Annotated in this window: 41 protein-coding genes, 1 pseudogene and 1 riboswitch; of the genes and pseudogenes, 26 read left to right on the top strand and 16 right to left on the bottom strand. The window is 54.2% G+C overall.

Annotated elements, in window-relative coordinates; all coding sequences use genetic code 11:
• Nucleotides 1-490 precede the first annotated feature (490 nt).
• The 4 genes from VKV29_RS02530 to VKV29_RS02515 are packed head-to-tail and all read right to left on the bottom strand — an operon-like array spanning nucleotide 491 to nucleotide 3,344.
• Nucleotides 491-1,651, bottom strand: a complete 1,161-nt coding sequence (locus tag VKV29_RS02530; protein WP_324199727.1) for a cysteine desulfurase family protein — start codon at nucleotides 1,649-1,651, stop codon at nucleotides 491-493.
• Nucleotides 1,652-1,656: 5 nt separating this feature from the next.
• Complete coding sequence (locus tag VKV29_RS02525) at nucleotides 1,657-1,956, bottom strand: 4a-hydroxytetrahydrobiopterin dehydratase (RefSeq protein ID WP_324199726.1); 300 nt, start codon at nucleotides 1,954-1,956, stop codon at nucleotides 1,657-1,659.
• 18 nt (nucleotides 1,957-1,974) lie between these two features.
• Nucleotides 1,975-2,475: a hypothetical protein gene (locus tag VKV29_RS02520; protein WP_324199725.1), complete on the bottom strand. Its 501-nt coding sequence runs from the start codon at nucleotides 2,473-2,475 to the stop codon at nucleotides 1,975-1,977.
• Between the two features lie 44 nt (nucleotides 2,476-2,519).
• Nucleotides 2,520-3,344 (bottom strand): PspA/IM30 family protein, encoded by an 825-nt coding sequence (locus VKV29_RS02515; protein ID WP_324199724.1) that lies wholly within the window; start codon nucleotides 3,342-3,344, stop codon nucleotides 2,520-2,522.
• 504 nt (nucleotides 3,345-3,848) lie between these two features.
• On the opposite strand from VKV29_RS02515, the gene VKV29_RS02510 reads away from it, so the two are divergent.
• Together VKV29_RS02510 and VKV29_RS02505 are read left to right on the top strand one after the other, a co-directional pair.
• On the top strand, nucleotides 3,849-4,700 hold the full coding sequence (locus VKV29_RS02510; RefSeq protein WP_324199723.1) for a type II secretion system protein: 852 nt from the start codon (nucleotides 3,849-3,851) through the stop codon (nucleotides 4,698-4,700).
• A 14-nt stretch (nucleotides 4,701-4,714) separates the two neighbouring features.
• On the top strand, nucleotides 4,715-4,909 hold the full coding sequence (locus tag VKV29_RS02505; RefSeq protein ID WP_324199722.1) for a hypothetical protein: 195 nt from the start codon (nucleotides 4,715-4,717) through the stop codon (nucleotides 4,907-4,909).
• A 223-nt stretch (nucleotides 4,910-5,132) separates the two neighbouring features.
• Here VKV29_RS02505 and VKV29_RS02500 read toward each other — a convergent pair whose 3' ends face one another.
• Entirely contained in the window at nucleotides 5,133-7,640 is a 2,508-nt protein-coding gene (locus VKV29_RS02500; RefSeq protein WP_324199721.1) for an alpha-ketoacid dehydrogenase subunit alpha/beta, read from the bottom strand.
• 743 nt (nucleotides 7,641-8,383) lie between these two features.
• On the opposite strand from VKV29_RS02500, the gene VKV29_RS02495 reads away from it, so the two are divergent.
• The 8 genes from VKV29_RS02495 (at nucleotide 8,384) to VKV29_RS02460 (ending at nucleotide 16,503) form a co-directional block, all read left to right on the top strand.
• Complete coding sequence (locus tag VKV29_RS02495) at nucleotides 8,384-9,301, top strand: phytoene/squalene synthase family protein (RefSeq protein ID WP_324199720.1); 918 nt, start codon at nucleotides 8,384-8,386, stop codon at nucleotides 9,299-9,301.
• Nucleotides 9,298-12,360, top strand: coding sequence for a beta-galactosidase (locus VKV29_RS02490; protein ID WP_324199719.1), 3,063 nt, complete (start codon nucleotides 9,298-9,300; stop codon nucleotides 12,358-12,360). Before VKV29_RS02495 ends, VKV29_RS02490 begins: the two co-directional genes overlap by 4 nt.
• Before the next feature lie 25 nt (nucleotides 12,361-12,385).
• Nucleotides 12,386-12,467: riboswitch (Fluoride riboswitch) on the top strand.
• A 179-nt stretch (nucleotides 12,468-12,646) separates the two neighbouring features.
• Nucleotides 12,647-13,123, top strand: a complete 477-nt coding sequence (locus VKV29_RS02485) for an NUDIX domain-containing protein (protein WP_324199718.1) — start codon at nucleotides 12,647-12,649, stop codon at nucleotides 13,121-13,123.
• A gap of 17 nt (nucleotides 13,124-13,140) precedes the next feature.
• Nucleotides 13,141-13,728, top strand: a complete 588-nt coding sequence (locus VKV29_RS02480; protein ID WP_324199717.1) for a cytidylate kinase-like family protein — start codon at nucleotides 13,141-13,143, stop codon at nucleotides 13,726-13,728.
• Complete coding sequence (locus VKV29_RS02475; RefSeq protein ID WP_324199716.1) at nucleotides 13,725-14,903, top strand: cation:proton antiporter; 1,179 nt, start codon at nucleotides 13,725-13,727, stop codon at nucleotides 14,901-14,903. The genes VKV29_RS02480 and VKV29_RS02475 overlap by 4 nt, the downstream gene beginning before the upstream one ends.
• A 12-nt stretch (nucleotides 14,904-14,915) precedes the next feature.
• Complete coding sequence (locus VKV29_RS02470; RefSeq protein ID WP_324199715.1) at nucleotides 14,916-15,338, top strand: universal stress protein; 423 nt, start codon at nucleotides 14,916-14,918, stop codon at nucleotides 15,336-15,338.
• A gap of 39 nt (nucleotides 15,339-15,377) precedes the next feature.
• Nucleotides 15,378-15,725 carry a DUF190 domain-containing protein gene (locus tag VKV29_RS02465; protein ID WP_324199714.1) on the top strand — a complete coding sequence of 116 codons (348 nt, stop codon included), beginning with the start codon at nucleotides 15,378-15,380 and terminating at the stop codon, nucleotides 15,723-15,725.
• A gap of 244 nt (nucleotides 15,726-15,969) precedes the next feature.
• Nucleotides 15,970-16,503, top strand: coding sequence for a hypothetical protein (locus tag VKV29_RS02460; protein WP_324199713.1), 534 nt, complete (start codon nucleotides 15,970-15,972; stop codon nucleotides 16,501-16,503).
• 1 nt (nucleotide 16,504) lies between these two features.
• On the opposite strand, the gene VKV29_RS02455 is transcribed toward VKV29_RS02460, so the two are convergent.
• From VKV29_RS02455 to VKV29_RS02425, 7 genes are all read right to left on the bottom strand, one after another.
• Complete coding sequence (locus VKV29_RS02455) at nucleotides 16,505-17,659, bottom strand: substrate-binding domain-containing protein (RefSeq protein WP_324199712.1); 1,155 nt, start codon at nucleotides 17,657-17,659, stop codon at nucleotides 16,505-16,507.
• Between the two features lie 15 nt (nucleotides 17,660-17,674).
• Nucleotides 17,675-18,493 carry a phytanoyl-CoA dioxygenase family protein gene (locus tag VKV29_RS02450; RefSeq protein WP_324199711.1) on the bottom strand — a complete coding sequence of 273 codons (819 nt, stop codon included), beginning with the start codon at nucleotides 18,491-18,493 and terminating at the stop codon, nucleotides 17,675-17,677.
• Nucleotides 18,494-18,533: 40 nt separating this feature from the next.
• Nucleotides 18,534-19,448, bottom strand: a complete 915-nt coding sequence (locus VKV29_RS02445) for an ABC transporter permease (protein ID WP_324199710.1) — start codon at nucleotides 19,446-19,448, stop codon at nucleotides 18,534-18,536.
• Nucleotides 19,448-20,383: an ABC transporter permease gene (locus tag VKV29_RS02440; protein ID WP_324199709.1), complete on the bottom strand. Its 936-nt coding sequence runs from the start codon at nucleotides 20,381-20,383 to the stop codon at nucleotides 19,448-19,450. The genes VKV29_RS02445 and VKV29_RS02440 overlap by 1 nt, the downstream gene beginning before the upstream one ends.
• 3 nt (nucleotides 20,384-20,386) lie before the next feature.
• The gene (locus tag VKV29_RS02435; protein ID WP_324199708.1) at nucleotides 20,387-22,057 is read right to left on the bottom strand and encodes a peptide ABC transporter substrate-binding protein; all 1,671 of its coding nucleotides are present in this window, start codon (nucleotides 22,055-22,057) and stop codon (nucleotides 20,387-20,389) included.
• A gap of 75 nt (nucleotides 22,058-22,132) precedes the next feature.
• Nucleotides 22,133-23,047: a heme o synthase gene (locus VKV29_RS02430; RefSeq protein ID WP_324199707.1), complete on the bottom strand. Its 915-nt coding sequence runs from the start codon at nucleotides 23,045-23,047 to the stop codon at nucleotides 22,133-22,135.
• The gene (locus tag VKV29_RS02425) at nucleotides 23,040-24,020 is read right to left on the bottom strand and encodes a COX15/CtaA family protein (protein ID WP_324199706.1); all 981 of its coding nucleotides are present in this window, start codon (nucleotides 24,018-24,020) and stop codon (nucleotides 23,040-23,042) included. Before VKV29_RS02425 ends, VKV29_RS02430 begins: the two co-directional genes overlap by 8 nt.
• Before the next feature lie 179 nt (nucleotides 24,021-24,199).
• Between VKV29_RS02425 and VKV29_RS02420 the strand changes: the two genes are divergently transcribed.
• The 12 genes from VKV29_RS02420 to VKV29_RS02365 all read left to right on the top strand — a co-directional run bounded on the left by VKV29_RS02420 (nucleotide 24,200) and on the right by VKV29_RS02365 (nucleotide 38,542).
• On the top strand, nucleotides 24,200-25,549 hold the full coding sequence (locus VKV29_RS02420) for an NAD(P)/FAD-dependent oxidoreductase (RefSeq protein WP_324199705.1): 1,350 nt from the start codon (nucleotides 24,200-24,202) through the stop codon (nucleotides 25,547-25,549).
• 881 nt (nucleotides 25,550-26,430) lie between these two features.
• Entirely contained in the window at nucleotides 26,431-27,075 is a 645-nt protein-coding gene (locus VKV29_RS02415) for an MBL fold metallo-hydrolase (RefSeq protein ID WP_324199704.1), read from the top strand.
• A complete protein-coding gene (locus VKV29_RS02410) occupies nucleotides 27,059-27,634 on the top strand; it encodes a DUF1802 family protein (protein ID WP_324199703.1) in 576 nt (191 codons plus the stop codon). The genes VKV29_RS02415 and VKV29_RS02410 overlap by 17 nt, the downstream gene beginning before the upstream one ends.
• 10 nt (nucleotides 27,635-27,644) lie before the next feature.
• Nucleotides 27,645-28,844, top strand: a complete 1,200-nt coding sequence (gene lhgO, locus VKV29_RS02405) for an L-2-hydroxyglutarate oxidase (RefSeq protein ID WP_343217325.1) — start codon at nucleotides 27,645-27,647, stop codon at nucleotides 28,842-28,844.
• Nucleotides 28,841-29,836: an ABC transporter ATP-binding protein gene (locus tag VKV29_RS02400; protein WP_324199701.1), complete on the top strand. Its 996-nt coding sequence runs from the start codon at nucleotides 28,841-28,843 to the stop codon at nucleotides 29,834-29,836. The genes lhgO and VKV29_RS02400 overlap by 4 nt, the downstream gene beginning before the upstream one ends.
• Nucleotides 29,837-29,880: 44 nt before the next feature.
• Nucleotides 29,881-31,062, top strand: coding sequence for a glycine C-acetyltransferase (locus VKV29_RS02395; protein WP_324199700.1), 1,182 nt, complete (start codon nucleotides 29,881-29,883; stop codon nucleotides 31,060-31,062).
• A 272-nt stretch (nucleotides 31,063-31,334) separates the two neighbouring features.
• The gene (locus VKV29_RS02390) at nucleotides 31,335-33,575 is read left to right on the top strand and encodes a GumC family protein (protein ID WP_324199699.1); all 2,241 of its coding nucleotides are present in this window, start codon (nucleotides 31,335-31,337) and stop codon (nucleotides 33,573-33,575) included.
• 62 nt (nucleotides 33,576-33,637) lie between these two features.
• Entirely contained in the window at nucleotides 33,638-34,918 is a 1,281-nt protein-coding gene (locus VKV29_RS02385) for a polysaccharide biosynthesis/export family protein (protein WP_324199698.1), read from the top strand.
• Nucleotides 34,919-34,988: 70 nt separating this feature from the next.
• On the top strand, nucleotides 34,989-36,113 hold the full coding sequence (locus VKV29_RS02380) for a glycosyltransferase (protein WP_324199697.1): 1,125 nt from the start codon (nucleotides 34,989-34,991) through the stop codon (nucleotides 36,111-36,113).
• A complete protein-coding gene (locus VKV29_RS02375; protein WP_324199696.1) occupies nucleotides 36,106-37,059 on the top strand; it encodes an exosortase/archaeosortase family protein in 954 nt (317 codons plus the stop codon). Before VKV29_RS02380 ends, VKV29_RS02375 begins: the two co-directional genes overlap by 8 nt.
• Nucleotides 37,060-37,070: 11 nt before the next feature.
• Nucleotides 37,071-37,694: an EpsI family protein gene (locus tag VKV29_RS02370; RefSeq protein WP_324199695.1), complete on the top strand. Its 624-nt coding sequence runs from the start codon at nucleotides 37,071-37,073 to the stop codon at nucleotides 37,692-37,694.
• Nucleotides 37,691-38,542: an ABC transporter permease gene (locus tag VKV29_RS02365; protein WP_324199694.1), complete on the top strand. Its 852-nt coding sequence runs from the start codon at nucleotides 37,691-37,693 to the stop codon at nucleotides 38,540-38,542. The genes VKV29_RS02370 and VKV29_RS02365 overlap by 4 nt, the downstream gene beginning before the upstream one ends.
• Nucleotides 38,543-38,544: 2 nt before the next feature.
• Here VKV29_RS02365 and VKV29_RS02360 read toward each other — a convergent pair whose 3' ends face one another.
• Nucleotides 38,545-40,512, bottom strand: a complete 1,968-nt coding sequence (locus tag VKV29_RS02360) for a DUF6785 family protein (protein WP_324199693.1) — start codon at nucleotides 40,510-40,512, stop codon at nucleotides 38,545-38,547.
• Between the two features lie 320 nt (nucleotides 40,513-40,832).
• On the opposite strand from VKV29_RS02360, the gene VKV29_RS02355 reads away from it, so the two are divergent.
• Nucleotides 40,833-41,282: a hypothetical protein gene (locus tag VKV29_RS02355; protein ID WP_324199692.1), complete on the top strand. Its 450-nt coding sequence runs from the start codon at nucleotides 40,833-40,835 to the stop codon at nucleotides 41,280-41,282.
• Nucleotides 41,283-41,441: 159 nt separating this feature from the next.
• Here the strand turns inward: VKV29_RS02355 and VKV29_RS02350 are convergent, their stop codons facing one another.
• Nucleotides 41,442-42,560, bottom strand: a complete 1,119-nt coding sequence (locus VKV29_RS02350) for an SMI1/KNR4 family protein (protein WP_324199691.1) — start codon at nucleotides 42,558-42,560, stop codon at nucleotides 41,442-41,444.
• A 340-nt stretch (nucleotides 42,561-42,900) separates the two neighbouring features.
• Here VKV29_RS02350 and VKV29_RS02345 point away from each other — a divergent pair, with 340 nt between their 5' ends.
• Both VKV29_RS02345 and VKV29_RS02340 read left to right on the top strand, forming a co-directional pair.
• Nucleotides 42,901-43,818, top strand: coding sequence for a phenylalanine 4-monooxygenase (locus VKV29_RS02345; RefSeq protein WP_324199690.1), 918 nt, complete (start codon nucleotides 42,901-42,903; stop codon nucleotides 43,816-43,818).
• Nucleotides 43,815-44,597: a hypothetical protein gene (locus VKV29_RS02340; protein ID WP_324199689.1), complete on the top strand. Its 783-nt coding sequence runs from the start codon at nucleotides 43,815-43,817 to the stop codon at nucleotides 44,595-44,597. Before VKV29_RS02345 ends, VKV29_RS02340 begins: the two co-directional genes overlap by 4 nt.
• Nucleotides 44,598-44,629: 32 nt before the next feature.
• Here VKV29_RS02340 and VKV29_RS02335 read toward each other — a convergent pair whose 3' ends face one another.
• Nucleotides 44,630-45,673, bottom strand: coding sequence for a sigma-70 family RNA polymerase sigma factor (locus VKV29_RS02335; RefSeq protein WP_324199688.1), 1,044 nt, complete (start codon nucleotides 45,671-45,673; stop codon nucleotides 44,630-44,632).
• A gap of 263 nt (nucleotides 45,674-45,936) precedes the next feature.
• On the bottom strand, nucleotides 45,937-46,623 hold the full coding sequence (locus VKV29_RS02330) for a DUF1559 domain-containing protein (protein WP_324199687.1): 687 nt from the start codon (nucleotides 46,621-46,623) through the stop codon (nucleotides 45,937-45,939).
• A 332-nt stretch (nucleotides 46,624-46,955) separates the two neighbouring features.
• Here VKV29_RS02330 and VKV29_RS02325 point away from each other — a divergent pair.
• Nucleotides 46,956-47,207, top strand: a pseudogene (locus VKV29_RS02325) (hypothetical protein); the annotation flags it as partial.

The raw sequence follows: 47,207 nt of genomic DNA, 5'->3' as shown, positions 1-47,207 counted from the left end.
TCTGGCGAAACGGAGGCATCCGATCGCACCGGAACAACAGCGTAATCATTCATTGAGGCCACTCCTCGCTAGGTTCCTTTCACTCTCTCTACGGCACGCTCTTCGAAAAAGAATGTGCATTTTTTCACAGACCGATGTCATCTCATGCGTGGCTTCAGAAGCACCGGAAAACTTCGCTACAGGGTTGCCCCTGTAAAAGGAACATCATCTCTGGGCGCCTTGTGCCACGACGCCACTTAGAGTGTGAGAACGTTCTCAAGGGTAGAGCATTCCACCCTGTGGAACAGCTCTCAAACACCCTGATCGGCTTGGTTCGTGGGCGTTTAGAATCGCCATACTCCGAACCTACTTTGTATTATAAAGCATCTTAGGCCATTTGTCAAGTTATTTGTTGGGCCTTCCGCCAGCTCTTTTGATTACGGTTGCGTCGAAGCACACAGTTCCCAACATTTGAAAACTATAACAAAAAAGGCATCCAATTGCGACATCCCTAAGTTAGCACCCGCTGTTTTGAGCGCAGATGCCCTACGGCTTGCTTTAGGACTTGCAAACAGTAGTCCAATGTCTCTGCGGTGGTCGCTCTACCAAGGCTAAGGCGTAAGGCACCGCGTATGATATCGTTGGGCACGCCGATAGCCTGTAGCACATGGCTCGGCTCATGCGAGCCTGCCGAGCAGGCCGCGCCGGCCGACGCGCAGATGCCTTCGGCATCTAAACTCAACAGCAGCGATTCGCCTTCAATGCCTTTAAAGCAGAGGTGGACGTTATTTGGAAGGCGGTATTGGCGATGGCCGGTGAGTGTGGCTTCTGGGATGGCCTGCTCAACTTCCGCGATGAAGTAGTCACGAAGCCGTTGAAGCCGCTTGCTCTCTTCCTCACGCTGTTCCAGTACGATCTCCACTGCTTTGCCCAATCCCACAATTCCGGGCACATTGAGGGTGCCACCACGCCGTCCATTTTCTTGCCCTCCGCCTTTTTGATACGGTTCGAAGGGGATGCCGGATCGCACATAGAGAACGCCAATGCCTTTGGGGCCATAAAACTTATGGGCGGTGAGGCTTAGGAGGTCAATTTTCATTTTGCGCACATCTATAGGCAGGTAGCCAAAGCTTTGCACGGCATCGGTATGAAACAGCACTCCCTTTTCCCGGCAGATCGCCCCAATAGCCTCGATAGGCTGCACGGTGCCGATCTCGTTGTTAGCGTGCATCACGCTAACCAGAACGGTATCTTTGCGAATACGACGTGCCACCTCTTCAGGAGCGACAAGGCCTTCCGAAGAGACGGGCAACATCTCTACGTCCCATCCGCGCCGGGCAAGGTCATGGAGCGGTTCGAGCACGGCGTGGTGCTCGATGGGGGTTGAGAGAATATGGCGTCCATGTTCCGCAAGGGCATAGGCAACTCCGTAGATGGCCGCGTTATCCGACTCAGTGCCACCCGAGGTAAACACGATCTCGTCGGGGTCGGCATGAAGGGCTTCGGCCACGATCCTTCGCGCCTCCTCCACCGCATGGCGTGCTTCTAGCCCAAGGGCATGAGCTGCAGAGGGATTCGCATAGGTTTGGATTAGGAAGGGCATCATGGCCTCTGCGATTTCGGGTAGGACGGGGGTCGTGGCAGCATGGTCGAGGTAGATCGGCAGTTGCATGGTTCTTAACCTCGTTCTGCATAGAAGCGATTCATGTGGTGTGCCAGCTGAAGATCGAGTTCGGTAACCCCTCCGGCATCGTGGGTGCTGAGCGCCACGTGTACGGTGTTGTAGACGTTGGACCAGTCGGGGTGGTGGTCCATCTTTTCGGCCATAAGGGCCACACGGCTCATGAACCCCCAGGCTTGAGAGAAATCGGCAAATTTGAAGGTGCGTTGCAACTTATCCTCGTGATAGCGCCATTCGGGTAGCTCGGCAAGGGCCTGTTGAATCTGCGCTTCGGTTAGTTTAGAAGGTCGCGCCATGGTAATTGCGCTCTCCTTTCAGGAATTTTCTTCTTTTTGGGGAGCCGAAAAGGTATCGAACTCAAGCAGTTCGAAGCGACGCAAAGTGGGGTCGAGAGCCTCACAAAGGGTTTTGTAGGATAGATCAAGCTTTCTACGGAGGTCACGGGCGACGGCCTCTTCCGGTGAGCCAGGGGGAAAGCGGGCGGGGTTGGCGCGTTCGGCGTAGCGTTTATAGGCCGCCTGCACGGCCGTTAGATCGGCGCCGGGCTGCAGACCGAGAAGGCGATAGTGGTAGTAGAGGGGATCGGTTTCCGGAGCCGGAGAAGCCGCTTTTTGAGGGGGACGAGCGCTCGATGAAGAGGAAGCCGGTGAGACCGGAGCCGAGGAATGAAGGGCCGAATCAAGCTCCTCTGCAGCAAGTTCTTCCGGACTACGAAGTGGGTCGCTTGTGCGTTCTTCTTCCACGCGGTCGAACCACTCCTTTAGTTCGTTCAGCTTGCTGCGCGCAATGCGATAGAGGCGGTTTGATAGGCTCATAAATGATATAGCTTTTAGGCTCCTCAAGTGGGCACGGAACGAAACTACTGTTTATTCTGGTTGTTCAGTTTGGCTTCAAGTTCGGCCAACTGTCTGTCCAGTTCGCTTTCAGGCGCCGCAGAGCCGTTGGCACCGGTTCCCACCGTCTGCACCTGCTGCTGATTAGCAGATACGTAGTTGTTGGTCGTGCCGGTGCCCAACGAAAGTTTCGCTTCGAGTTGTGCCAGCTCCTGTTCCGCTTGCGCATCCATCTGAGAGGCTTCTAGCTCGCGGACACGGGCATCAATACTGGTGTTGGCGACCTCGGCGCGAGCCGCTGCCTCCGACTGCATGGAGCGTATACGCTCCTCCACGGCACCCCACTGCTGCTCGTTGTTGCTGAACTGAAACTGATCGAGCGCTTTATTGATCTTTATCTCGATCTGCGCCTGTTTCATTTTGGCTTTGAGCGCAAGGGCCTGTGCCGTCTTTTGTCGGATACGGTCTTCCTCTAGTTTAATGGCCGTTTTTACCTTTTCAGCGGCCTCAATGGCCTGTGCCAGGCTGGCACGCATCTGTTCGAGTGTCTGTTCATGCTGAAGCTTTTCTCGGAGGAACTGCAAAGCTAGGTCCCTGTTGCCACCTTGGAGAGCGATGGCCGCTTTCTTTTCCAGGTCGGCAACCAGTCGCTCCTCTTTTTCCACTTCGGCCTGCAGGTTGTTCTTCTGCGTAATGGCTTGAACGGCCAGTTCGCGATTTTTGATCTGGTTTTCACGCATCTCGCGAACGGCCTCGTTGATGATGACCTCAGGGTCTTCCCATTGGTCAAGTTTGCCGCTTAAAAGAGCCATTAGGTAGCGCCAAAATCGTTTGAACGGGTTCGATGCCATAGCAAACCATCTCCTTCCTGAGATGCCTCAAAGGCGACCCCAGGTGCTTTATGCAAGGCAAGAAGCTTAGGGCAACGCTGCGGTTCTAAACCAACATACGTACGAGGCCATAAAACGTTTCATCCAGATTCAATCGGACACGATGCTCTCTTGCCCCGTCGCTCCTGCTTCCTTTTATTATCACATGTTTTGGCACGATTGTCAACTGTAGATTCGGGCAAGGTTTTGCGGGTGACCTTGTCGAATTCGGCAAATGTATTCTTATCTGTTTCAGTATTTGGTGACGCCTTATTCAGTAAAAACGTACTAGAAGATGCGGAAATAGGAACTTTTTCGAGCTTGTCAACGTAAGCGCCCTAGGAGGTACAATAACCGCTAAAGCGTTAACTAACCTTAATCCGCCAAATGTTTCCCATCGGAATGGAGCACGAGGCGAATACGGTTTGTTCTCGGCCAAAAGCCGAATTTAACTCTATCTCAACAAAAGTACTAGGAGGCTAAAAAATGAATCGATCTCACTTCAGAGCGTTTACGCTTATCGAGCTTCTTGTAGTCATAGCGATAATCGCTATATTGGCTGCGATCCTCTTCCCCGTTTTCGCCCAAGCGCGTGAGCAGGCAAGAAAAATCTCTTGTCTCTCCAACATCAAGCAGCTAGGTACCGCCATTGCGATGTACACACAAGATTACGATGAAAACATCGTTCTTGATTGCACTACGGATAATCAGACGTTCTTTGATACGTGGCAAGACCTGGTTCAGCCCTATGCCAAGAACTATGCCATCGTTATCTGCCCCGACTCGCCTTATCAAGATAGTGCCAACGTACAAACCGACTTCCAGTACTGGATGTCGTATGGTATGTTCCCAACCGCAGCGTCGCTAGGCTATCCCTACTTCCTCACTCGTCAGGCTGCTTGGTTTCAGAACTATGCGTTGCCGAAGGAGAAGTATGATGGCCTTGCTGGAGCCGGCATTTCTAACGGTCCGGCTTATGGATGGCCTCAAGGGAATTTTCCTAGCGCCACCCTCGCGCGTGTGGCAAGACCAGCAGAGTATGCCTTGCTGTTCGACAGCAATAACTTCGACGGTTGGCAGGGCATTTATGGCATGCAGGTTGGTTTAGGGTATTGTGGAGGTTGGGTTGGCTACGATTATAGCTTCTTTGGCCCGCAACCTCGACATACAGGCGGTTCCAATAGATGCGATTTGAACACACGTGCGACTGCTTATGGACAGGGCATGTTTAATGTGGGCTTTCTTGATGGACACGCCAAATCCTTCAAACCAGGTCAGTTCCTACAGGCCAACCCTGCGCAACCCGATACCCTGCTCTATCTGTGGCCAAATAACTGAGTAGAGGAATGCCGATGAAAAAAGAGGTGAACCCGGTTATTGCGGTTATTGTGATAGTGATCGTCATCCTTGTATTGGGGGGTATCTATTACTATCTAAACCGACCGCAGGGTGGTAGTCTGCCCACTCCTGCCCAAGCCCAACAGGGACGGCGAGTAGGCGGTAAGATACTTCCTGGTGCAGCTGGGGGGCCAGGGAAACCACAGTAAGTGTGCCTCGATACCGTCAATCTGCTTATTGAAGTCGAACCGGAGTTCCTGACAGAGAACTCCGGTTCTATTTTCATAGAAATGTACGCGCAGAAACCATGCCATCTCGAGTGAGGGGGGAGGGCGTCGGCCTTGAAGGGGGAGACCTTCGTATTTAGGCATGCGGTCGCTTACTACCCCTGTCTGCGGCCGGCCCTCTGTGGGTGCGAGCTGAAGCCTTTCTCTACACGCCCTCGCGGCTTCGCCGCAGCAGGTCGTTACGGTCGCATACGCGCTTAGGCGTGTAGCCCGGAAGCGGGAGGATGTGGGTATGGATGGCGTCAAGGAGGTCGGAGGGGTAGGGAAAGAAGCTCTCCTCGATCTCATCCGGAGGTGTTATCCAGTTGCGTGCGCCCACCACCACCGGAGGGGCATCGAGATCGTCAAACGCGAAATGGGCTATTTTTGCCGCAAACGTCTGTAAAATACTGCCTCGCTCACACGCATCACTCGTTAGCAGAATGCGACCGGTCTTCTTGACGCTCTCCAACACAGGAGTATAGTCGAAGGGTACAAGCGATCGCGCATCTATGATCTCGGCTTTGAGGTTATACTCCTTCTCCAAAATATCTGCAGCCTCCAGGGCGCGGTAGAGGGTGGCGCCTACCGATAGAATGGTGATGTCTTCACCGGTTCGCTTTACATCCGGCAGGCCGATGGGCACCGTATATCGGCCTTCGGGTACGCCCTCCACTCCATGAAACAGTTCCGGCTGGTCGTAGATGCGTTGGCTTTCAAAGAAGATAACCGGATCGGTACCTGTAAGGGCGGCGTACATAAGTCCTTTTGCATCGTAGGGGGTGGCCGGAAAGACCACCTTCAACCCCGGTATATGAGCACATAGGGAGGTCCAATCTTGGCTGTGCTGAGCGCCGTATTTGCTGCCGACGGATACCCGCACCACCACGGGCATGCGCAGCAGTCCGCCCGACATGGCCTGCCACTTGGCAAGTTGGTTAAAAATTTCATCGCCGGCACGGCCAATGAAATCGCAGTACATAATCTCAACAAGCGCGCGGCCTCCTTCAAGCGCGTAGCCCACGGCGGTACCCACGATAGCCGCCTCGGCAATGGGCGCGTTAAACAGACGATGATAGGGCAGACTCTCCGTTAGCCCTTGATAGACGCCAAAGGCGCCACCCCAGTCGCGGTTCTCCTCTCCATAGGCGATGAGAGTCGGATCGGTCTCAAAGGAGTCGAGAATGGCTTCGAAGAGAGCGTCCCGAATGCCGATGCAGCGGGATTTGGGTAGAAGCGTGCCGTCGGGGCCGATGCCGGAACGGCTGCGGGAAGCAAGCCGCTGCACCCGGGGGTTTTCGTGGTGAGGTAGGAGAGTGACGGGCTGGCGTGTGTTATCCAGCGATTCCAGGTGTTGGTTCGAGAACATGGTCTTCTCGAGCAAGCACCCGGGTTGAAATAGATTCGCCCGAGGGGAGAGTTCGAGGTCAATCGCCTTCACATAAGCCCGCAGGATGGCGGCATCTATGGCCTGCTGCATCGCTTCCAACTCGTTTTCGGTGGTAATGCCGGCCTCCAGCAGCTCGCGCCGGTAGGTGATGAGGGAGTCGATGCGTTGCCACTCCTCAACTTCGCTTTTCTCTCGATAAGAGGAGGCATCGGAGGGAGAGTGGCCGCTATAACGATAGGTAACCGTATCGAGCAGCACCGGGCCTTCGCCCTTCGCCAATATCTCTTTCTTGCGGGCAATGGCGTCAATAACGGCCAGTGGGTTATAGCCATCTACACGCTCGGCGTGCATTTGGTTTGCGTTGAGGCCGGCGCCTACGCGCGCTAGGATGCCAAATCCACCGGTCTCTCCAACAAGCTGCCCCCCCATGCCGTAGAAGTTGTTAACGAAGTTGAAGATGACGGGCAAGCCACCACGATAAGGCTCCTCGAAGAGGGTTTTGAACTGATCCATATTGGCAAAGCACATGGCCTCCCACGTGGGGCCGCAGGTAATGGCAGCATCCCCGATATTGCAGATGACGATGCCCGGCTTTCCCTGAACCCGTTTGTAGAGCGCTGCCCCTACCGAGATGTCGGCGGAGCCGCCCACAATGGCGTTGTTGGGGTAGATGCCGAAGGGAGGGAAGAAGGCGTGCATCGAGCCGCCCATGCCTTTGTTGAAACCCGTTTCTCTTCCAAATATCTCGGCCAAGGCGCCATAGAGAAGATAATCAATGGCCAGATTCCGAACCCCCGATCCCGTGTGCAGGGGAGGACCCTCCGGAGCCTGTTCTACCTTCTTCTCCACCACCCGTAATGTGGCTCCATCCCAATAGCGCTCCATAATCTGTTGGAGGGTCTCTTCCGGCAGCTTTTCGATGGCGGAAAGCCCTTTGGCCAGTATTTCACCATGACTGCGATGGCTGCCGAAAATATGGTCGTTTACATCCAATAAAAAGGCTTGGCCTACGGCGGCGGCCTCTTGACCGATAGAGAGGTGTGCAGGCCCCCGATGGTTGTACTCGATGCCACGATAGCCTCCCGTTTTCTTAACGCTATCGAGCATGCTCTCAAAAGTGCGGATGATCAGCATGTCCCGATAGATACGCAGCAGGTCTTCGCGGGCAAACCGATCAAGCTCTTCTTTGAGAGTACGGTGGTATTGGTTCAGCGGGATAGGTGTAAACTCTATTTGACCCGCACGTCGCATTTCGTCGGGTCGGATCATCAGCGATTTGGGCATCTTGTGTGACTCTATTTCTGTGGCGTTCTCGATCGTTCTGATCGTCTCTTAAAGAGAGAATACTTCATAGAGAAGGTTGGAATCAAGCTTTGTGGGGGAAGAGTGGCTTAGGCGCGGGTAGGGGGCTGACGGTCTTGACGAGTCGGTGATACGACTGTCATTTCGAGCCGAAGACGAGATGAACAACTGTCATTTCGAGCCGGAGGCGAGAAATCTTGAGTTTCACTGCCCATCGGTTCTGAGGGGGAGAGGGCGGGGCTGACAATCTCACGGTTCTAGAGGCAGTTAGCAGAATGAGCTTGTCTTGCTCGCCCCCTATCCCGGCCTTTCCCCCCTATTAGGGAGAAAGGGGGCGGCAGTGGCTAGTTTCCAGATGACAGCTTATCAAAGAAAAACGGATAGTGAACTTGCTGGTCTCCCTCTCTCTGTAGGTGAAGGGCGTCGGCGCCCCATGTCACCTCGAAGCGAAGATGAGAGGCCTTCTCATTTCATTGATGGTTATTTTTGTTGGGCAGGCACAAGGCCTGCCACCTGGAGGATTAACCAAGAGATTGCTAGTCAAAGGAAATTGAGAGTTGGCCTGTTGGTCTCCTCAGATGCCGAGCGATGGTGCTCTTGCCAATAGGGCGTCTTTTTGAAAGGTGAGGGCGAGATGAGAATGAGAAAAGGGTAGCGGCTAAAAGCAGGGGCTTTATGCCAGATCGGGTAAACTTATCCAGCAATTTTGGGGTTTTTGGAGAGCGATGCCTCAGTCCGACAGGCCTTCTTACCGGTCTATGGAAGATCGTCTTAAAGCCTCTTATCGCTATTGCGAACGGATCGCGCGGTCGCAAGCACGTAACTTCTACTACTCCTTTGTGGCGCTGCCACCGGCGCAACGCGCTGCCATGTGTGCGGTCTACGCTTTCATGCGCTATAGTGACGACGTTTCCGATGAGGCTGCCATCACAGATAGGTTCGAGGCCATTCAAGCTTGGCGGGCCGCTCTGGATCGCGCTCTTGAGGGCGATTATGGAGACAGCCTTATCCTACCGGCCTTTCACGATACCGTCTGCCGTTATCACATCCCTGTCCAGTTTTTCTACGAGCTTATCGAAGGTACGGCAATGGACCTGACCCATACCCGTTACGAAACTTGGGACGATCTCTACCTCTACTGCTATAGGGTGGCTTGCGTTGTGGGGTTTGTATGCCTCTACATTTGGGGCTTCGATTCGACGGAGGGTAAAGCCCTGCGTTACGCCGAGGCCTGCGGCATCGCCTTTCAGCTCACGAATATTCTCCGCGACATCGGCGAGGATTACGACCGCGGACGCATCTATCTTCCTCAAGAGGATATGCGGCGCTTTTGCGTTTCTGAAGCCGATATTGGAAAGCGCTCTCTTTCCGATGCCTTTCTGGCTCTCATGCGTTTCGAGGTGGAGCGCGCGCGCCACTATTATACCGAGGCCAAAAAGCTGCTCCCCTTCTTATCGAAGGAGGCGCAACCGACATTCGCCATCATGTACCGCATCTATCGAGGAATTTTAGATGAGATCGAACGGAACAACTACGATGTCTTTTCACATCGTGCGCGCGTGAGCACTTTGAAAAAAGTGCAGTATGTGCTGGAGGCATGGGTTCGTCAGCACCGAGCTTTGGAGCTTAAGGAGAAAGAATGAATCGGTTTTCTTTACTCTGTTTGGGGCTTCTCGTGGCGCTTTTGCCATTAACGGCCTCTGCAAACGACTCGATGTTTCCGCCGACTCCGGCAGCAAAACCTTTCATTGATATAGATGGGAAAGGGTTTCTCATTCACGGTAAGCGCACATTTATTGTTTCCGGTAGCATGCACTATACTCGTGTGCCGCGTGCTCTTTGGGCCGATCGTCTGCTTCGTATGAAACGCGCAGGGTTCAACACGGTGCAAAGCTACCTCTTCTGGAATGTGCACGAACCGGAAAAAGGAGTTTGGAATTTTGAGGGGCCGGCCGATCTCGATGCTTTCCTAAAGCTTGTAAAAAAAATGGGCATGTACGCCACATGTCGCGTAGGGCCTTACTACTGTGCCGAATGGGATAGCGGAGGCTACCCGGTCTGGCTACGCTTCGTGCCGGGCCTGCGCGTGCGGGAACCAAATGCTCCCTTCGAGAAAGAGGTGGGCCGTTTTTTTGATAAACTGTTGCCTATTGTTGCAAGCAACCAGATCAATCACGGTGGTTCCGTTATTCTGGTACAGTTAGAAAACGAACATCCGCTGGGATGGGGTACGGACATGCCGAACTCCTATTTCCGGTTTTTGTATAACAAAGCCGTTCAAGATGGCATTCAGGTGCCTTTCTTCTTTAGTGGGCTTCATCACTCCTCCGACCCGGCCGGCAATGAGCCATGGGGCAGCGCCGGGCGCAACAGCCCATGGTACTGTACGGAGTTTTGGCCAGGCTGGTACAACCTCTATGGCGCTTTGCCGCCCGACAGAGAGCGCTATTTCACACGAGGCACATGGAAGATAATCGCCTATGGAGGCAACGGCTACAACTACTACATGCTGCACGGCGGCTCGAACTTTGGCTATACCAATAACGATGAAGACGCAGCCAGCTACGACTACGCCGGCGCCATCGGCCAAGCAGGCGATCTGCGGCCTATCTACTATCAGTTTAAGCGCGCGGCATGGTTTGCACGAAGCTTTGCGTCTATTCTAGAAGATAGCGACAACGCCACTGAAAACTATGCCCAATGCGCAAGTAATCCGGTCGTTCGTGTGACGGCGCGAACCGCTCAGGCGGGTACCCTTCTCTTTTTAGATAACCCCGGCAATACAGTTCAAACTACGGCGCTGTCTCTGGAAGGAAATGAGGTGACGCAGAATCTGGAGGTAGCACCGGGGGAAATTCGGCCTATCATCCTCCATTATACGCTGCTTCCAAATGTGACCTTGCAGTTGGGGCTTGCGCGAATCTACGCCATTTGCCAGCAGGCAAATATTACGACGCTGGTGGTCAACGGCCCTATAGGAAAGGACGCAACCGAGCCGTTGGTGTTTCGGATATCGGGCGCTCCGGCCAGACAGATTTTAGGTAAACAGGCGATAAGCGTATCAGGAGACACGCTGACCGTTGTGCCCCACTATCCGGCGGTGGGCGCAGAAACGTATGCCTTTGAGGTAGGTAAGCGAATCGTGCGGGTTTTAGCGGTAAGAGAACAGACCGCCGACCGCACTTGGTTTGTGGAAGTGGCCGGGCACCACTACGTGATCCTCGGCCCACGCTATGTTGGCGAAGTGCATTTGAAGAATGGGCATCTTCTCGTGAATGCGGAGCGTCCGGCAGGGGTATCGCCGGATGCGGTAGATGCGGCAAGTTGCGTTTATGGCCCAACGCTCCTGCCTAGCAAGCTGATGGCTCAGCCCCTTCCCGTCTCTCCGTTGAACTTTCAGGTGGCGCCTAAACTCTCCGGGTGGCAGGCGCTGTTGGCCGATAGAGAGGCCGCGCCCGACTACTCCACAAAGGGTTGGCTTAAGAGCCGCGACCCCATAGAGATGGGAGCAGATGGCTATAATGGGGCTTATGCCTGGTATCGTACCACCCTGCAGGTGCCGAAAGCCGGCGTCTATACGCTGCACTTTAGCGATGGGGGCGACTGGCTGGATGTATTTGTTAACGGGCATAAGGCCGCCGAAAGCCGCATCGTCCCGCGAACCGATCATCCCGTCAGCCATGACATCATCGTAAACCTTCCGGCGGGGCACGTTACTTTGGCCGTGCTCACCGCGCATTATGGGCGGCCGAAGCGTTTCTCCTATCTCGGGCCGCTCGACGTGGTGGATGTAAAGGGGCTGAAAGGACCGGTGATCCTGATGGCTGGCTCTTTCAGGGGCACGCCTATAGAGCAATGGTATTGGATGCCTACTGACCAAAAATCGGCGGTTCCTGAAGCAGTGGATACAGGTCATTGGCAAACGGCCAAGACAGGTGAAGACCTTTTTCATGGGCGCCGTGGCTATGTTTGGGCGGTTGCTTCCTTACCCGATATTCCTGGAGCGCACCATCTGCTGCATTTTGAGAATGTAGATGACAATGGAGATATCTACCTTAACGGGAAGTTCTTGTTCCATCATGAAGGGTGGGGTTCGCCGTTCGATGTCAATTTGGATGCGGCGTGGAATGTACAAGGTGCCAACCTACTGGCCGTTCGGGTGCAAAACACGGATGGGCCTGGAGGGATTATGGGGCCGGTGACCCTGCGGGTGTTACAAGACGATGAGGTTTGGCCGGTAGAGCATTGGGCAATGCATGGAGGTGTGGATGAAGGCAGTCTATCGAAAGCACTGTGGCGACCTTGGCCGGCAGCGAAGGCGACCGATGTGCCGACGTTTTATCGGGCGACTTTTATCGTTACCCCTCCCAGAGAAGTTGGCCCTCATCCCATCCTGCGTTTCTCCACGCGGGGGCTTTCGCGTGGATTTGTGTGGCTTAACGGCCATAATTTAGGCCGCTATCCGGAGAAGGTACCTATAGACGGCTACTACTTACCCGAATGCTGGCTGAAGCCGGGCGTTAACGAGCTGTTGGTGTTCGACGAGAAGGGGTACGCTCCCACAGAGGCGCACCTGTGGATCGAGCAGGCTGCAAGCCGTATGGTCTACCAGCTGGAGTCGGAAGAAAAACTTTCATTTGGCACGACGAAGAGATTTGCGGTCGCGTTAAAAAGGAACCTTATGCGCAACACGGTGCCATAACAAAACGTATCTATAGGTAAGCACGCTTCTAACGGGCGATGGAGACCGCCCTGGCGACATGATTCGCCTAAACCGCTCTTTGGCGAGCTGATGGCTCCTGGCCTTACAATGAGTAAGGTCAGGAGTTTTTGTTGCTTCTGGCCTCTCACAAAGATCGAAATGTAGCCGAAAAGGTCGGAAGAAGGACGATGCAGGCGCTGCTGTACGTGAGCGGCCCTCTGCCGTGGCCTCTCTACAGTAATACCTCCGTCTCATCTTCTGGGCCTCACCAATCAAGGAGTTTCGCATGATAAAAGTTCGGGTTGCCGCGATCATTCTTTCGGAAGATAAGCTGTTACTTGTGCGCCACAGACGCCGTGGGCGTAGCTACTGGACGTTTCCTGGTGGAGGGGTAATAGAAGGTGAAACTTTAGAGCGGTGTCTGTACCGCGAGATCGAGGAGGAGACGGGATTAAGGGTGATTATGGGGCCGCTACTCTTCGTTACCGATACAATTTCGGATGAAGAGGCTGGCGTAGTGCACATCATTAACCTCATTTTTCGAGCTTACTCCCAAGAGGGGGCACCTATAGTCGGTTATGGCAAGCAAATAGACGAACTCAACGATGAGATGGCATGGATACCTTTAGGAGCGTTATCAACATTGGATTTTTACCCACCTATTACTGAAGCTCTCTTAGGCGTACTGGGGCATGGTGTCTCAACAACCACCAACTATCTTGGTAATGTCTGGAAAACCATGGAAGGGAGCAATAACCCCTGAGGGAGGAGGTAAAGGATATGGGTATCATCACCATTTCGCGTCAACTTGGAGCGGGAGAAACCACCATTGCTCGGGCGGTGGCGGAGCGCCTCGGATGGGAGTATGTAGACCATAATTTGCTTGATCAGGCGGTAGCAGAGACAGGCATTACGATGCCACGCGTAGTTCACTACGATGAACGCGCTCCGGGCTTGCTGGAATCTTGGCAACATCCTTTCGAGGCAGAGAAATATTTTCATGCGCTTCAGCGCATCTTCATGGCATATGCACAGAAGGGCAATGTGATTCTAGTTGGGCGCGGAGGCAATTTTATTCTCAAAGATGCCGATGCCATTCATGTACGGCTGATAGCGGATATGGCCTTTCGTATCCAGCGAGTTATGGAGATACGATGGGTAAATGAAGTACCTGCACGGGAGATTATTCGTCAGAGCGATCACGACAGGGCCTCTTTTCATCGGCACTATTTTCAAGCCGACTGGGAAAACCCCCTAAACTATCACCTCGTTTGTAACACCTCTCGCCTAGGCATTCTCACTACAATAGAACTGCTCGTTACGCTTGCCCGACTACGCTGGGAGAAGCAGGAGGAGGATACACAATGAATGTATGGCTTACTGCGGCCCTATGGATGGCTTTAGCTCTTGCGGCTTCTATTGTCTCAGTGCGTCTGGCCATATCGGTAGCGCTTACCGAAATTCTTTTCGGCATTCTGGGAGGAAATGCCCTACATCTGCAAGTAACCGAGTGGGTTAACTTTCTTGCTGGTTTCGGTAGTGTTATGCTTACTTTTCTTGCTGGTGCTGAGTTAGAACCCGAGGTTTTAAAGCGGCACTGGAAGGAAAGTATTGCCATTGGCTTAGTGGGATTTTTCGCACCATTTCTCGGAGCTTGGGCCTATGCACTCTACATAGCGCACTGGAATCCAAACGCAGCTCAGATCTGTGGTATAGCCCTCTCTACCACTTCTGTAGCTGTTGTCTATGCGGTTATGATAGAGACAGGCTTTAATCGAACAGAGATAGGCAAAGTGATCCTGGCTGCCTGTTTTGTTAATGACCTAGGGACGGTGCTAGCACTGGGGATCGCTTTTGCAAACTACAATGTATGGCTTCTTCTGTTTGTCATCGTCACTACAGGAGTACTCATGGTGACGCCAAAGGCTACTCGGTGGTTTTTTGGTAGTTTTCAGCGCCACGTGAGTGAGCCGGAGATCAAGTTTCTCTTCCTTCTCTTGTTTTTCTTGGGGGGGTTGGCAGCGGAGGTCAATAGCGAAGCCGTGTTAACTGCCTATCTTCTCGGGCTTGTGGTAGCTTCAGTGCTACAAAGCAATAAACGAGTAGTGGAGCATATGCGCTCGACAGTTTTTACCATGCTTACACCCTTCTATTTTCTCAAGGCTGGCTCTTATGTGCTTTTAGGTGCTTTATGGACTAGTATAGGCCTTACTGTGTTACTGTTTCTGGTTAAAATGATTGCAAAGGTTATTGGGGTTTACCCAACTTGTTTGGCGTTTGGTCTACGAGGCAGGGTAGCCTCGTATACGACAGGTATGATGTCAACAGGTCTTACATTTGGCACCATATCGGCCCTTTTTGGCCTTACCCATCACTATATCAACCAGGTTCAGTACACAGTCTTGGTGACGGTAGTTATCGGGAGCGCGCTTGTTCCTACCATGATCGCCCAGACCTTCTTCCGACCCCAGGTTGAGATCCCGCCTGAAGCGGAGGTAGTAGAGAAAAAAACGTTGGTTACCCAGCCATCTTCTGGAAATTAGGAGGAATCAAAGGTGTTTCGTAGAATTCTTGTAGCCTACGATGGCTCTGATGGAGCCAAAAAGGCGCTTCAGGCCGGCATCGCTCTGGCAAAGGCCTTTTCTGTAGATCTGTACTCGATTACCGTTGAGGAAGACCTACCAAAGTATGCTGCAACAATTGAAGAGATCGAAGTTGTTAAGGCACAAAGAGATGTCTATTTTGAGCAGTTGAATAGAGAAGCAGAGGCTTCGGCACAACGAGAGGGGGTGCAACTGCATACGACAGTGGTGCCTGGACATGAAGTTCGAACAGTTATTGAGTATATCCTTCACAACGGCTTCGATACTCTTCTTGTAGGGTTTCATGGGCACTCAGCCATTGCTGAACGCATTTTCGGCAGCACCTCGCGCAGCTTGGTACTGAATGCCCCTTGCAGCGTGATCGTGGTGAAGTGATGAAGGGAGCAAAGGTGTGCAAACTACTAGGAGGTATCTATGAGAATTCAGGGGAAAGCTAAACATGTTTGTATCTATGTGGGGAAGTCAGATCAATGGCATGGACTGCCACTTTACGAAGCCATTGTGCAGAAAGCAAAGCAGGAGGGGCTTGCTGGGGCTACAGTGGTCGAAGGAATCGAGGGCTATGGAGCAAATAGCCTCATTCATCATGAATCGGCGCTGGCCTTATCTTCTGATCGCCCGGTACGGATCGAGATCACTGATATAGCAGAAAGGGTAGATATATTCCTGCAAACACTTGAAGAAATGGTAACTGAAGGTTTAATCACTTTGCAAAGTTGTGAGGTGGTAAAATACGTTCATTCCCCAAGTGCTAGTTCATAGATGCTGCTTATGGGAAACCTAAACCTTAAGAGATTCTAAAAAAGCAACCCTTAAAGAGTTGTCACGTCTTTACATAAATAGGGATGGTTGATATATTTCCACTTTAAAATTGACGTTGCATCTCAATGATGCAGTAGAGCGCCCGTTAAGTGGCCTATAGTACACTGGGGCTAGCGTTGAACCTCTTACGGCCTACGGTTCGTTGCCGAATCGAAGGACAGCACCTTAAAGGTACAATGGGGGTATGGCACGGGCGGTGGGTTTTCTGCTTCTCACGGCACTGGCGGGGCTGGTGGCTTATTGGCTATTGGCACCGCGCTTTCTGCACATGACCTCTACAAAACTCAATCCTCCGGTGCCTACCACAAGTGCACCTGCCACCGCATCTTCGGCTGCTCCAAGCTCTGCCGTTGCGCCGAGCGCTTCCGCACAGCAACCGCCTAACATTCCTCCTCCATTAAGCCAAGAGCAGCAGAACGACATCGCTCGCGAAAACCGGCGGGCACCCTACTACGACTGGCTACGCTCTGCCTCCAACGGTCTTGTGCAACAAGCCTACGCCGACACCGATCGCACCGTTCTTATTGTTCAACTTTCAGGAGCCGATCCGAACGCCCTAACCACCCTGTTTGAGAAGGCTATTGTGCCCTATGCAAATCGCTACGGCTTCCTGCATGTGCGTTTCTATGTGCCCGCCTCTTCAGACAACCCTGCAGATAGGCAACTCTACGCCGAGGCGTCTCTCACCAATAACAGCTGGCAGCTCTTTTTCCGTTAAGTCAATTGGCGGGGTCTAGCGCCGTTTCTAGGAGGGTAAGGGCAGCTCGATCGGCAGAATGCGACCATTGAACAGGCGAAGTAAGTCGTTGAATGAGAACCATGGTAACGTAACGATGCTGGAAACTGCCGGTTAACAGGTTATGACGCCTTTCCCACAAAATATCGGCGGCTGTACGTCCTATTTGGTGCCAAGGCAGACGAAAAGAGGAGATATTATGAATGGCCACTTCCGGCTGATCGTCGAAGCCTACGATAGCCGGCCAGCGATTGTGGGGGATGTTGGCGGTGTGTAGGGCACGAAGAAGCCCAAGCGCCGCCGAATCGTTGGCGCAGACTACGGCCGTAACGTCTTCCCGCCGCACAAGGGGTTGGGCGGCTGCGTAGGCGAGGGCTTCCATAGAGTAAACCGTTTGATAAGAGAGATTCTCTGGTGGATGATAGGCCAGTCCTTGAGGCGATAGCCCAACCTGGAGAATGGCCTCTTTCCACCCTGCTTCGCGCTGCACAGACCAGTCGAACACGAGGTCGAGTTCGTTTTTATGAAGCCCAAGAAAAGCGATGCTGCGATGCCCCAGTTGAAGAAGATGCTGCGTTGCCCTTCGCCCTCCATCGCGATCGTCAAAGGAAACGTGGTCGCACATGCGAAGAAAGGCATTTGAGGAGCGGAACTGTACCTTGGGCACCCGGCGCATTTTGGCCTCTTGCGGCCAGATGGGGTTCTCCTCATCGAAATAGAAGATACCGGCCAGCGGGGGCAGCTGCTTGCTGTGTGTGCATTTGGCAAACATTTCGTGGGTTAAAACCAGGGTGGCACCGCCTAAGGCGGCAATGCGCTCTTCAAACCCCTCTCGCGTTTGCCAGGCGTGCCACTGAGAGCGCTCTAACCTGCGAACCAACATGAGATAAAATTCGGCGGGAGGCTGTGTTGGAGGGCCTATAAAGGTGCCTACACGGGGTATGGTGTAGATGAGGCCTTCGGCTTCCAGCTCTTTAAGAATTTGCCAAACTAGCATAGCTGAAAGACCAAACGTATCGGCAAGCTCACGTACTGGCGGTAACAGTTTATTGGGTTGGGCTTGATTCCGAAGACACTCCTCACGAATATAGGCCTTTAGCTGAGCCTTTTTATACTCTGTTTCCCGCCGAGGCGCCATGAAATAACCGTCTCCTTATTCACCATAGGCTTGCGCAAGTTGAAGGGCGCGCTCTACCTCCTCTTGCCACGTGTTTGCCACTCGTTTACCATACGTACGTGTGCCGTCATCCGTTTCGGGACCTGTGAGAGGAATGCGCCTTTCGAGAGGATAGCCACCATCGGCGGCGTAGTTGCCGTTATGGAAGTGAAACGCGGCACCGGCTCTCTCCTTATCGGAGTGATTCGCCTTGGTGCAATGTGGAGTACCATAGGCAAAGAAGACAACTCCACCTGCAGGCAACTCGATGGGAATGGCCCTCTCCTCCGGTGGATAGCAGCGGATGTGATGGTCACTTTCCGGATCGCGGCTATGAGGCAGCTTTTCACGGAAGGCATCTGGGATGATATGCATGGTGCCGTTCTCCACCGTGGCCTCGTGTACGGCTATCCAGAGCGCTGTACCTTTAAGCGGGTCTTCAAGGGCAAAATAGGCGTTGTCCTGGTGCCAATTGGTGCCGGTCCCATGATGAGCCGGTTTAAGGAAAATCTGGTCGAGATGAAGCAGCACGGGGTCTCCAATAAGCTGTCGAACAGCCTCTACAACTTTCGGCTCGAAGGGGAGCGCTCGAAAAAGAGGGCTTTTGTCGGCCATGGGGCACAGTTGAAGGTTTTGGCGGGTTTTGGAGTGGGTTTTTCCATCGCCCTCGGTGGTAACATTGCGCAACAAACCTTCCCGCTTAAAGCGCTCGACTTCGGCTTGCATGGCGGCCACCTCGCGTGGCGTCCAAAACTCCGGCAGGGCCAAATAGCCATGCTCTTTGAAAAAGGCGACCTGCTCTTCAGCAAGCATCATGATACTCCTGAGTAAGGCGGTGATGTACTCTCATTATATCCTATTTTATTCCGCGTTGACGTGGGTCAAGCGCGTCGCGCAGGGCGTCACCGAGAAAGTTGAAAGCCATTACGGCCACCGCCAAGAGAATGCAGGGCGCGATAAGCATCAGCGGGAAAGTCTCTTTGTAGGGAAGAGCGTCAAAGATCATACGGCCCCAACTCGGATAGGGGGGCTGCACACCAAGGCCTAAGAACGACAGCGTGGCTTCGGCAATAATGACACCGGCAACATCCTGAGTGGTTTGTACCAATACAGGGTCAAGCAGGTTCGGCAGAATATGCCGCCAAACGATCTGCCAATTGGGTACGCCAATGGCGCGCGCTGCCTCAACGAATTCGCGATGGCGCAGGGCGGCGGCCTGTCCACGCACCAGTCGCGCGAGGGGGGGCCAGCTCACAATGCCTAATGCGAAGAAGAGGGTCAGCACATTCAAGGTAGGCGGGACGGGCTGAGTTCCTGAATTGAGAATTGCCATAAGCAAAATGGCCAGCAGGAGATCGGGGAAGGCAAACATCACATCGGTAAGACGCATGAGGAGCGAATCGATTCTGCCTCCATAATAGCCGGCTATAAGGCCGAGCGGTAGGCCGATCAACACCTCAAGCAGCACAGTTACGATGCCGACCCCCAACGAGACCCTGGAGCCATAGATGAGACGGCTTAGGATGTCTCTGCCCAAGTTATCGGTGCCAAGCAAGTGATGGCCGTCCGGTTTTGATGGGACAGAGAAGTAGCGCGTCGTATCCTCAAAGTCGTAACGATAGGGGGCGATAAGCGGCGCGAAGAGAGCCATAAAAGTGAGCAAAAAGATAGTGGCCAAACAAAACCAAACCACACGATGGCGCAGCAGTCGCCGCAAGGCTTGCCGGCCTGGACTAATGGCTTTGTAGGGAGATAGCTCTTCTGCCGTCATTAAGAGGAACCTCCTGTAAGGCGGGCGCGCGGATCAAACCAGCCGTAAAGAATATCAACGAGCAGATTCACGGCCACGAAGATCAATGCGACAAGTAAGGCGGTCGCTTGAATGATGGGGTAATCGCGTGCTGAGATAGAGCGCACCGATTCGTAACCTATGCCCGGCACCTGAAAAATGGTCTCTACCACGAAGGAGCCGGTCAGAAGGTAGCCTAGCGTCGTTCCCAAAACGGTGAGAACCGGCAGAAAGGCGTTTTTCAGGCCATGACGCCACACGGCTTGTGCGCGCGTAAGCCCTTTGGCCAAGGCCACACGAATATAGTCTTGTTGAAGAACCTCCAACAGCGAGGAGCGCATCATGCGGGCCACGAGCGCTGCCGAACGCGCGCCCAAGGTAACGGTCGGCAAGATGGTGCTGGCCGGTGTGTCCCATCCACTAACAGGTAGCCAGCCGAGCCGTACCGCAATGAAGAGCACCAAAAGAGGGCCCAGCACAAAGGAGGGCACGGAAACGAGCAATACAACAACGGCCATTAAGGCTCGGTCAAACCAGGAGTTATGATAGTAGGCGGCCAGCAAACCGGCAGGCACCCCTACCAGAAATGTAAAGAGAAAAGCCTGAAGAGCGAGTTGGGCGGTGACCGGAAAATCGCGCACGAAAATGCGGCTAACCGGCTCTTGCCCATGTACGAATGAACGGCCTAAGTCGCCATGTAGCAGCCCGACAAGATAGGCTCCGAACTGAGCCAGGATGGGGCGGTCTAACCCGTAGGCGTGCTCTAAAGCCCGTCGTGCTTGGGGGGTGCCCTTGCCGCCCAGAATGATATCAATAGGACTGGCCGGAGCAAGGCGAGCGACAACGAACACGATGAACACAATGGCCAACACCATCGGAACGGCTACGGCAAGCCGGCGTAGGATGTAGAGCAACATGGGCTAGACCGTGGTGGTGGTATAGGGTAGGTGCCCGAGAAGGCTGTCGCGAATGCCATGCACATAGGAGCGAATCAGTTCAAGGTCGCGTTGAAAATAGAGGGGCACCCAGGGACAGTCGTCGAGGGCGATCTGTTCCGCTTTTTGATAGAGGGCATAGCGTTTTGCTCGGTCTAGCTCGCCGTCGGCCTCATCGCAAAGGGCATCGAACGTGGGGTTGCTGTAACCCACATCGTTGTAGGGATGGTCTTCCATGCCGTTAACCTTATGGCTTGTATGCAACAGCACGGAGAGAAAGTCTTGTGGGTCGAGGTAGTCGGCCCCCCAACTGGCCAGCGAGAAAGGCATCGTTTTCTGGTCGCTCTCTTTCAAAAACTGTCCCCAGTCCATGCCTTGGCACTGCACCGTGATGCCAAGGTTGTTTTTTAGCTGATAAGCTACCACCTGGGCGGCAGCAGCGACCTCCGGCATATCGTTGCGGTAGGTAAGCGCCAACGCAGGAAACGGCTTTCCGCCCGGCCCATAGCCGGCTCGTGCCAACAACACGCGCGCCTGTGAGGGGTTAAAGGGGATGGGCTTGGCCGTTGGCATGTAGCCTCCCATGCCGGGGGGCACAATGCTGTTGGCCGGTGTCATCACGTTTTTCAAAGCAACCCGCACGACCTCCTGCTTGTCAATGGCCATATTGAAGGCAACACGCACCGGCTTGCTGACAAAGGGGGAACCGGCCGCCGCTTGGTTCAACGCTAAATACCATATTCTCGCCCGTGGAAAGCTATGCAGATCGGGTTTGAGTTTGGGGTCTTGGCTCACATGGTCGAGGTCGGATGGGGCGATGCCGACCAGGTCGAGGTCGCCTGCCTCATACTGGTTGAGGCGTGTGGAGGCATCGGTAAGAACTGGACGAACAATATGGGAAAGCTTTGGGCTGCCTCCATGATAGTCTGCAAAGGCGGTGAGCACAATGCGATAGTCGCTGCGGTAATCTTGAGGGGAGGCGATGCGGAACGGGCCGCAACCTACGGCTGAGGTGGCGTCAATGGTGCCGCCGGTGCGTTCAATGGCCTCTTTACATACGGCGTAGCCCGTCGGATAGGTCATCTTATCGAGCCAGTAGGATTTCGGTGAGTCGATAGTTATCTGAAGAGTATAGGGATCGAGCACCTTTACCCCGGACACGCCTTTTGCCTTTCCTGCCCTACAGTCGAGAGCCCCTACGATGTCGTTTAGGTAGGTGTAGGCGGTTTGAGAGTTGGTGGCCGGGTCGCAAGCGCGCTCTATGCTGTACTTGAAATCTGCCGCGGTGACCTCGCGCCCATTATGGAATCGTACGCCGCGCCGGAGATGAAAGGTATAGGTGCGCCCTCCGTTGCTAACCTCCCATCTCTCGGCCACACCAGGCACAACCTCGCTTTTAGTGTTCCAGATAACAAGGCCTTCATAGATGTTCTGAAGCAGGTCAATGGTAGTACCATCTTGAACGGTAGCAGGGTCGAGGGTGGTCGGTGGGGACGTAAGAGGATAGCGAAGCGCGTTTCGCCGTTCGGTGGCGTTTTGGCTGCGCCCGGTGGTGCAGCCGGTGAGAATGGAGAGAAGTCCACCACTTCCCATCAAGAGGGCCTCTCGACGAGAGAGGGGTAAGATTCTGTTTTCTTCGGAATGGCTATGCGGCACGAATACAACGCTCCTCTAAAGAGTTTGAAGGCTTAACCCAAAACCGCTTATATTATAGCGGCTTCAAGGAGTTGGTTAAATGTGCCGAGCGATGGCCATCGTCAAAAAGATGAGGGCGAGGTAGATCATGGAGTATTTGAACAGCCAAAGCGCTTGTGGGCGTGATGGGTTTTGATGGATTCGGTAGACGTAGTAGATAAGCCCTACATTGATAAGCACGCTGCTAATGAGATAGAACGTTCCTAACGCGTAGATTTTGAGAGGGAGCAGAGTGGTAAGAACCGTTGGGATGGTGTAGAGAGCGATCTGATCTACCGTGGTTTTATCTCCGCGAACTACCGGCAGCATCGGGACGCCGGCACGCGCATAGTCGTCTTTAATGAGCAAGGCAAGTGCCCAGAAGTGCACCGGAGTCCAGAAGAAGATGATGGCGAAGAGCAGCCAGGCTATGGGGGTGAGATGATGTGTGATGGCAGCCCAACCCACCAACGGGGGGAAGCAGCCGGCCGCCCCTCCGATAACGATGTTTTGGGTCGTGCGTCGTTTTAGAAGCACTGTGTAGATAACAACGTAGAAGAGCAGGCCGGAGAAAGCCATGAGGGCAGAGAGCAGCCCGGTAACCGCCCAGAGCAACCCAAAGGAGCCTACTGTAAGGGCAACGGCAAAGAGGAATGCGTTGCGAGGTGATACCTCTTGAGTAACGGTGGGGCGTTCGGCGGTACGGATCATGGTGGCATCAATATCGCGGTCTATCAACATGTTGAAGGTATTGGCGGCTCCGGCGGCCATATAGCCGCCGATGGCTACGGCCAAGAAAGCCGCCCACGTAACCGGATGCTGCGCATCGGAAGCGATGAACATCGCTGTAAGCGCCGTAAAGAGCAATAGGCTAATAATGCGCGGTTTGGTAAGTGCAAGGTAGCTGCGCCAACTTACCGTGCGCTCTCCGCGCACGGTAGCGGCTTCCGGTAGATAAACAGATTCATGCATTTCGTGTAGTGACATAGTGTTTTGGTAGGGCGGCCGCAGCCAGCAGCACCACATTAACCCAGAGCAGATCGGCAATAAGAAGATGGAGGCCGCGCGCCCAGATGGGTGCCAGCAGGCTGAGGTTGATGACACCGGCCGTCAGTTCGATAAGAAAAAGAAGATATACCCGTTGCGCATAGCGTTTCGTATGCAGAGTGGGCCTCAACTGCCAGATGCGCGAGGCCGCGTAGCAGGCAAAAACCATCACAAGAATGGCCAAGAACGGGTGGAACGCCCGTAGATGGACGAGGTAGGGGGTTCCGCTGCGAAAATCGTCGCCGATGGCCTGGGCTAAGTTATGCGAAGGGTAGAGCGTATCGGCAAGCCCTGCGATGGCACCGCTAATGGCCACGATGGGCACGGTGATGAGCAGACCCAACAGCAATTTGGCCACGATGCCCTGATTGCTCCACTGTATCCGTGCCCCTCCAGAGCCCCACCAGGCGGTAAGAGCGATAGAGGCCAATAGAAGCAGTGTGTTGGACTGATGAGCCGACATGGCGATAACGCGCGCCACTGAGGTGTTCCTGTCTACAAGGCCGAAGAGAACGAGGATAGCGCCGAGAAGCGCCTCGAAGAAAGTGAAGAGAATGGCTAGCAATGCCCCAAAACGCGCCGGGTGGCGTTTGGGAAATGCCAGAAAAGCCCAAGCGACCAGGATCAGCAAGAGCAGCGTATCTACACCGGTTGAGAGACGATGAAGGTACTCGATGAGGGTTGCAAGCCGTTTGAAGGTGGGAATGAGATGGTCACCGCAAAGAGGCCAACGATCTCCGCAACCATCTCCCGACCCTGAAGCGAGTACCACCTGCCCCCAGACGATCACCAAGATATTGTAGCCGAGCACGATCCACGCATAGGTGGAGAAGTGGCTTCTTGTTTGGGCAAGCTGGTCGGATAGCGCTCTCCAATGTTGTCGAGCTTGAAACTTCATTCAGTCCTTCTTTCGTGCGCCCTCAGCTCTTTTTAAGATCTTCTAATCTATTCTACCTTCAAACAAAGGCTTTTATCGTCCTTATTCGGCCAGTTTGCGAAAAATTTCACGAATTGGTATCGAGGCTTGAGGGCAAAGCGTAGTAGTAGGTAATAAACAATTGGTGGAGCAGTAGCAAGATGGTATTCACGAACGGTAGCAATAAGAAGGATAGACCGCGAGTGGTGATCGTTGGTGGTGGGTTTGGAGGCCTGTATGCGGCCAAAGCCTTGAAAAAGGTGCCGGTTACCATAACGCTTGTAGATAGAGGCAACCATCACCTATTTCAGCCGCTGCTCTATCAAGTGGCGACCGCTGGCCTTTCTCCCGAACAGATCGCCGCCCCCATTCGCTCTGTTTTAAGCCGTCAGCAGAATACGGAGGTGATGATGGCCGAGGTGATCGGGGTGGACACACAGCGTCGCCGTGTTCTAACCGATAGGGGCGAGATACCTTACGACATGCTGGTGTTGGCGACCGGCTCACGGCATAGCTACTTCGGCCATGAGGAGTGGGAGCGGTTTGCACCTGGGCTAAAAGAGATCGCCGATGCAATGGAGGTGCGTCAGCGCATTCTAACAGCTTTCGAGATGGCCGAGATGGAAGAGAATGCGGAAGCGCGTGTGAGCTGGTTAACCTTTGTGCTGGTAGGAGGGGGGCCAACCGGTGTGGAGATGGCCGGGCAGATCGCCGAGATGACACGCTTTACGCTCATACGTGATTTTCGCCACATCGACTCGCGTTCTGCGCGCATTGTGCTTGTTGAAGCCGGGCCGCGCATCCTCCCTGGCTTTCCGCCTGAGTTGAGCGCTGCGGCTGCGCGCTTTTTGGAACAGAACGGCGTCGAGGTGAGAACCGATGTTAAAGTAACGCACATTGACCAAGAGGGCGTGATGCTGGAGAGCGGAGAGCGTCTCTCTGCGCATACCGTTATTTGGTCGGCCGGCAACATGGCCTCTCCGGCAGCCCGTTGGGTCGGCGCCCCAACCGACCGCGTAGGACGCGCCAAAGTTGCCCCCGATCTCAGCGTGCCGGGCCACTCAGAAATTTTCATTATCGGCGATGCCGCCTATTTTGAGCAAGATGGCAGGCCCCTCCCGGCGGTGGCGCCAACTGCCATTCAAATGGGGACCTATGTAGCCAAAGTAATACGTGCCCGGGTGGAGGGGCGGCCTCAACCGCCCGCTTTTCGCTATTTTGATAAAGGAGACCTTGCCACCGTGGGGCGTCAGTTTGCTGTGTTTTATCGAGGAGAGAAAGGAGGCGGTTTCCCTGCGGTGCGCCTGAAGGGGATCGTGGCGTGGGCGCTTTGGTTGGGCGTACATATCTATTTCCTCATCGGCTTTGCCAACCGGCTATTGGTGATGCTCAACTGGGCAAGGGCCTACTTTACCTATGGACGTGGGGCACGGCTTATCGTGCGTCGCTGGGCAGCCTCTGCTCCCGAGTCAACTCCAGAGAAACCTGGCGAAGCGATAACAAGACGATAAATTCCTCAAAAGACCCTGGTTGACAAAAGAAACTGTCAACGAACCACCTCCTAAGGTCGGCGGTTTCCCTTACCCTGGTGAGCGGTAGGACTTCAGGGTCGGTTAACGAGGGTTCAAGAGGGGAAGGGCGCCCTGCCCCAGAAAAATCTCAAGATTTTCTGGGGAACCCTGAGTCGGCCTTGGGGAGAAGGGTGTCGGCGATCATGTCACCTCGAAGCGAAGCTGAGAGGTCTTTTCGTTTCGTCTTCACTGAGGGGAAGTGCATGTGCCTTGAGAAAGTGCTGAGGGAAAGGACGTGTGCCTTGAAGGGCCGGTAATACGAATGTCATTTCGAGCCGAAGGCGAGAAATCTTGCGTTTCAATCCCCACAGGTTCTGAGGGGGTAGGGCTATAGAGACTAGAGACTGTTGGCTTTACGGTTCTAGAGACAAATGGTACAGCAAGCCCGTCTTGTTCGCCCCCCTATCCCATCCTTTCGTCCTCGCGGACAGCAACGCAGCGGCCAGAGAAAGAGACGATCAAGGGAACGACACAGGCCGCTGAGGTGTTCACCGCTAGGACGCTTACCGCGAGGTGTCCCGCCCTCTGCCGGGGGAGGAGGCAGGCCTGCCCCTAATTGCTCATTGCTGTTTCTAAGTCCCCTTGTGCAGGGCGATAGCGGTAAGGGGAGTTGCTATTGAAGGCTCTGAAACTGATGGACGGTGGTCTTCAAATGGAAGTCGGGTGACGGGACAATTCCCCATGCTGGCCACAGTCCCCCTTGTCTCGATTTTTATGGGAAATGGGTATAATTTAGCTAAAGAACACCGTTTGCGTGTTCTTATGGTCAGTGTTGCACACGGTGCAAAGAAATTTACCCCACAGAAAAGGCAAGCACGATAATGCCTATCTATCGCCACCTACTCGGTCCAATGGACAACAATACCTACCTCATCGTGGACGAGGTTACCGGGGAGGCAGCGCTTGTAGACCCCTCCTTCGAAAGTGAACAACTTCTTCCCGAAATAGAACAGCTTGGCTACAGCCTCCGCTACATCCTGAATACCCATGCACATCTTGACCATGTGGCCGGCAACGCCTTCTTTTCTGCTTGGACGGGTGCCCCCATCGCCCTTCACAAAGACGATCTAGACCTGCTGCACGCGGTGCCTGAGCAGGCGAATGCTTTTCAGGTAGAGGTAGAACCGTCGCCAGAACCGGAGATTCTACTAGAAGATGGTCAGGAGCTACCGCTCGGTGAGCTATCTATAAAAGTAATGCATACGCCTGGGCATGCACCGGGACACGTTACGTTTCTGGTGGAGGATGCTGCCATTGTTGGGGACTGCCTGTTTCGCGGAAGTATCGGCAGGGTAGATCTCCCAGGCGGATCGGCTGAACAACTGATGGCGTCGCTTCACAATCGTCTCTTGAAACTTCCGGATGAAACCCGCGTCCTGCCTGGGCACGGAGAGCCGACCACCATCGGTGAAGAGAGGCGGCATAATCCGTTTCTGAGCTTATCAGGCCATGTTGAACGCGAATGATAGGGCCTTAAAAGAGTGGGCGCTCGCCTGCAAGACGCTGCAGGAGGGGCGGCAGCTCTTACTGATTCGCAAAGGGGGATTGCGAGAGGAGGAGGGGCGTTTCGTACCGCGTTACCCCGAATTCTTTCTGTTTCCCACTTTTGAACACCAGCGGGCTGAACTGCTGCAAGACCGTTATAAGAGCGAGTTTGAGGCGCTCTCGTTGCCTTCAGACCCTCGGCAGGTTGTGATCACCTCCTATGCGGTTGTGACCGACGTTTTTCAAGCTTGCTCTGAAGAACAGGTAATGGCCGCCTGCGAAGAGCATATCTGGAACGCAGAGTATGTGCGTCAACGCTTCGATTTCAACCCGTACGATCCGCTGACCCTCCTTGTGTTGCGTGTCTATGTGCTTCCCCAGCCGAGCGTCCTGCCTTTTCTGAAGGCCTATGAGGGCTGTCGCTCCTGGATTACGCTTGAAAAAGCCATTTCCCCAGAAGGGGCCGTGCCGGCGCTGTCGAATACGGAGTTTGAGAGGCGGCGTGAAGCGCTGCGAACGATTTTGACGCGGTCGTTCTAAAATGGTGCCGATGTTCGATTTTGCCGTTGTGGGTGGCGGTTTGGTAGGCCTTGCTACCTGCCTCGCCCTTCAAGAGCGATTTGGCTCTGCGAACCTTTTGGTTATTGAGAAGGAGAACGAGTGGGGGGCGCATCAGTCTGGGCACAATAGTGGGGTTATCCACTCCGGCATCTACTATCGCCCGGGAAGCGCGAAAGCACGTCTCTGCAAGCAAGGCCGGGAGGCTCTGATCGCCTTTTGCGATCGCCACGCGATTCCCTATCGTATTTGCGGCAAACTGATTGTGGCCTGCGACGAAACGGAACTTCCTCGTTTGAAAGATTTACAGCAGAGAGCTAGGGAGAACGGCATTCCAACCCGGTTTTTGAATGCAGAGGAGGCAAAGCGGTGGGAACCTTACGTGCGCTGTACGGCGGCGCTACGTGTGGAGACAACCGGTGTGGTGGACTTTAGGCAGGTGTGCCGGGCCTACGCCCAAGAGGTGGAAGCGCGAGGAGCCGAAATGCACTTGAACACGCTTTTGATGGGAGTACGGCCAGAGACGAACTCTACAACGCTGATATCGAGCCAAGGCGATTTTCGCTGCCGGTTTCTTATCAACTGCGCCGGCCTTTTCAGCGACCGCGTGGCGCAATTGGCCGGCTTACGCCCGCCGGTGCGTATCCTCCCTTTTCGCGGAGAGTACTACACCCTGCAAAACGCAAGCGCCGATCTCATCAAGGGGCTTATTTACCCTGTGCCCGACCCTGCTTTTCCGTTTTTAGGTGTCCATCTCACCCGAACGGTAGACGACCACGTGCATGCCGGCCCCAATGCGGTGCTAAGTTTAAAGCGCGAAGGCTACATGCGAAGCGATTTTAATCTTAAGGACTGCTGGGAGTGCATCGGCTACAGGGGGTTTTGGCGGCTTGTATTGCCCCATATGCGAGAGGGGCTTCAAGAGATACGGCGTTCCAGGAATCGCGCTCTGTTTGCGCAAAGCGTCCGCCGTATGGTGCCGGATATCCGCGAGAGCGACCTGATTCCTAACGGTGCCGGGGTTCGTGCGCAGGCGGTCACGCCCGATGGCAAGCTTGTAGACGATTTTCTTATTCTGGAGACTCCCAACGCTCTGCATGTCTGCAATGCGCCATCACCGGCGGCCACGGCCTCCTTGGCTATTGGGCAGGAGATAGCAAATCGAGTGCCTGCCGGTTGGGGGAGACGATGAGCCAATCGCCGCTGCTTCAGGTACGAGGGCTAAAGAAGCACTTCTCCACGCTGCAGCGTACAGGCGGGCGTTGGCGACGTGCATGGATTCGCGCCGTGGATGGCGTAGACCTCTCCATTGCGAAGGGCGAGACGTTGGGGCTTGTGGGAGAGAGTGGCTGCGGCAAATCCACCGTAGGGCGCGCCCTTTTGCGGTTGATCGAGCCGGATGATGGCGAGATTCGGTTTCTGGAACACGATGTACGCTCTCTGAAAGGGGAATCTTTACGGCGATTACGTCGTGAGATCGGCCTGGTCTTTCAAGACCCTTTCGCCGCCTTTAACCCCCGTCTTTTAGTGGGCGACATTGTGGCCGAGCCGTTGCAGGCGCATAGTTTAGTAGAAACGAAGGCAGAGCGTTTTGCACGGGTATGTCGGCTCCTGGAGAGCGTGGGATTGCCTTCTTCCGCTGCGGAGCGCTATCCGCACGAGTTTTCTGGGGGGCAGCGGCAGCGTATCGGCATTGCGCGCGCGATCGCCACGCAGCCTCAACTGCTTGTTTTGGATGAGCCTACGTCAGCGCTCGATCTCTCAATTCGTGCCCAGGTGCTCAATCTCCTGTTCGATCTGCAAGAGAGCCTGGGTATGGCCTACTTGCTGATTTCCCACGATCTCACGATGGTAGGGCATTGCGCGCATCGGGTGGCCGTTATGTATTTAGGCGTGATCGTGGAGGAGGGGCCGACGGAGGCTATCTTTCAAAGCCCGCTACATCCCTACACCCAAATGCTCCTTGCGGCGGCTCCACGCCCCGATCCATCGCGTCGTGGTGCGCGAAAACTGCTTGAGGGAGAGCCACCCAGCCCCATCGAGGTGCCCGGCGGGTGTCGCTTTCGCACGCGTTGCCCCTTTGCCCAGGAGCGCTGTGCCCAGGAAGTGCCCCTGCTGCAAGAAATTAAAACGGGGCACAAAGCGGCCTGTCATTACGCTGGAGCGCTTAATGCGTTACAATAAGTATAGAGCTTCGTTATGCGGAAGTATGGAAAGAGGATAAAGGGATGAATGGCACACTATTGCGGTGGCTTGATGCCCAGATAGAGGGCTTAAAGGAGCAGAACCTCTACAAACCATTGGTGGTGATGGATACTCCTTCGGAGGCGCGCATCACCGTCAACGGAAAAAAGGGGGTTATCAACCTCTCCAGCAACAACTATCTTGGGTTGGCCAACCATCCCAAGGTCAAAGAGGCGGCCATTCGCGCCGTCGAGCGATGGGGGGCCGGGGCGGGGGCGGTTCGGCCGATCATCGGAACCATGAGCCTGCACGTGGAGTTAGAGCGGCGTTTGGCAGCGTTCAAACATGTGGAGGCGGTACTGGTCTTTCAAAGCGGGTTCACGGCCAATGCCGGGGTGATTCCAACTATAACCGATGCGGAGGATGTGATTCTTACCGATGAGCTGAACCATGCCAGTATTATTGACGGCGTGCGCCTCTCGAAGGCACAGCGCAAAATCTACAAGCATCTCGATATGAACGCCTTGGAGGAGGCCTTGAAAGAATCGCAGGGTGCCAAGAAAAGGCTTATTATTACCGATGGCGTGTTCAGCATGGACGGGGATGTAGCTCCTTTAAAAGAGATCGTGGAGTTGGCCGAGCGATACGATGCCGCCGTTATGGTAGACGACGCGCATGGGTCGGGCGTTATGGGCGGCGGACGAGGGACGGCCTATCACTATGGGGTGCATGAACGCATTGACATTCAATTGGGCACTCTCTCGAAAGCGGTTGGAGTGATGGGTGGCTATATTGCGGGGAGCGCCCGCCTCATAGACTGGCTTACGCAACGGGCACGCCCCTTTCTTTTCAGCACGGCGCAGCCACCTGCCGTTGTGGCGGCTGTGATAGCAGCCATCGAGCTGATGGAGACCGATAGTTCACTAACGGAGCGGCTTTGGGAGAATACGCGTTACTGGAAAGAGGGGCTGCGTAAACTCGGTTTCGATACGGGGGTGTCGGTAACGCCCATCACGCCGGTGATGGTTGGCGACGAGGGCCGAGCGCAGCAGCTACAGCACGGGCTTTTTGAGGAGGGAGTGATGGCTTTGGCCATTGTCTACCCAACTGTGGCGAAAGGGAAAGCGCGCGTTCGTACCATGCCATCAGCTATGCACACCAAAGCCGATCTCGACGATGCGCTCATGGCGTTTGAAAAGGTGGGAAAACGGCTGGGAATTATCTAGCAGGCAGCCCGTAACTATTACGGTCTAAAGAGTCGTGCGTTCTGGCCGAAAATAGAGTTCGCCTATTTTCGTGAAAATGTGTCGGTCAGAGAGCCGTCGAAAAATTTGGCACGAAAATTGCAGTATACATAAGTGCAAACACTCTGTGTAGGGTACAGGCCATGGGAGACAGAACCGGCTTTCTTCATTCTCCTGAGGCCAGCCCTGAGGAATGCGAAAATTAAGAGTATAAGAAGGAAAATCCTTTTGATAGCAGGGAGGCATTTGACCCGATGAATTCGCCTCAGATGATAGTGGATGCAACGCCCGTACCCAGCGCACGTGATACCTTAGGAATCGTGTGGCGACGGGGTTGGGCTTTTGTCGTTGTCTTGGCGCTATGTTTAGGGGTAACGGCACTGGTTACCAAGTATATGCCTCGAGAGTGGTCACCCCAGGCATCGCTGTTGGTACAGCCGCAACCGCCAGGGCTTGCTGGGGCAGACCAAAACACGCGTGATGCCGTGCAGATGGAGAGCCCAGCAACAGAAATGCAACTGCTACAGACCGATCAGATGGCAGCTCGTGCTCTTGATTGGGCTCAAAGAAACTCCAACGGCCTCGTTGTGCCTCAACTTTCCACCAAACGTTTCCTGAAGATACTTGATGTTGAGAACCCGCAAGGCACGCAATTGATTACCATTTCGGTTACTTACGGGGACCCACAACTCGCCACCTTGCTAACAAACGCTGTAGCACATGCCTTTCTGCAATACAAGCGCGAACTAGTTGATGAGTATGCTACCAGCGCCATCAACAACCTTGCACAACGTGCCGCTGTGGCCAAAGAGAAATACGCTCAGGCGCTGGCAGCAGAAACGCGTTTTAAAGAAAAGTATGGGCTAACCGACATCGGTGCCCAGCAGATGGCGCTTCTCAGTTCCTACAACAACCTGTCAGAATCGATCCGTCAGCTAGAAACAAAAATCGCGGGCGAGCAGCAGACCTACTCGCTCTATAAGCAGCAGCTATCCGCGGAAAACGATGCTATCGTTAAAAACCGGACGGTGATCGACCCGGAAACGATTTCACAAGACCAACAACAGTATAATGCAGCTGTGCAGCAGCTACAACAAGATAGGCTTAAGTATACACCGCTCTATCCCGGGATCATTCCAAACGATGAGGCCCGTGTAAGAATGGCTAAAGAGAAACTTGATAGAGATTTAGCGGCCATCGTTAACAGCAAAATCCCTTCTCTGAACAATCATACTCAATTGCAACAGAACTATCGTCAGGCTTTAGTGACGCTGCTGGCCGATCAGAAGCAACTCGCCCAGGCGACAGAACAGCGAGCAGCAATTGCTAATAAGTTGAAGACTCTGCCTTTGCTTTATGAGCAATATCAAAAGCTGGCGCAGAATCTCGACTCTGCACAGGGCGTCTATAAGCAGTTGAAAAATAATCTCGATTCGGCCTATGCTAACCGCGCTGCAGCCCAGCCGAATATTCAAATTGCCCAGCTGGCAACGGTACCCTCAGATCCTTCTAGCCCCGTTGTTTGGCGTAACTACGCTTTTGGTGCTCTCATCGGCGTCGTGCTGGGCATCGCCACCATGCTCCTACTGGAGCAGAACGATAGTCGGGTACGGTCTCTTAAAGTTGCCCGTCGTATGCTGCCCGGCCCAGTAATCGGTACGCTGCCACGTATATCCGGTGCGCAGATGCGGGCGCTAGAGTCGGGTGAAGCGATAGGGCCTATTGCGGAAGCCTATAGTTTAGCCCGAGCAAACCTCGCACTCGCTTTGCGTGACATCAGCCATGAAGACCTGGGCGGCAGCCAGGTGGTTATGGTGACGAGCGCGCTTCCTGGTGAAGGGAAATCCATCACCGTGGCCTCGTTGGCTCGGTCTGCAGCCCGTGCCGGCAAACGAGTCATTCTTGTGAATGCCGACTTACGACACCCCTCGATAAACCAGATATTCCGAACCAACGAGAAGATCGGGCTGGCCGAGGTGTTGATCGGTGCGGTAAGCGCTGAGGATGCTCTTGTTAGCTCCGATACGCCCTATCTTAGCATTCTTCATAGCGGCACACCGGATCGGAATCCTTCCGATCTTCTGGCGCTGCCTACGATGGCCGAGTTGATAGAGCATCTTCGCAAGGAGGCAGACCTTATTCTCATAGATACGCCGCCCTGTTCGGTGGTGGCCGATGCACTGGTTCTGGCGCCACTCTGCGACTGTATTCTGCAGGTGGTCAGTCTCGATATGGCCGATCAGGTCACAACGTTAGAGACGGCAGAGGCGCTGCGCGCGGCCGAGCCGAAAAAGCTACTTTTCTTCATCAACCGCTCGGATACGCGCACCGCTCGAAATTACCACAGCTACTATTACTACAGCCAGAATGGTAAGAGCGCACGTAACGGGCACACGCCGGAAAAGAGCAAACCGGCTGTCCCCTCCCTTGCGCCGGAGACTAACGCGACACAGGAGATCGCGCTTCCTCAGGAAGAGGAGGGGTCAAACGAATGAGACCTTTTACTCAAAAAGTTTTTCCGTTGCAAAGGACGGCCTTTGGCCAAAGGAGTGTTGTTATGCGAATCGGTAAATTGGCCTTGCTGTTAGGCTTCGCGCTGCTATCGCCTAAAGCCTTCGCCCAGACGACGCCTACAACGCTGCCGGCTAACGGATCGGACACGCAGATTCCGTCAACGAAGGTGGTTTCAAAGTACCTTTTGGGGCCGGGCGATGTGATCTCTATTCAAGTCGTTAACTTTCCAGAGCTGACGATGGGCAGCGTACAGATTCCACCCGACGGTAAGCTCACGCCTCCCCTGCTGGCGGATTCGCCTATCAACGTTTTAGGAAAAACGGTCGAAGAGGTCGCCACCATGCTGACACAAGCATGGTCGAAATTTGTCATAAACCCAAGTGTCAGCGTGTTTCTCGTTCAGAAGCGCCCTCAGGATTCTATCGTCGTCTACGGATATACGCCCAAGACGGGCGAGGTTGCGATGCGCCCCGGTTTACGCATTCTTGATGTGATATCGGCCATGGGCGGTGGTGGTGACATAGGAGACCTCAGTCATGTGACGGTGACCCATGAGGACGGAACATCGCAAACTCTTGACCTCAGTAACCCTGAGACAAAAGGTGATTCGCCGGAAAATATCCTCATGCATGAGGGCGACATTGTCTATGTGCCTAAGCTCTATCAGTTCATTACCGTTACCGGAGATGTAAGGCAAGGCGGACAGTTTCCTTTCATTAAGAAGATGACTGTGGCGGAGGCGATCACCATGGCCGGAGGCTACATTGACGGGGACGCCGATCTTTCGAACGCGACCCTTACTCGAGATGGCAAAACGATCCACCTCGATCTTCAAAAGTTCTATTTAGACGGTGATACCTCTCAAAATCTGCCTCTTCAACCCGGCGACAGTATCTACATTCCACGTCAAATCAATGTTGTCTATCTTTACGGTGAGGTTGCTGGTCAAGGGCCTTACGACTTTCGCCCCGGCGATAGGCTGTGGGATGCCATCAATCGGCGTGGAGGGCCAACAAAAGAAGCCAATATAGGTGCAGTGGAAGTGATTCACACCGAGCTGGAGAAGAAGGTAGAAAAAGAACTAGAACAAAAAGACCCGAAAAAAGCCAAAGATTCGAAATGGATGTTTAATGAACTCAAAAAGCAGGGCGCTATAGAGGTTGTTGACCTAAATCGCTATTTCCGCGGCGACCAGAGCGTCAATGTGCCTTTAAACGCCGGAGACTTCATCATCGTTCCCTCTCGAAAACATGGGTTTACCTTTAACGATCTGTTCAATCTGCTTTCGAGCGCTAACCTCCTGCGTATTGTAGCGGGCTTCTAGCAGCCTTAGTCTGTTTGCCAGGTGCCTGCCTTTTGGGGCACCTGGCAATGCCAACAGAAGGGAATCGGCCATGCGGGTCGCTATCGTCCACGACTATTTGGCTCAGATGGGTGGGGCAGAGAAAGTTGTTGAGGTGCTTCATGAAATGTTTCCGGAAGCGCCTGTCTATACCTCTGTCTATGTGCCCGAAGCCATGCCTGCAAGCTTTAAAAGTTGGGACATCCGCACGAGCTTTCTACAGCGCTTGCCAGCCCTAAAAAAAACGCATCGCTTTGCCTTACCTCTCTATCCTTTAGCCTTTGAATCGTTTGACCTTCGGGGCTACGATCTGGTCATTAGCTCCTCATCGGCCTTTGCAAAGGGGGTGATAACGCAGCCGCATACGGTGCACATCTGCTATACCCATACCCCCATGCGTTTTGGATGGATGACCCATTCCTATCTAGAGAGAGAGGAGATAGGAGGACTGGAGCGCGTTCTCCTGGAGCCGGTTCTCTATCGCTTGCGCCTGTGGGATGTTGTGGCCGCGCTGCGGATAGATAGATATGTCGCAAACTCTACGGTGGTGGCCCAGCGCATCGCCCGTTTCTATCGCCGTGAGTGCGATATCGTCTATCCACCGGTGGATACGAACCGTTTTAAGCCCTCCGCGCAAAAAGAGGACTACTACCTTGTGGCGGCACGCTTTGCACCCTATAAACGGTTGGACTTGGCGATAGAGGCTTGCAATCGCTTGAAAAGACCCCTGAAGGTGGTGGGGAGCGGACGCCAAGAGGCCTATCTCAGGCGAATCGCAGGCCCTACCGTCGAGTTTCTAGGGCGCGTGAGCGATGCCGAGTTAGTTCAACTTATGGCGCACGCGCGTGGCTATATTATGCCAGGACAGGAGGATTTTGGCATTTCACCGGTAGAGGCGAACGCCTGCGGTTGTCCCGTCATCGCCTACGCTGCCGGTGGGGCGCTCGATACACAGGTGGATGGAGTCACCGGTGTACTCTTCCCCGAGCAGAGCGTAGAGAGTTTGTGTGAAGCCCTCTGTCGTGCCGAAAGCCTCGCGTTCGATATTCATGTTATGCGCCAGCACGCCCAACGGTTTGATACCTCGGTATTTAAGGAGCGTATGCGGCAGATCATCGAAGAGGAGATGGCTAAGCAGCATAAGGTCGTGTCTGGAGAGAGAAGGCAGAATGTCTGAAGCATCAAAACAGGGAACCACCGTAACGTCACCTTGGCAAAAAGAGCTGTTGGATACCTTGATGGAAGTGGGGCGTTGGCCACTACATATCTGGTTGGTCATCTTGGCAGCCATAGCGCTCTATATGCCTGTATTCCTGGATGTGATCCCTTTTCAAATTCAAAGCGGCATCTACTCCTACGGTGTGCTTATTCCCCCCATCGCGATCGGACTGCTCTATCTTCAAAAAGATCGCTTACGCGCGGCGCGACCGGCTCCAGACCCCGTTGGCTTTTTCTGGATCGCACTCGGCGTCTTGATAGAGTGGGTAGGGTGGTTCTTACGGGTGCGCTTCCTTATGATGCTCTCACTTACACCGGTGGTGGCCGGCTGCATTCTGGCCCTTCATGGGCGAGAACTCTGGCGAGCCGCACGGTTTCCCGTGTTGGTGCTGTTGCTTGCAGCTCCGGTGCCCATGCCGATCATCAATCCACCGGATGTCTGGATTCAGCATCTAAGCGCCATCGGTTCTGCCGGTATTATGCAGACTTTGGGCTTCCCGCTCATTCGGCAAGGGAACACCATTCAGATTCCTGGAATGACCCTGGATGTGGCCGAAGCCTGTAGCGGATTTAAGAAGCTGTTGGCCTTTTTCTGCTTTGCGGTGCTTTACGGCTGGTTTTTTGCACTGCCTCGAAGGCGTTGGCTTCTACTTACCCTTTTGGCGCTGCCGGTGGCATTAACAGCCAATGTGGTGCGCATCGCCGGTCTTATCTTTATTGGAACGGAGTTCGGTGAGCATGCCTTTCATATTGCACACGAGTATGCCGATTTCTTCGTGATCGCGCTCTCTTGTGTGCTGTTTCTCACGGTGGGCAAGTACATGGGATGCGACAGAAGCCGGTTTGCACTGGAGAAAGCCCAAGAACGGCCTGCGGAGGCGGAGGTCGCGTTACATGGAGGTTAGAGGGGGAACATATGCAGCAAAGACGCTATAGCTTTTTGATTTGTGCCCTTCTGCTATTGGGGTTGGGGGCCAATTTAGGGTTTGGACGGCTGAAATTCGCCACACCGCACCCGGTGCCCATCGAGAACTTCCCACGCCATATCGGCGATTGGGTTTGTGTGGCAGACGATCCGGTAGACCCAGCCGTTCAAAAGGCGCTACCTACCGCCACCATCATTCAAAGGGAGTATCGAGACCCACTGGGGCATGTCGTTACCCTTGAGCTGATTACGGGAAAGAGTTACGACGATTTTCATGACCCTAATGTCTGCTTCCCGGCGCAAGGATGGACCCTTTTCGACCATAAGATACTCAATTGGAACGGGCAAGAGGTCAACTTTATGAAGGCCACACTCAACGGCTATACCGAAGATTTCGCCTACTACCTGGCCGGAGGCTATCTCGCTCAAATCCCCATGGGCGGCATCGCCCAAAAGAAGTTCTATGCCTGGCGCAAGTTGCTGACAGGGGAGGGAGGCGGCTCTTTAGTGGTACGCATGAGCAACACCGAAGGGCCGGGCAGCGTGGACGTGTTAAAACGCTTCGCACTGACCATTCAGCCTATCGTTAACGCTTTGGTGAAAGAAAAGAGATGAGCACAGAGAGCTTGCCAGAGGCGGCAAAACGGCCGCTAACCACAATTCAGCCACCCAAAAGGTGGCAGTTTATAGATTGGAAGGAGCTATGGCGATATCGTGATCTCCTTCTCGCTCTGGCCGGAAAGGATATTCGTTTGCGCTACCGCCAAACCATTTTGGGCGTGGCCTGGGTCATTATTATTCCCCTCATCTCGGCGGGCATCTTTACCTTTGTCTTTGGGCGTGTGGCCAAGTTGCCCAGCGATCATGTGCCCTATATTCTATTCGCCTTTGTGGGCACCATGGCGTGGAACCTTTTCAACAGCATTATAACCAACTCCATCGCAACGCTTTTGGGCAACGCTAACATGATCTCCAAAATCTACTTTCCGCGCCTGATCTTACCGTTATCTACGGCGTTAGGCAGCCTGTTAGATTTCAGTATCGGCCTGTGTCTGCTTATTGTGTTGCTTATTTCTTACCATGTAAGTGTTCACTGGACGATACTGCTGTTTCCTTTCTGGCTTTTCCTTTTGCTGATCATGGCGCTCGGCATCGGGTGCATCAGCTCCGCCGGTGCGGTGCCCTATCGGGATGTGCGCCAGGTTATGCCGGTGCTTCTCAACATTCTGCTCTACGCCAGCCCGGTGGCCTACGGAGCTAATGTTGTGCACGGTAAGTTGCATGCCATCTACATGCTGAACCCGTTGGCGGTGATTTTGCAAGGTTTCCGGTGGGCGGTTTTTGGGGTTTCTCCGCCCTCTTTAGGCAGCATTGTGTACGCGGTGGTCTGTGCCGTGGCGATCTTTGTGGGAGGCGCCATGGTGTTTAGGAACGTGGAACGAAGTTTTGCCGATGTTATTTAGGGCTATCCAAAAAAGACCGGATAGCCCTGCACGGCGCTACCGACCCAGGCGCCCATAAGCCCCCACAGAATGCCGGCAACGGCAAAATGTCCCAAGGCCAAGCCGAGAAAAAAGGGAATGAGCCGCCGATAAAGTGACATGCCCCCGTAGCGAAGCACAAGCGATTTAATGATCCAAACCACCAGAAACGGCCCCCAAATAAGCGATCCATAGCTACAGGTCATTACATAGCCTATGGGGTGGAACCAAAAGCCGGTAAAGCGAATGCGATACCACCAAAGCAAGAAGGCGATAAGGGCCCCGATGACGGTGGCGTAGATGCGCGGAATGTCGGGAAGTTTCGGAGTTTTCATATAGCCGGTGGCGGCGCTATACTCCGGTTCCGTTAACCATTGACCCCATATCTCTCCACGCAGTTGCACGACCCCATGTTGATAGTAGGGCACGAGATGGTTATACCAGCCGAGTATAATGCCTACCACGACCGCCAAGGCCAGAAACTGAAAGAGTTTGGCCGCACGAATCTTCACACGGCGTGCTATCTCTAAACTCTCTATCTGGTAACCGGTCATTTCAGGAAAGTAACCTCTGGCCAGAAACACAAACAGCGCCCATATGGTTAAGGTGGAGGGGCTGTTGCGGGCAAACGGGGCCGAGCCAAAGGTATAAAGAAAGAAGGCCTTTTGTTGCTGATAGGGAAACAGCCAGATGAGCGGCACACCGGCTTCGGCGCGAAGTCGGCCGTAAACCATGGCGACGGCTACAACGAGAGCGAGATAGGCTAGCGCGATCCACCAGCCCATTCCGGCCACCCACATATAGCCCCAGGTGATGAGAAACCCACCGAAAAAACCTAGCCAAAGCCGACGATAACGCGTGTTGACGATGGTGCTAGACACGGCGCTCTCTCCATCCTCAAGGCCAAAGCCTTTCACCTCTGCGCCCTTTTCCTTGTGCCAAGCCGCTCTCCAGGCCTCTTTAAGGCGGCGTCGCGCTAACCAGATCAGCAGCACGGCGAGCACCATGTAGGCGCCTATGCCCTCTTCCTGAAAGTAAGGCAACAGGCCGGGCGACGCACCGTGTGCTACCCCGAAAACCGCTGCCAGCTTCAGCACAAAGTAAGATACCCATACCGTAAGACTTATCTCTGTAGAAACCAGAAAACCTAACCCGATAAGTTCGGGGCGGATGTGAAAAATAAGCGGTTTCATCTCGCTCCAAGGAGGCGAGTTGAAGAGGGGGGAGAGATCGAACTGTTTGCCTATGGCGGGAAAGGCCGGAGCCAAAGCGTGTGCAATATTGATAAGATTATATACGGCTGCAAGCGCGAAGCCAGACCACATCAACGGGTTACGAAAGAAAGGAGGGCCTTGGGCATCCGTTTGCGACATCTCAAGAGGCAGTGCAACGAGAGGGAAGGAGAGCCGTTCGTCATCAGCCCAGGCATGGTAGAGCAGCCCCATAAGGCTTGCCAAGCACCACCAGAGTGCCAAAAAGAAGCCAAGCCAGCAGAGACACGGAACGATCCAGAGATGCCATGGCACCACACCGTTAGGTGCACCTTCGTAGAGGTGCTTGATGGCCTGCAGATCGTGAGGAGCTAGCCACTTCGGCAGGTAGGCTCGATTGGGGACAATATCTTTGGTTTTCAGATAGAAGGGGAGGGTTATTAAAGAGAAAAGGAATTGGGTTACCCCAATGCCCATGATGGTTGTGCTGACGGTTACAAAGAGGAAAACGGTGAGTAGCTCTGCCGTTGAAAAGAGGCCAGCTTTACGAAGGTTACGAAACAGGGAGTTGAGGGCGATAAGCAGCGCTAGGGCCGCAAGGCCGGGTATGGCGGGCACGCTTTCGGTAATCTGGGTAGCCAATACCATGATCTCGGAACGCCTCACCCAAAAGCCCGCCAGGAGCGACAGCAGCAGTGCCAGTACGAATGCGCGTTTTGAAAGACCTTGATCGTTTCCCAAAGATGGTGTTGCGACTCCTCTCCGATACAGTTCCTGCATTCTATGGTACCTCGAAAAAGGTCATTTTCGAGATCGCTGTTTGTCACAGATACTTTTGTAGATAGGGCTTATATGTCGTCTTTGGCTAAAAACCAAGATATTCTTGTCAATAAGTAACCTGTTTCGACTTAGAGCCTTGGAGCAGAGGCCCTTTGGGACACGCTAAAAATTTTCTCCAATAGTAGTTGACAAACGTCTACATATTTTGGTTTAATAAGAGGGCTAGGAAGAAAGCGCCTAGACCCTGTGGAATCGGGGGCTAGGTAGAAGGAGAACGAAAAATGCCCAAGGAGCAACAGGAGCTATCGGCGTTTAGACTGCGGACGGAAAAGCGCTCCTCTATCTCAGAGAAGTTGCCCGTTCTTTCGGAAGCCTCGGAGGCTGTAGTGATAGAAAGACGGGGTAGCGCAAGAGACACGGTCAAACAGATGCTGGTCGCAACGCCCATAGAGCCTCGGTCTACAACGCTGCAGGATACTTCTCCTATGCTGTCTGCAGGTACTTCATCGGAAATCGAGTGGGACGGAATTATGGAATGGGCTCAGGAGCGTGCCGCACGGCACTACGTGCTTGAGCGCTGCAAAAAGCATGTCTACATTGAGTGCGGCGAGGTGGCGCGCCTTACGGGTTGGCCGGGGCCTAGGGTGCGGCGCTTCATTTTGGAGGTACAAGACGAGTGGCGGCAGATTCAAGGTATTCGCCCCCGTGGCCGTCCACGCAAAAGCCTCTAGAACGCTTCTGTGTGATGCCCTCACGGTGCGCTCCGTGTATTCTGCGAAAAAGCCGGCTAAGGGTTACCAACTGTTGACAGATATGCACGCAAATGCTGAAGGGGATAGGCCTTGTGCCTACCCCTATTTGGGGCATGGTTTGAACAGCGGTTTACGAACCTAGGCGTTTGGTGGTGGGAGCGCTCGATCGTAGCGGGCGAGGCTCGCTTCGCGCGAGCGACCGGTGCGCTCGTAAAGGATGATAAGGGAATCGTAGAGGCGGTTGGGTTGGTCGCTCTCTTCGCCAACGGCAAGGGTGAGTGCGTTGAGAAACTCTCGCTCGGCCGCCTCGAAATTGCCTTGAGCCAAGTAGGTATTTCCGAGGACTTCACGCGCCTTAGGATCGTAGGGATCGTCAAAAACGGCGACATGCCAGAGGGGGTCACTACGAAAGCGCGCATCGGCATAACGACTATATTGCACCAAGGCGTCGGCAGCGACTTCGTAGATGTCGGCTTCCGGATGGTCTGCACCGAGGTCCCATTCCCAAGTTCGTGTGCACAGCGGGATAAGATGGTTTAAAACCGCCCACCACTCTTCCGTCGCTCTTGCAAGGTCTCCTCTTTCCCGATAGACATCGGCCATGAGATAGCAGGGGTCACCGAACCAAGGGGCGGCCTCGGCAGCCCGATGAAAATAGTCGAGTGCCCGCTCGTCGTCGTTATTAGCCCGACGCCGACATCCAAGATGGCACAGACTGAGGGCGGCTTGCGGGTCGGATTCAACGATGGCGAGATGCAGTTCGGTTTCGTTGCGCGGACAGGGGGTATCTTTGTAGTGCGCAAGCCCGAGGTGGGCAAGCAACTGATACTGTTCTGGGTCGTAAAGCTCCATCTCGGCCCACTGTTCTTCCAGTTCATAACGCCCAACGAGAGCGCAATGGCGGAGAAAAGCTCCAAAATCGGAGGCCACAGGGCGTAGAAACATCTCATCTTCGTCCCAATAGAGCACCGGCCATTGGTCTACCTCGGTCTTCTGCAGCGGCGCATAGAAGCCATAAAGGCCGCCCTCATCTACGGCGCGTCCAAAGGGCAACAGCTGGGGAAGCATGCCATATTCTCTGCCGCTGCCGGCGAGAATGGCGTCGAGCGTGAAAAATTCGCAGTGACCGAGAAACGGTTGTTCTTGCTGCCGATAAAGACTCCGAAACAGTTCTGGCAGGCGAAGCTGCCAAAACCGCTCTAAAGCGCGAAGAGCTGCGTCCGTCGCGGCCTGTCGGCGTTCCTCTCTTCGGCTCATATGTTCGATTGTCTCCAAAAATGCATAAGGTTGTACCTATTGGCCTATGTAGCGATGAAAAGCGCCCTTTACAGCCATTATGCCTCTGCAGAAATTGCTGGTGCCGTTAATATATCGGCTATAATCGGCTTTCTGCTTAGCTCTTTTTGAATGAGTTGCCGTAGTAAAAATATGCGCGAGGCGAACAGGCGCTTCCTCGAAAGCCTCTGGTCAAAGTATACCTGAATAACTGTATGCGCTAGACGCTTTTGCCGCAATCAGTACGTAATATTTGAAAGAAAGCGCCAAAATAGAATAGAGTGCTGCGGCTACCGCACAACGATGTGCAGGAGAAAAAGCCATGAATACCGGATTAACAACTACCAAAGCCCCCTTTATTGAGGAAGCACGAGGAACAGGGCAGCTCTTTATAACGCAGCCCTATGCCCTCTATTGCGAGGAGAACCACGAGGCTTGGCGACAGCTCTACAGGCGCATGATCCCCTTGTGGCAACGCTATGCGAACCCGCACTTTTTGAAAGGGCTGCAATGCCTGTGTTTGCCCCCCGATCGGGTGCCAAAGCTGGAGGAGGTGAACCGCTTCCTCGAACCGCTTACCGGATTTCGTGCGAAGGCGGTAAGCGGCTACGTGCCGGCCTTCCTTTTCTTCGATTGTCTGCGGAACCGAGAGTTCCCAACGACGATCACGGTGAGGTCGCTAGAAAACCTTGACTATCTGCCTGAACCCGACATCTTCCACGACGTTGCCGGCCATGTGCCGATGCACACCGACCCGGCTTTCGCAGAGACGCTTGTGCGACTCGGCGATTGTGCCCATACTGCCGTAGAGATGGTGGCGGGAATGGGCAATGCGAAGGAGCAGCTGCGCCGACTTACCAATATCCTGAAAGCGTTTGCCCGATTCTTCTGGTTTACCATTGAGTTTGGGCTTATGAGCACGCCAGAAGGGCTGAAGGTCTATGGGAGCGGCCTGTTAAGCTCGTATGGGGAGATCGTGCACAGCATCGAATCGCCAGAGGTGCAGCGCTATCCTTTACAGATCGAGTGGGTGATCAATCAGGCGTTTGAAATAGACCACTATCAGCCGCTGCTGTTTGTGGTGGAGAGTTTCGATCATCTCTACCAACTGGTAGATACGCTAGAGAGATGGATGCGGGAGGGGCGGCTTAACAATGTCGCTCCCGGTGAGCCTACGATGCGTGAGAGTGACTTGCAAAGTTTCCTGCATGTTGCCGGTAACGGGGGTCAACGGGCATGATGCGCGATGCCCTTCATACGGTTCGCGATATTCGTCTGGTGCGTCCAGATGATGCTGACTACATCGCCTATCGGCGTCGTATGGCCGATCTGCGTCCCTCCCGGGGTGGGCCGCGCCAGGCTGGCGAGATGTTGGGCGGTCTGGTGGAGCAGGCGGTACGACATTGGCTTGGAAAGCAGGTTCCTTTACAGGAGGAGCGTATCCTCAGTTGGGAACAGCGTCTTGCAAATGGGCGACATGGCCGTCTCTATAGGGAGCTAGATGCCGTTTGGCCTATTGACCCAGAATCGCTCTGCCTTTTCGAGATCAAGTTCACCACAAAGGAGCGCATGGCGATGGGGGTGGGGCTCGATCAGCTGGATGCGGCTGCAGAGATTCTAGCCCGATCAAAGCAGGTTCGCTATCTTCTCTTGCGGCTCGTTTACGTGGGAGCGGAGCCGGTTCCGGTGCTGGTGGAGGAGGGCGTCGGCCTTGAGGGGAAGTCTGAGGAGCTTTTAGTGGTGCCGCCTACCGAAGAGTACGAGGAGTTAGGTGTGATATGGGTTCCTCCGGCGGCCGTGGAAGAGAGCACCGCAGAGCTTGGTTTGGAGCTACCGGCAAACTGGCTTGAACCGGAAGCGCGTGAGGGAGCTGTAGAGGACCCGGAGCGGGATGCTTGGCGCTTCTATGTAGAGAGTGCCCAAGAGGCAACATCGGTGGAAAACCCCTTAGCGGCGGCGCTGAAACGTTTATTAGCGGAAGAAGCTCAGGAAGAAGATAAGAGGGGCCTCTCGCGATGAGAAGCCCCTCTAAGACGGACTTCGGCTTTTCGCTACTCCGGCGTAGGTTTAAGGCCGATTACCTCGCGCAGGCGCGGGTTGTTTCGTTGTTGGCGCAGCTTTGCGAGGGCGGAAGACTCGATTTGGCGGACGCGCTCACGGGTTAAACCGAGGGCGTTGCCTACCTCCTCTAGGGTGCGTGGTTCCGCGCCATCCATTCCGAAGCGGAGGATGATCACGTCGCGCTCACGAGGGGTTAGCTCGGCAAGCACCTCCATGAGGGCATCACGCACGGCCATATGGGCGGCCTCTGTGGCCGGGTTGTGGGCATCGCCGGCCGGAATAAGGTCGGCCAGGCGGTTCTCACCCTCTTCGCCCACCGGCATCTCCAGAGAAAGCGGCTCCACAGAGCTGCGCAGCAACTCGGTCAGTTTCTCCTCCGGCATGCCGAGTTCTTTAGCCAACTCGGCACGTGAGGGGGCGCGCCCTAGCCGCTGACGCAACGCAAGGCGCGTTTTGTTGATGCGCCCCAGCGTGTCGGTAACGTGTACCGGCAGACGAATGAGCCGCGACTGATCGGCGATGGCGCGCGTGATGGACCGGCGAATCCACCAGATAGCGTAGGTGCTAAATCGGTAGCCACGCCGATAGTTGAAGCGGTCTACCGCGCGCATAAGGCCGATGGCACCCTCTTGCATGAGGTCTTCTATCGGCATGCCGTGCCCGAGATAGCGACGTGCTACCGAGGCCACGAGACGAAGATTGGCCAGCACGAGGCGCTCTTTTGCCCGTCGCTCCAGCTCTTTGTCTCCGGTCTGACGGGCCGTCTCGATTTGGCGAGCCAGCTCGATCTCCTGCTCGTGGGTAAGCAAAGCCATTTTCCCGGCGCGTCGAAGCCAAGCTTGTGCGCTCTCTTCCAGCTCGCCGGCATCGGCTACCGCTTCCTCACCCGTCGCCAAGCAAGGCTCCGAAATCTCTATCTCTTCTACAGAATCCTCTATTTCTGAAGGGGACAACGCCTCGGTCGTCTCCTCCAGCTCATCCAAGTTGCGCTCCAGAACGCCTAATTCATACATCTCTACCATCTCCAGGGGCATCGCGCCTCCCTCCTAAAACTATCAACAAATTTTTCTTTGAACTCGTTTATCTCTTGCAGCCTACGCCTCTCGCCTCACTACCGTGGTACACCGATTCCTATCGTGGGATCGTTCCAAATCATTATATACGTGTTTTTACGTGCCTAAGTCGTGAAAGCGCCTTCTAACGATGACATATTTTCACGAAGACCCTGCTTTTCCTACGCGCGATATATAGACATAATTCACGGAGGAAAAGTTTCAGTAGAATAGGGCACCAAAACTTAGGGTTGGTTTAGGGCAAACCAGGCATCGGTAGGTTGCTGTGCCCAGTAGAAGCCGTTAAGCGAAAACCATTTGGCATGCCCATCGGCCAAGGTCACCACAGCACCTCCATTATGGCGCGGGTCTGGTCTGCCCCAATAGTCTGCATCCGGCTGTGAAGGCGGAAGCAGATAGGTGCTAACATGGTTCGGCGGCGGCCTACCGATAATGCCTTTCGCATCGGCCATCATCACGGTGTGGGCGGGCTGCTGAATGGCCGCCAACGAAACTCCCGGCGCGTTGTTCAGGGTGTAGATGTTGTTCACAACGACACCAAGGTTTAGGTAGTAGGCATTCCAACCATATTGGCAAACCGGCTTGCCATAACTATTGTACTGTTGCAGATTAGAGGATGGACATATCCATATCTGCTTATTGCGCACATAAGGGTCGAGCAGATCATGCCAGTTTAAAAACACGAATGGCGAAAGCGATGTTGCCGCTAGCGGTAACCGCTCGTCGTAATCTTGGGCATACATTTGGGTTGCAAGCCCCATTTGTCGCATGTTAGAAAGGCAGACCGTTTGTCGTGCCTTTTCGCGCGCCTGCTCGAATACAGGGAAGAGAATGGCAGCAAGCACGGCGATAATGGCGATCACCACAAGCAGCTCTATGAGCGTGAAGCCCGTATTTTTGTCTCTCTGCATTCTCCCCGTTCCTCCCCCGGCCTGTTCCGGAGCGTGCATTATGACATACAAAGCCCCGCTCCTACAAGAGAGAAACGGGGATTCCCTTTTGTGCATTATGGCTATACGCATAAGAAGCCTCCACTGTTCCTAAGGAACCCCGTGCGCAGGCGCAAAATTTGATTGTGGTCTCTTTCTCCAAAAACTTTACCTCGTTGAGGTACGAGGGGTGGCGAGGAGGTTGGGAAACTAGGGAGCGCTGCTCCTCATAAAAGTGACGGCGCTTATCGAGGCCTTTGAGGTATCATACTTTTCCATAACAGCCTGCAACCTTATTGCCTAAGGAAGATAGCATGACAGACGAAGAACGGAATCGGCCGCATTTTGAAACCCTCTGCGCGCATTTTGCTGAAGACCCCTCCAAGTTTCATGGTGCTGTGATCCCACCCATCTTTCAAAACTCACTGTTCACTTTTCCTACCTATGAAGAGCGGGCGACAAACTATCAGCTAGAGCCGACGGAGATCGAGGAGGCCGCCGGGGGAGTCAGCCGTTTTTACGACTACACGCGCGTGACGAACCCAACCACCGATATCGTGGAGCGC

The organism is Chthonomonas sp. (genome assembly GCF_035294165.1).
GTDB lineage: Bacteria > Armatimonadota > Chthonomonadetes > Chthonomonadales > Chthonomonadaceae > Chthonomonas.
The sequence above is the reverse complement of the archived record's forward strand: the minus strand, read 5'-3'. Positions and strand labels throughout refer to the sequence as shown.

Coding starts and splice junctions, on each gene's coding strand:
- VKV29_RS02355 (WP_324199692.1), top strand. CDS start 40,833: ATGCCCAAGGAGCAACAGGAGCTATCGGCGTTTAGACTGCGGACGGAA.
- VKV29_RS02520 (WP_324199725.1), bottom strand. CDS start 2,475: ATGAGCCTATCAAACCGCCTCTATCGCATTGCGCGCAGCAAGCTGAAC.
- VKV29_RS02465 (WP_324199714.1), top strand. CDS start 15,378: ATGAGAATTCAGGGGAAAGCTAAACATGTTTGTATCTATGTGGGGAAG.
- VKV29_RS02340 (WP_324199689.1), top strand. CDS start 43,815: ATGATGCGCGATGCCCTTCATACGGTTCGCGATATTCGTCTGGTGCGT.
- VKV29_RS02490 (WP_324199719.1), top strand. CDS start 9,298: ATGAATCGGTTTTCTTTACTCTGTTTGGGGCTTCTCGTGGCGCTTTTG.
- VKV29_RS02515 (WP_324199724.1), bottom strand. CDS start 3,344: ATGGCATCGAACCCGTTCAAACGATTTTGGCGCTACCTAATGGCTCTT.
- VKV29_RS02480 (WP_324199717.1), top strand. CDS start 13,141: ATGGGTATCATCACCATTTCGCGTCAACTTGGAGCGGGAGAAACCACC.
- VKV29_RS02335 (WP_324199688.1), bottom strand. CDS start 45,673: ATGCCCCTGGAGATGGTAGAGATGTATGAATTAGGCGTTCTGGAGCGC.
- VKV29_RS02350 (WP_324199691.1), bottom strand. CDS start 42,560: ATGAGCCGAAGAGAGGAACGCCGACAGGCCGCGACGGACGCAGCTCTT.
- VKV29_RS02495 (WP_324199720.1), top strand. CDS start 8,384: ATGCCTCAGTCCGACAGGCCTTCTTACCGGTCTATGGAAGATCGTCTT.
- VKV29_RS02450 (WP_324199711.1), bottom strand. CDS start 18,493: ATGATGCTTGCTGAAGAGCAGGTCGCCTTTTTCAAAGAGCATGGCTAT.
- VKV29_RS02375 (WP_324199696.1), top strand. CDS start 36,106: ATGTCTGAAGCATCAAAACAGGGAACCACCGTAACGTCACCTTGGCAA.
- VKV29_RS02440 (WP_324199709.1), bottom strand. CDS start 20,383: ATGTTGCTCTACATCCTACGCCGGCTTGCCGTAGCCGTTCCGATGGTG.
- lhgO (WP_343217325.1), top strand. CDS start 27,645: ATGTTCGATTTTGCCGTTGTGGGTGGCGGTTTGGTAGGCCTTGCTACC.
- VKV29_RS02445 (WP_324199710.1), bottom strand. CDS start 19,448: ATGACGGCAGAAGAGCTATCTCCCTACAAAGCCATTAGTCCAGGCCGG.
- VKV29_RS02400 (WP_324199701.1), top strand. CDS start 28,841: ATGAGCCAATCGCCGCTGCTTCAGGTACGAGGGCTAAAGAAGCACTTC.
- VKV29_RS02380 (WP_324199697.1), top strand. CDS start 34,989: ATGCGGGTCGCTATCGTCCACGACTATTTGGCTCAGATGGGTGGGGCA.
- VKV29_RS02370 (WP_324199695.1), top strand. CDS start 37,071: ATGCAGCAAAGACGCTATAGCTTTTTGATTTGTGCCCTTCTGCTATTG.
- VKV29_RS02330 (WP_324199687.1), bottom strand. CDS start 46,623: ATGCAGAGAGACAAAAATACGGGCTTCACGCTCATAGAGCTGCTTGTG.
- VKV29_RS02530 (WP_324199727.1), bottom strand. CDS start 1,651: ATGCAACTGCCGATCTACCTCGACCATGCTGCCACGACCCCCGTCCTA.
- VKV29_RS02385 (WP_324199698.1), top strand. CDS start 33,638: ATGCGAATCGGTAAATTGGCCTTGCTGTTAGGCTTCGCGCTGCTATCG.
- VKV29_RS02525 (WP_324199726.1), bottom strand. CDS start 1,956: ATGGCGCGACCTTCTAAACTAACCGAAGCGCAGATTCAACAGGCCCTT.
- VKV29_RS02510 (WP_324199723.1), top strand. CDS start 3,849: ATGAATCGATCTCACTTCAGAGCGTTTACGCTTATCGAGCTTCTTGTA.
- VKV29_RS02485 (WP_324199718.1), top strand. CDS start 12,647: ATGATAAAAGTTCGGGTTGCCGCGATCATTCTTTCGGAAGATAAGCTG.
- VKV29_RS02505 (WP_324199722.1), top strand. CDS start 4,715: ATGAAAAAAGAGGTGAACCCGGTTATTGCGGTTATTGTGATAGTGATC.
- VKV29_RS02365 (WP_324199694.1), top strand. CDS start 37,691: ATGAGCACAGAGAGCTTGCCAGAGGCGGCAAAACGGCCGCTAACCACA.
- VKV29_RS02420 (WP_324199705.1), top strand. CDS start 24,200: ATGGTATTCACGAACGGTAGCAATAAGAAGGATAGACCGCGAGTGGTG.
- VKV29_RS02430 (WP_324199707.1), bottom strand. CDS start 23,047: ATGCATGAATCTGTTTATCTACCGGAAGCCGCTACCGTGCGCGGAGAG.
- VKV29_RS02410 (WP_324199703.1), top strand. CDS start 27,059: ATGTTGAACGCGAATGATAGGGCCTTAAAAGAGTGGGCGCTCGCCTGC.
- VKV29_RS02475 (WP_324199716.1), top strand. CDS start 13,725: ATGAATGTATGGCTTACTGCGGCCCTATGGATGGCTTTAGCTCTTGCG.
- VKV29_RS02390 (WP_324199699.1), top strand. CDS start 31,335: ATGAATTCGCCTCAGATGATAGTGGATGCAACGCCCGTACCCAGCGCA.
- VKV29_RS02415 (WP_324199704.1), top strand. CDS start 26,431: ATGCCTATCTATCGCCACCTACTCGGTCCAATGGACAACAATACCTAC.
- VKV29_RS02500 (WP_324199721.1), bottom strand. CDS start 7,640: ATGCCCAAATCGCTGATGATCCGACCCGACGAAATGCGACGTGCGGGT.
- VKV29_RS02425 (WP_324199706.1), bottom strand. CDS start 24,020: ATGAAGTTTCAAGCTCGACAACATTGGAGAGCGCTATCCGACCAGCTT.
- VKV29_RS02455 (WP_324199712.1), bottom strand. CDS start 17,659: ATGGCGCCTCGGCGGGAAACAGAGTATAAAAAGGCTCAGCTAAAGGCC.
- VKV29_RS02345 (WP_324199690.1), top strand. CDS start 42,901: ATGAATACCGGATTAACAACTACCAAAGCCCCCTTTATTGAGGAAGCA.
- VKV29_RS02395 (WP_324199700.1), top strand. CDS start 29,881: ATGAATGGCACACTATTGCGGTGGCTTGATGCCCAGATAGAGGGCTTA.
- VKV29_RS02460 (WP_324199713.1), top strand. CDS start 15,970: ATGGCACGGGCGGTGGGTTTTCTGCTTCTCACGGCACTGGCGGGGCTG.